Genomic DNA, 50,146 nt, shown 5'->3' with positions numbered 1-50,146 from the left:
AACGCTGACGACTCATGGCACCTCCTATTTGGGCCTCATTATGAGGCTTGGAGGTGTCTATGAAACCAGGGGCGATTCAATACTCCAAAGACGGACTTTATACATTCGACATTGAAGTTTTCCGCTGGGAAAAGCGGGAAAATATGGTAGTTACCAAGCAGTACGATTTCCGTTTCCCTGCAGTAGAAACAGATGAACTATGGGATATTACAATAGAAAAAAAAGAAAATCAGGCCCAATACCTTGACCTGTCTTCAGTCACAGAGCTGGAGCCACTGCTTGCATCCAACGAAGTCCGACTAAATACGCTCTTCGGTAAAAACCTCGTCGCGCGAGCCACGCAAAGCGTGGACACTGCAATCAGCTGGGGCACTCAACAGTTAAAAGAGCCGACCATTGATCCCGCCAAGCCTGACCCGCGCGTGGATTTCCACGGCGCCAACGGCTTGTACTTTCGCGAGCTGTTCCTGCATTTGCCCGCACTCATTGCTTCGCGACTGACCGAACAGCAACAGTTTGAAGAGGCAGAAACCTGGTACCTGCGTTACTTGTTCGATCCCTATCGTGCGCTGCCGGACCATGACGGCCGTCCCGCTTACTGGAATACCCGGCCTCTGGCGGAAGTAGGCACGCTCACATCCGAACTCAATAGGCAGGTCGATCCTGTAGCGCGCGCATTCATCCTCTCTCGCTACTATCGACAGGCGGTGTTCCTGAATGTCGTTGAACACTGGCAAAAACAGGGTGACCACTACTACCGACAGCTCACCCTGAGCACCCTCAACCATGCGTGGTTGTGCTATCAGCAGGCGCTGAAGCTGATCGGGCCGCTGCCCGAACGCGCCGCAGTATCGCGCTGGAGTCCTGTGGAACTGGCCTCGGTGACGGAGAACAGCTTCCGCATCCCGATCAATAAGCGTGTAATCGAGGCCAGGAAAATCCTGGAAAGCCGTCTCTACAATCTACGACATGGCCTGACCCTTGACGGCAAAGCCTTGCCCAATCTGGGTTGGGGCGACGAGGGTGGCGACCCGTTCGCCAGCGCTAAAGGCGGGCTGAGTATCGTCCCCACCAGCTATAACAGCGACAGAGCGTCGATTCCGGCCTACCGTTTCCGCCAAGTGCTACCAACTGCTCGCGCCGCTGCTCAACAGTTGCTGGATATGGGGCGGCATTACATGAAATTGATGGAGGATGAGTTCAATACAACGCTGTCCGTCTTACTGAAGACCCAGGAAATCAGGATTTCCGACTTCACCCTGCAGTTGTGCAAAGAAAACATAAACTCCATAACCGCCAAAAAACGTGAACTTGAGTTGAGTCTTGAGGCTGCAGAATTCAGAAGGAATCATTGGGCCAATCTGCTGGAAGTCGGCCGGTCGCCTCGAGAGGAGGCCGCAACGGCACTGATCTGGACAGCGGGCGTACTGAAGTACGCAGCTATTCCGGCAGAAATCGTCGCCGGAGGTATCGACGGCGTGGTACCTACCATCCTGGGGTTGGCCGTGGGGGGTACCCGTCCCGCGGAAATCACTCGAATGGGATCGAAAGCCATGTCCATGTCCAGTACGGCCTTGAGCTTTTTTGCAAATCAGCTTCAAGCCGAGTCAGGCTATGAACGTCGAGCGACCGGATGGACATTCGATATGCGTCAGGCGGAATGGGACATCAAACTGGTCGGTCAGCAAATCCAAGAAACCAACGTCGAACTTAACGCTTCCATCATCAGCCTGCAGCAAGCCAAGCAGGAGCGTGCAAACCTGGAAGAAGCCTATGTCGCTATGACCACCGGCTTCACCATCATCCCGATCTACAACTGGCTGGTCGCCCGTCAGGAACTGCTCTACGGTGCAGCCTACGACGCGGTTTTGTCTTTATGCCTGAGCCTGGAGTCGGCATGGCGCTTCGAGATAGGTGACTACAAGCGTGAGGCATTCATCAAGACCAGCGCCTGGAGCGATTCATACAAAGGCATGCTCGCCGGTGAGTCGCTGCTTGTCGATCTACAGGAAATGGAGAACGCGTACCTGCTGGCCAACGAACGTCGACTGACGATCAAGAAGAGCTTCAGTCTCAAGAAGTTACTGGGCGAAAGTTGGGAGAGCAGCATTAAAGCTCTCCCTGAAAGCAACGCACTGGCGTTCGGGCTCAGGGCTAGCGACTTCGATAAGAACTATCCAGGCCACTATCTGCGTCAGTTAAAACACGTATCGGTATCGTTGGTACTGAACGCCAACAAATCACTGGACGAGGTGGCCGCCATCCTCACGCAGACAGCCAACACGACACTTATCGAGCCTAACGAGGATGGCATCGATTACCTGAAAAATGGAGGTGAAAAGATCCCGCCGAGTATCAAGCGTAATCTCCGGGCGCAGCAGCAGATAGCGTTGTCATCCCAGGTACAAGAGGACGGTCTGGGGTATTCGCCAGGCGAGTGGGTCTATGAGTTGATGTTCCATGACGGACGCTACTTGCCGTTCGAGGGCACCGGCGCCATTTCAGAGTGGCAACTGCACATCCCTGACGCCGATATTGCCAAGTCGCTAAAAGATGCCGTTGAGGATATCCGGATCAATCTGGTTTATACGGCATTGCCGGGGAATAGCACTTTGGTCAAAAAAACCTGACGCGCTTCGATTCAAGCCAATAGCAAGTCCTTAAGTCCCCTGCCGACGACAATCGGCAGGTTTTTTTGCGTTACGCCCGTCGCGCCACCAGCAAAAACGAGGCTGCGCCAGCCAACAACCCCGCACACACCCGATTGAACAAACGCTTGCCGCTAGGTCTGGCAAACAGCCGACGGGCGTGGATGCCCATGCAGCAGTACAGACCAATGGCAAAGCACTCAAGCGCTAGAAACATCGCACCCAGCTGTACGAACTGGAGGATGACGGCGTCGGAGTGGTCTACAAACTGTGGCAGAAACGCGGTGAACAGCAGGATTGCCTTGGGGTTGCCAATCGCCACCACAAATTCCTGACGCGCCAATCGCCCAACCCCGACTTGCACCGCGGTCTCGTCCACATGGCTGTCGGCCTGGACGCGCCACAGTTGCACGGCCAGGTAGAACAGATATGCCGCACCGACGATTTTGATCCCGTGAAACAGCCACTCCGAGGTATGCAGTACGGCAGTCAGGCCCACTGCCGCGAGCGCGATCATGATGGCGAAGGCCAGCAGCCGTCCGAGTCCACCGCTGCACGCGCGTACGAAGCCGTAGCGGGAGGCGTTGCTGATCGACAGAAGGTTGTTGGGGCCGGGAGCCATGTTCAGGGCGAAACAAGCGGGGATGAAAACGGCGAGGGTCGACAGCTCCATTGTGGATGTCCTTTTAGGCGCTGGGTGGAAACACCATTTTGCACTTGCGCTGAACCGGCTCAAGGGACAGCTGGACAACGAATTGGCACCCGACTGTACCGCACACGGACAAACCCGGTAACCAGAACAACATCAAGCCTCGCGGCTGCGCTTCTAGCCTTGCTGACCTCTCCTCCAGGCAAGGACGCTTCGATGCTGCTTTTCTCACGCTCTGCCACCTGTGTGTTGCTCGCCCTGTACCTCGACGCCGTCAGCGCGCAAAGCTGCCCTGACTGGCCTGTGCCGAAAGCCCGAAGCGAGATGCTTGCACTGCAAGAGCAGATCGACAGATGGAACGACGGTTACCACCGCCAGGGGATTTCTCTGGTAGCGGATGAGCTTTATGACAAGTCAGTGACGCGGCTTGCGCAATTACGCGGTTGCTTTTCGACCCACTCCTCTCACGACGACAACCCACTCAAGACCGCCGCCGGAACCCATGCCCATCCCGTACCACACACCGGCCTCACCAAACTGCGTGACGAATCCGCGGTGCAAGGCTGGCTCAAGGGTCGCAATGATCTGTGGGTTCAGCCGAAAGTGGATGGCGTGGCGGTCACGCTGGTTTATGAGAATGGCAAGTTGCTCAAGGCGATCAGCCGGGGCGACGGGACCAAAGGCCAGGACTGGACCACCCATGCCCGGCTGATCGAAGCCATCCCCGCTCAGGTGGCGTGGCAGCAGGCGTTGGTGTTGCAGGGCGAGCTGTACTGGAAGCTGAGCGACCACGTGCAGTCGCAAGCGGGCAGCCTCAATGCTCGCAGCAAGGTCGCGGGGCTGCTGGCGCGAAATGAAATCACCTCTATCCAAGGCGCTCAGATCGGTCTGTTCGTCTGGGATTGGCCGCAAGGGCCTGTGGGCATGCGCGAGCGTCTGGCGAGTTTGCGAGCGCTGGGGTTCGAAGACAGCCTGCGCTTCAGCGAGCCGTTCGCGGATTTTGCTCAAGCGAAGAAATGGCGTGAGCGCTGGTACCGAAATCCGCTGCCCTTCGCCACTGACGGCATTGTGTTGCGTCAGGGAGAGCGGCCTCCGGCAGATCGCTGGCAGGCGAAAGCGCCGTACTGGATTGCAGCGTGGAAATACCCATTCGCGCAGGCGCTGGCTGAGGTGCGCAAGGTGAGTTTCAACGTGGGTCGCAGCGGGAAAATCACCCCGGTGCTGGATATAGAACCGGTGCAGCTGGATGACCGCACGATCAGCCGCGTCAGCGTAGGATCGCTCAAGCGCTGGCAGGCGCTGGACGTTCGCCCCGGTGATCAGGTGGGCATTAGCCTGGCTGGGCTGACCATTGCGCGACTGGACGAAGTTGTGTCACGAAGTGTCGAGCGTATGCCGCTGAAGGTGCCCGATGCGGCAAAATACCACCCGCTCAGTTGCTGGCAGCCGGCCGAGGGCTGTGAAAGTCAGTTTCGTGAGCGCCTGAAATGGCTCAGCGGCAAGAAGGGCCTTGCGCTCAGCGGTGTGGGACCTGGAACCTGGGACAAGCTGATCAACGCCGGTGCGATTGACGGTTTACTGGACTGGATGCGCCTGGAAGCCGCGCAACTGCGCAATATTCCCGGCCTTGGTGAGCTGAGCGCGGCTAAACTGCTGAATACTTTTCAGGGGGCGCGCGAACAATCGTTCCAAACTTGGCTCAAAGCCATCGGTTTACCGCCCGCCGCCGATGCGAATCTGGGTAATTCATGGTCGGCTTTGTCGGCTCGCAGCATCGATCAGTGGCAAGCCGAGCCCGGCATCGGACCTGGCCGCGCCAGACATTTACATGCGTTTTTTCAGGACCCGCAGGTGCAAGCGCTCAGCAGACAATTGCGTGAGGAAGGCATTGAGGGGTTTTAGTCATTGTTACCCCGGACAGCGTTATCGCCGGTCCGGGGATTGTATGTTCAAGGAGTATTCATGAAGTTCTTGTCGCCCCTGGTGGTCTTCACCGCATGCGGGCTATTTGCCGCCCCGCTCTTCGCCGCCGAGCCTCTGTGTGAGGCCAAGCGTCAGGAGATTCAGACTCAGCTCGATCAGGCCAAAGCCGCAGGCAACAATAACCAGCAGGCTGGGCTGCAAAACGCTTTGAGCGCAAATACCGAGCACTGTACTGACAAGGGCCTTACCAAGGAGCAGGAAAACAAGGTGCTCGACGCCAAGAAGGAAGTCAGCCAGCGCCAGGCAGACCTGGACAAGGCCATGAAAAAGGGCGACCCGGACAAGGTCAACAAGCGCAAGGACAAGCTGGCCGAAGCGCGTAAGCAATTGCAGGACGAGCAGCAGAAACTGGAACAGCTACAGCCGGATGAAGACGACGAATAAAGCAGCCAGGAGCTTTAAGCCACAAGCGGCAAGCTCGGCGCGTCGATGAACTCACTCGCGGCTTGAAGCTTGACGCCGCTCTTTAGTGGTCCCGAAACTCCTTGTGACACGCATCGCACGCATCTTCGACGTTGTTCATCGGCGGGATCACGTTTGCGGGGGTGAGCTGAAGTTGCTGCGTGGCCACCACTAGCTCGTCGGTTCGGGCCTCCAGCGCCCGGGCCAGTTCCTGAAACCGGGCCTGTCGCTGCCAGACAGCGTCTCTGGCGCTGGTGTGCTCAGACTCTTTGACTGCCGGAAAATGCTTCCACGGCTCGTGGGACAACGCATCCAGCTTCACCGCGCCTTCGGCGAACTTCGGCCCGTCGAACGGCAGGCGCCCGCGCAGCATGCCGCCGGCCTCCTCGCTGGTCTTGAGCATCTGTTTGAAGATGGCCTTGCGCTGGCCCAGCGGCGAATCTGGGTCCACCCCGCCGCACGCGCTCAGCGTCAAACCGGCAATCAGCATCAGGCCGACGACTTTTAGAAACGAACTGCTCACGGCGATTTGTTCACGGCAATGCTCTTAAACTGCATGGCGGCCCTAGGCTGAAAACAATCGCCGCCAGTATCTTCTGTGGGCGGCATAAAAAACCACTGTGGCAGCCCGGTCAGACAGAGACGCCAAACAACGCAACGACCAGCGCCAGGCCAATGAACCAGACCAGCGAGCGCAGTGCCGCCAGATCGGCCAGATAAAAGATGATGTAAAGCAGGCGGCTGGTGACGAACAACACCGCCAGCACATCGATGGTCACCAACTGCGCGACGCCTGCCACATGGGCGATGATCACCCCGGCGGCAAAACCTGGAATCGCTTCGAAGCTGTTCTGCTGAGCGGCATGGGCACGACGCGGCAGCCCTTCGAGGTTGTCGAGGAAATCACGTGGGTTGTGGTTTTGCTGGGCGCCGTACTTGCCGCTGCCGAACTTGGCAATCGAGGTGCACACCAGCGGCAACAGAATCACGATCAACACGCACCAGAAGGCAACGGTCATTTGCATCATCCTTTTGAATTTTGAGCTTCATCAGAAGCACTCCAGGCATTACCCGCCCACAGCTAAGAGCTGCGGCCAGCGGAAAGGTTCTTTGAGAAGAACGGGCATGCGTGAGCACTTTGCTACCTCGGCAAAACCGGGCGGTTTTTCCAGGCGCCACAGAGAATAATGGATTTTTTGCAGCGCGCTACATCAACCCCACGTCTGGGCACCCTGTCTCTCACAGCTGCCACAACGCAAATGATTGGCTAAGATGCCTGCCACCACAGCCGCATGTCGATGCCCCAGGAGCCTGAATGTCCAGCGAAGAAGACACCACCGTCAGTGGTGCAGCGCCCATGATTCCCGATCAGCGCAGGGAGCTGATGCTGCGCCAGTTGCGTAAGCATCAAGTATTGAGCGTGCATCAGTTGATGGAGATGTTCGACTGCTCGCACATGACCATCCGCCGCGATATCGCCTTGCTTGAACAGAGCGGCCGCGCCTATTCGGTGACCGGTGGTGTGCGCATCGCCAGTCAGGTGCATAGCGAGCCCAGCCATCAGTCCAAGGCGGTGATCGAGCTACCGCACAAGCAGGCCATGGCAAAACTGGCAGCGGGATTGTTGCACCCGGAGATGACGGTTTACCTGGACGCCGGGACGAGCACGCTGGAGATCGTGCCGTACATTGTCGCCCTGTCCGGCATGACAGTGGTGACCAACGATTTCGGTGTGGTCAATGCGTTGGCCGATGCGACCCATGTGGATGTGATTCACACCGGCGGTTTGCTGGACCATCCGAACCAGTCTTGCGTAGGCGGTCTGGCGGCGGCGACATTGCGGCAACTGGCTACGGATGTGGCGTTCATGTCGACCAGCTCGTGGGATCTGCAGCGTGGCACCACTACGCCTTCGGCGCTGAAGGTCGAGGTCAAGCAAGCGGCGATGCAAGCGGCCTCGCGCAGTGTGTTGCTGACCACCAGCTCCAAATACGGCACATTCGGCATGTACAAAGTGGCCGCGCTCGAACAGTTCGACACGATCATCAGCGATGACGGCCTGGCGGGAGCTGCGCAAGACAGCATTCAGGCCCTCGGGGTAGACGTGATGTTGGCTTCGGTTGAGAAACAACGCTGAGGCTCGATACACACTGGTCCGCACAAGCTTGCTTGTGCCTGTTCGAGCGGGCGTGACACCTTCTTTCAGGGCTGCGCCTCAGTCGCGAATAAGACCGGGCATGGTATTGGATCGAAACAAACGCCCGATGCACTGCATCGGGCGCATTGCGCGTGAACTAGATAGACACATCCGAACTTACCCTCATCGGTTTATAGCCGACAGTCGCGCAATAAGAAGCTGCAACGCCTACGGACGAACCAATATTCAACGTACCGCCAGTAAACCCAGCAGAACTTCTGTCGGAGTTACTTCGTTTAAAATCACTCACAATTCGTGCTTAGTGCCCTTTGATATTTCTTTTTCATCGACCAAATAGTCTCTACCAAGCGACTCCCCCTTAGCGGATGGGGGGTTTCCCGCAGCTGCCTGTCGAGTGAAACTAAATTTATCATCAACCACACCCAAATCAGCAGTTGTTTTATCTCCATACGTGAAGCTACCGTCGTACCCCTCATTGAAACCCAGACGAAAATCCACCGTTTCATTCGGCGCCCTTTTTCCTTCGCCGTTTACCTTAAAGGTATTATCGGATTTCCCAGAGAGGGTGAAATCCAGATACGTATATTCTGCTGAAGAGCCGCCGTGCCCCAGTCGCACGACGTTGTCAAAACCCGCATTTTCTCTATCGAGCGGGCTGCTAGCGATGAGCGTGCCGGAAAATGAATATTCTGTCATTCCCTCAGGCTCCACAGAGCCTTCGAATGTAGCTTCTGAACTTACATTAGTTTTGAAATGTAACTTGATAGCAGGCATAGCGATAATCTCCATGTTAATGCTTTGCTCCACCCTGACTGAACTCAGCAATCAGTACACATTTAATATTGATCCGGAAACTGCAAAGGTCAAGGGAGAGGCACCCTGTAACAGAAGCCTCCGACCAACGGCCTCTCATAAAAATCTCGCCCTCGCTTAAGAGTTAAAACATCTCGCCCATCATCCAATCGCGCTTGACTAAAGATTTGAAAAGTCAGGTATTAGTAGACGCCCCCGCCACATAGTATCTATGAATGGTTTTTGAAATAAAGCCGTTGCACCTTATAACAGCTCTTATTCCAGCAAATTGGAAATTAGACAACCAAGCACTATTCCGAATAATACTAATCAATACGATCACAGCACCCTATCCGAACTTATTCCGAGTTCTGCTGAATATAACGGCGTGTCTCTGAGCAAGTTCGCCCCCTACAGATCAGCCTCACACCCGCAAGCAACGCTGCCGACGCACCTTCACGCCTGGGCTGAGCCGAAGCGCCGTTTATGATGAAAACGACCAATGTTAATATTTGTTAAATTGAAAAATCACTTCACATTATCCGCTCACAGGTTCACTATCTTTAACAGATCCGAACAAACACCGTTCGAGTGCCGAACCCGTTTCGGCACTCAACCCAAGGAGAGCTCGATGAGTAACCAGAATGTTGGGGTGATAGGACTGGGCGCCATGGGCCTGGGCATTGCGCGTTCGCTATTGCGCAGCGGCTTCAATGTTCATGCCTGTGACGTACGTGCTGCCGTGACCGAGCAATTCGCCAGCGAAGGCGGCGTTGCCTGTGATTGTCCTGCTGCTATGGCCCCTGCCTGCGATGTGATCGTGACCGTGGTGGTCAACGCCGAGCAGACCGAAACTGTGTTGTTTGGCGAAAACGGCGCCGTCGCAGCGCTCAAGCCGGGTAGCCTGGTGATCGGTTGTGCCACTGTCGCGCCCACATTCGCCATCGAGCTGGGTCAGCGCCTGACCGAAAAAGGTCTGCTGTACCTCGATGCGCCGATCTCCGGTGGTGCCGCCAAGGCGGCTGCCGGGCAAATGACCATGATGACCTCCGGCCCGGCTGATTCCTACGCCAAGGCCGACGCAATCCTCAACGGCATGGCGGGCAAGGTGTATCGTCTGGGGGACGTCCACGGCCTGGGTTCGAAGGTCAAAATCATCAACCAGTTGCTGGCCGGCGTGCACATCGCCGCGAGCGCAGAAGCCATGGCCCTGGGCCTGCGCGAAGGTGTCGACGCCGACGCGCTGTACGAGGTCATCACCAACAGCGCCGGTAATTCGTGGATGTTCGAAAACCGCGTGCCGCACATCCTGAAGGCCGATTACACCCCGCTGTCGGCGGTGGACATCTTCGTCAAGGATTTGGGCCTGGTGCTGGATACCGCCCGCGCCAGCAAATTCCCGCTGCCGCTTTCCTCGACTGCGCACCAAATGTTCATGCAGGCCTCGACTGCGGGCTTCGGTCGCGAAGACGATTGCGCCGTGATCAAGATCTTCCCAGGCATCACGCTGCCTGCCGCCAAAGCCGCCAACGACTGAGGAATCGCTCATGAGCACCACGACTCCGCGCCCTCTGTTGGGCTGCATTGCCGACGACTTCACCGGCGCCACGGACCTTGCCAACATGCTGGTCCGCGGCGGCATGCGTACCGTGCAGAGCATCGGCATCCCGGGCGCCGAAAGCCTGGCCGAGCTGGACGCCGATGCCATCGTCATCGCGCTGAAATCCCGCACCACCCCGGCCGCCGAAGCCGTCGAACAATCGGTTCAAGCGCTGCAATGGCTGCGTGATCGCGGCTGCGAGCAAATCTTCTTCAAATACTGTTCGACCTTCGATTCGACCGCCAAAGGCAACATCGGCCAGGTCAGCGAAGCCTTGCTCGAAGCGCTGGACAGCGACTTCACCCTCGCTTGCCCTGCGTTCCCGGAAAATGGCCGGACCATTTTCCGTGGCCATCTGTTCGTTCAGGATCAACTGCTCAACGAATGCGGCATGCAGAACCACCCGCTGACGCCGATGACCGACGCCAATCTGGTGCGCGTGTTGCAATCGCAGACCAGCAAGAAAGTCGGTCTGCTGCGTTACGACAGCATCGCCAAAGGCGCGGACGGGGTGCGTGCGCGCATTGCCGAGCTGCGTGCCGATGGCGTGAGCATGGCAATTGCCGACGCGCTGTCCGACGCCGACTTGTACACCCTCGGCGAAGCCTGCGCTGATCTGCCGCTGCTGACTGGCGGCTCAGGTCTGGCACTGGGCCTGCCGGGCAATTTCCGCAAGGCTGGCAAGCTGCGCGACATCGATGCCGCTCAGTTGGAGCAGGTTGACGGCGGCGAGGTGGTGCTGGCCGGTAGCGCATCGGTCGCCACCAACGGCCAAGTCGCTGCGTGGCTCGACGCCAAGCGTCCTGCTTTGCGCATTGATCCGCTGGCACTGGCGGATGGCAAACCGGTGGTCGAGCAGGCATTGGCCTTCGCTCGTGATGCAGGCCAGACCGTACTGATCTATGCCACCAGCAGCCCGGAAGAAGTCAAAGCCGTGCAGCAGAAACTTGGTGTCGAGCGCGCAGGCGCGATGGTGGAAGACGCCCTGGGCAAAATCGCTCGCGGCCTTCTGGATGCAGGTGTGAAACGCTTCGTGGTTGCTGGCGGCGAAACCTCTGGCGCGGTGGTTCAGGCGCTGGGCGTGAGCCTGCTGAAGATCGGCGCGCAGATCGATCCAGGCGTTCCGGCGACCATCAGCAGTGGCGACAAACCGCTGGCACTGGCGCTGAAATCCGGCAACTTCGGTGGCCGCGATTTCTTCGATAAAGCCCTGAAGCAGCTCGCCGGGGGTGCGAAATGAGTGCCGAAAACAAACTGCGCGACGAAATCTGCGACATCGGACGATTGCTGTTTGGTCGCGGCTATACCGTCGGCAGCGCTGGCAACATCAGCGCGCGGCTGGATGACGGTTGGTTGATCACGCCAACCGACGCTTGCCTGGGTCGTCTCGATCCAGCCGCCATCGCCAAGGTCAATCTGGCCGGTGAATGGGTCTCGGGCGACAAACCGTCCAAGACGCTGATGCTGCATCGCGAAGTCTATGACCGTAACCCAGGTGTAGGCGGCGTGGTGCACACCCACTCCACGCATCTGGTGGCATTGACGCTGGCGGGCGTCTGGCAACCGAATGACATCCTGCCGCCGATCACGCCGTATCAGGTGATGAAGGTCGGGCACATTCCCTTGATTGCCTACGAGCGTCCTGGCTCGCCGAAAGTGGCCGAACAGGTGGCGAAACTGGCGAACTCTGTGCGGGGCGTGATGCTGGAGCGTCTGGGACCGGTGATCTGGGAAAGCTCGGTCGCCAAGGCGGCCTACGCCCTGGAAGAGCTGGAAGAGACTGCGCGCCTGTGGCTGATGAGCAACCCCAAACCAGAGCCGCTGGACGCAGCGGCTCTGGAGGACCTGCACCAGACCTTTGGCGTGACCTGGTAATCCACCAAGCGTTTTGATCGGGGACGGTTTACATGGTCTCCGACACCCGGGTTTTGCCGGAACAATAACAACAGGAAGCACACACGACATGACTCCGTTGCTGTTGATGATCATCGCCGCAGCAGGCATCGCGCTGTTACTGCTGCTGGTACTCAAATATAAATTCCAGCCGTTCGTAGCCCTGATGCTGGTCAGCATCATCGTGGCGCTGGTCGCCGGAGTAAAGCCGGCCGATCTGGTTGCCACCATCGAAGGCGGCATGGGCAAGACCCTCGGTCACATCGCGATCATCATCGCGCTGGGCGCGATGATCGGGCGCATCATCGAGCTGTCTGGCGGTGCCGAGGCACTGGCCACGTCGCTGATCAACCGCTTCGGCAACAAACGCACGCCATTGGCGTTGACCGTCGCGGGGTTCATGGTCGGCATCCCGGTGTTCTTCGAAGTCGGCGTGATCATCCTGATGCCATTGGCATACGGGGTTGCGCGTGCTGCACGTAAACCGCTGTTGATTTTCGCACTGCCGATGTGTGCGGCATTGCTGTCGGTGCACGCATTCCTGCCGCCACATCCGGGCGCCGTCGCTGCCGCCGGTCAGTTGGGTGCGGACCTGGGTCGTGTGTTGATGTTCGGTATCCCGATCGTCGCCGTGCTGTGCCTGATCGGTTACCTGATCGCCGGGCGCATGACCCGCAAGACCTACCCGATGACCGATGACATTCGCGCTGAAGTGTACGGTCCGCACATCACCGATCGGGATTTGGTGGCGTGGGCGAACAACGCTTACTCGACCAGCAAGGAAGCCACGCACACCAGGGAGCTGGGTCTGGAAGAAAGCGCCAGCAGTCTGGCCGCACGTCTGCCTAAAGCCCCCGCGCCGGGCGCGGGCATCATCATCGCGCTGATCCTGTTGCCGATCGTTCTTATTCTGCTTGGTACGCTGGCGACCAGCATGCTGCCTGCCGATTCGGCTGTGCGCAGTGTGCTGACTGTCGTGGGCGCACCGCTGGTGGCGCTGCTGATCGATACCCTGCTGTGTGCCTGGATTCTCGGCTCGCGTCGTGGCTGGAGTCGCAGTCAGGTGTCCGACGTGATTGGCTCGGCGCTGCCGGGTGTGGCGATGGTGATCCTGATCGCGGGCGCTGGCGGTGTGTTTGGCAAGGTGCTGGTGGATACCGGTATCGGTGCTGTCGTCTCCGAAGCGCTGCGCAATACCGGCCTGCCAGTTCTGGCGCTGGGCTTTCTGTTGACCCTACTGTTGCGTGCCGTTCAAGGCTCGACCACAGTGGCGCTGGTGACTACCGCTGGCATCCTCGGGCCTCTGATCGCAACGCTGAACCTGAGCGCCAACCACATGGCTCTGCTATGCCTGGCGATGGGCGGTGGCGGACTGGCGATGTCGCACATCAACGACGCCGGCTACTGGATGTTCACTAAACTGGCCGGCCTGAACGTCGGTGACGGCCTGCGCACCTGGACGTTCCTGGTCACCATTCTGGGTACGTTGGGCTTCTTGATGACTTTGCTGCTCTGGCCTTTCGTTTGATCTTTTGAGGAGACAACCATATGCCTCGCTTCGCTGCCAATCTCAGCATGCTGTATCCGCAACATGACTTTCTTGCCCGTTTTGGCGCTGCGGCGACCGACGGCTTCAAAGGGGTGGAATACCTGTTTCCGTATGAGTTCGACGCCGCCGAGATCAAGCTGCGCCTGGACGATTTCGGCCTGACGCAAGCGCTTTTCAACGCCCCGCCCGGCGATTGGGGCAACGGCGAGCGCGGCATTGCGTCTTTGCCGGGGCGTGAAAGCGAGTTCCGCATTGGTTTTCAGAAGGCGCTGGAATACGCCGCAGTGCTGGGTAACGACCGGATTCACGTGATGGCGGGCCTGTTGCCAAGCGAAGACCTGCGTGAGAAACACCACGCGGTGTACCTGGAAAACCTCGCCCACGCCGCGCAAGAAGCCGCGAAGGCAGGCATTACCGTGCTGATCGAGCCGATCAATACCCGCGACATGCCGGGTTTCTTCCTTAATAGGCAGGATCAGGGTCAGGCGGTGTGCAAAGAGGTCGGTGCTGACAATCTGAAAGTGCAGTTCGATTTCTACCACTGCCAGATCGTCGAAGGTGATGTGATTACCAAACTGCGTCGCGACTTCGCAGGCATCGGCCACATCCAGATCGCGGGCGTACCCGATCGACACGAGCCGAACCTGGGCGAGGTGAATTATCCGTGGTTGTTCGAAGAAATCGACCGCCTGGGCTACACCGGCTGGGTCGGCTGCGAATACCGCCCGCGTGGTGATACCAGCGAAGGGTTACAGTGGTTGCGGGATTGGAAGGCGAGTAATCCTTCCTGAGTCACATCGCAAATCCCATGCAAATCCCTCTGTGGGAGCTCTGGAAGTTACGACAGCGGCGAATGCGGTGTGTCAGGCAACGAGTAATCTTCCTGAGTTGCAATCGCAAATCCCATGCAAATCCCTCTGTAGGAGCTTCTGGAGGTTACGACAGTGGCGAATGCGGTGTGTCAGGCAACCCGCTTTCGCCACTGTCGTAACCTCCAGAAGCTCCCACAGATTTTGTGGCGCCTCGGAAACTACTCGTTAATCACGTCTTCCTTGAACTGATCCTTCACATAGGCGATCTCGGTCTTGCCGTGCGGCGCGGGCAGGCCGTCTTCGCCGAGGTTCACGAACACCATCTTCTCAACCGTCAGAATGCTCTTGCGGGTGATTTTGTTGCGCACCTGGCAGGTCAGGGTGATCGACGTGCGACCGAATTCGGTGGCAGTGATGCCCAGTTCGATAATGTCGCCCTGACGCGATGCGCTGACGAAGTTGATCTCGGAAATGTACTTGGTCACCACCCGCTGATTGCCCAACTGAACGATGGCGTAAATCGCCGCTTCTTCGTCGATCCAGCGCAGCAGACTGCCACCGAACAGCGTGCCGTTAGGGTTCAGGTCTTCAGGTTTTACCCACTTGCGAGTGTGGAAATTCATGGTCCGCTCCAGTCGTCTGCCTTTAGATGCTGAGCATAGTGCCAGCCCAGGCCGTTTACCTCCATTGAGCATCGACTATGGTCGCAATTAGTCATCCGTCATTTATCTGAAACCACCTCTTGGGCTATTTCACGCGGGCCGTTATAATCGCCCCCGCTTCAAAAAACGGTCGTCACCGCTTGATACCGTTTTCCCGCCACCTGTCCGAGGGGCGCTGCAGCAGGTCAGACCTGTCAGGCTCGGAGAGGGCGTTGTTTGGTCAGGCTTTTCAGCCGATCAAGCTTTAAACGCACAACGGCGCCCATTCGCACAATACGAATGGAGACTCTTATGAGCGCTGTACTGACGCCCACCGATTTCAACGACTACAAGGTCGCCGACATTTCCCTGGCCGCCTGGGGCCGTCGCGAGACCATCATCGCTGAATCCGAAATGCCTGCCCTGATGGGTCTGCGTCGCAAATATGCCGGCGAGCAACCGCTCAAGGGCGCGAAGATTCTCGGCTGCATCCACATGACCATTCAGACCGCCGTGCTGATCGAAACCCTGGTTGCCCTGGGTGCCGAAGTACGCTGGTCATCCTGCAACATTTTCTCGACTCAGGATCAGGCTGCTGCTGCCATCGCCGCTGCCGGCATCCCCGTTTTTGCCTGGAAAGGCGAGACCGAAGAAGAGTACGAGTGGTGCATCGAGCAGACCATCCTGAAGGACGGTCAGCCCTGGGACGCCAACATGATCCTCGACGATGGCGGCGACTTGACCGAGATCCTGCACAAGAAGTACCCGGCAATTCTGGACCGCGTCCACGGTGTCACCGAAGAAACCACCACCGGTGTTCACCGCCTGCTCGACATGCTGGCCAAGGGCGAATTGAAGATCCCTGCGATCAACGTCAACGACTCGGTCACCAAGAGCAAAAACGACAACAAGTACGGCTGCCGTCACAGCCTGAACGATGCTATCAAGCGCGGTACCGACCACCTGTTGTCCGGCAAGCAAGCGCTGGTCATCGGTTACGGTGACGTGGGCAAGGGCTCGGCGCAGTCGCTGCGTCAGGAAGGCATGATCGTCAAGGTTTCCGAAGTCGACCCGATCTGCGCCATGCAAGCCTGCATGGACGGTTTCGAGCTGGTTTCGCCGTTCATCAACGGTGAGAACGACGGCACCGAAGCCAGCATCGACAAGGCTCTGCTGGGCAAGATCGACCTGATCGTGACCACCACCGGCAACGTCAACGTCTGCGACGCGAACATGCTCAAAGCACTGAAAAAACGCGCTGTGGTCTGCAACATCGGTCACTTCGACAACGAAATCGACACTGCTTTCATGCGCAAGAACTGGGCATGGGAAGAAGTGAAGCCGCAGGTGCACAAGATCCACCGCACCGGCCCTGGCCAATTCGACGCACAGAACGACGACTACCTGATCCTGCTGGCCGAAGGCCGTCTGGTGAACCTGGGCAACGCCACCGGACACCCGAGCCGCATCATGGACGGCTCGTTCGCCAACCAGGTTCTGGCTCAGATCTTCCTGTACGGCCAGAAATACGCCGACCTGAGCCCTGCTCAGAAAGCCGAGCGTCTGACCGTTGAAGTGCTGCCGAAGAAACTGGACGAAGAAGTGGCTCTGGAAATGGTGCGTGGCTTCGGCGGCGTCGTGACCAAGCTGACCAAGACCCAGGCCGACTATATCGGCGTGACCGTCGAAGGCCCGTTCAAGCCGCACGCTTACCGCTACTGATACGTCTGGCGGGGGCGCGCTCTTTATCGCGAGCGCGCTATTCCCGCGGAAACGGCCGTAGCCCTGTAGGAGGGCGCTTGCCCGCGATCGCGGTGTGCCAGCTGCAACTTTAATCGCTGACACACCGCCATCGCGGGCAAGCGCGCGCCTACAAAGGCAGGCGTAAGGCTTTCGAGATCCCCAGGATACGACCATGTCCCAAGACCGTCGCTACAGCTTCGAGTTCTTCCCTACGAAGACCGACGCTGGTCATGAAAAACTGCTCGCCACCGCTCGCACGCTGGCTGGCTACAACCCTGACTTCTTCTCCTGCACCTACGGTGCCGGGGGTTCAACGCGTGACCGCACGATCAACACCGTGCTGCAGCTGGAAAAGGAAGTGAACATTCCCGCTGCGCCGCACCTGTCGTGTGTCGGTGACAGCAAGGCCGATCTGCGTGGGCTTCTGAGCCAGTACAGGGACGCAGGCATCAGCCGTATCGTCGCGTTGCGCGGCGACCTGCCGTCTGGCATGGGCATGGCCAGCGGTGAGCTACGTCACGCCAACGACCTGGTGAGCTTCATCCGTGAAGAATCCGGCAGCCACTTCCATATCGAGGTAGCCGCCTACCCGGAAATGCATCCGCAGGCGCGTAATTTCGAAGACGATCTGAAGAACTTCGTGCGCAAAGCCAATGCCGGTTCCGACAGCGCGATCACCCAATACTTCTTCAACGCCGACAGCTATTTTTACTTCGTCGAGCGTGTCCAGAAGATGGGTGTCAACATTCCGATCGTGCCGGGCATCATGCCGATCACCAACTACAGCAAACTGGCGCGTTTTTCCGATGCGTGCGGTGCGGAAATCCCACGCTGGATTCGCAAGCAACTCGAAGCCTACGGCGACGACTCGGCGAGCATTCAGGCGTTCGGTGAACAGGTCATCACCGAGATGTGTGATCGCTTGTTGCAGGGCGGAGCCCCTGGCCTGCACTTCTACACGCTGAACCAGGCCGAACCGAGCCTGGCCATCTGGAACAACCTCCAACTGCCTCGCTAAGCCGTCGAAATTCCATCGGATGCTCCGCTCACATTAAAGCAACGTTTCTACAGCAGGCTTCGTCATCACGAGGCTTGCTGAAGACCCTGCCTCTTCTATTTGCCGGGCGAGCGTCGTAATCTCGCCCTATGCCCCAGACTCCCCGACTATTGTTCGCTGCTCTTATCGCCTGCCTGAGCTTCAGTGCCATGGGCGAGAAACTGCGCATTGTCACCGAGCCCTGGGCCCCCTACGCGATGTTTGAAAACGGCAAGGCGTCCGGTCTGGATTACGAGACCACGGCCATTGTGTTCCAACGACTGGGAATCGAGGTGCAGTGGCAGTTTCTGCCCTGGAAGCGCTGCCTGCTGATGCTCCAGCAGGGCGAAGCCGACGGCGCGCTGGACATTTTCAAGGCCAGCGAACGTGACGATTTACTGCTCTATCCGAGCGAGCCGATGTCTGACGTCAACTGGGTGCTGTTCCAGGCCGACGCCCGCCCGCACCCCTTCCGCAGCCTTGAAGACCTCAACGGCCTGGCCATCGGCGTCTCACCCGGCTATCTGTATACCCCGGAATTCGACAGCGCGACCTCGTTCGTTCGCGAACCGGCGCCGAGCCATGAAGCGAATTTCGGCAAACTGATCCGCGGACGCATCGATCTGTTGGTGACGGACCAGCGACAGGGCCAGCAACTGCTCGACCAGCTGAAATTACGCGATCAGGTCAGCCAGTTGCCCACGGCACTCAGCACCCGCGAGCAATATCTTGCGTTGCGTCGTAACGCAGGGATGGATTTGCTGGTACAACGCTTCGGTGCCGAGTTGAAGCGATTCAAGCGCGAACCGGCCTATGCGCAACTGGTGGCGCGCTACACCGGCGAGGCCTCGGCGACAACGCCCGAGGCGCCGGTAGTGCAATCGGCGATCGGGGTTGATAAAACCGTTGAGCAGCATGAAAGCAGCGCGTTGTGATTGCTCTGTTATACTCGGCCGTTCCCGCCAGGCTCACGCCCGGACGCTCGGTCTCACAGAAGACTTCTCGATCACGTCAACAGCGCACTTCTTTCACGCGCTCATGCCACGAGTTGAACTTACAGACCTCGGGATCGCGCCATTCGATTAGCAATCCGCGCCGAGCAGATCATTCCTATTCGGGCCCCTAATTGCCCCAACTTAAGACAGGATTACTCATGTCCTTTGCTTCCCTCGGTCTCTCCGAGGCTTTAGTCAGCGCCATCGAGGCTGCTGGCTATACCCAGCCTACTCCGGTGCAACAGCGGGCTATTCCCGCCGTGTTGCAAGGCCGCGACCTGATGGTCGCCGCTCAGACAGGTACTGGTAAAACCGGCGGTTTCGCCCTCCCGATTCTGGAGCGCCTGTTCCCCGCCGGTCACCCGGACAAATCCCAGCGTCATGGCCCGCGCCAACCGCGCGTACTGGTCCTGACCCCTACCCGTGAACTCGCCGCCCAGGTTCACGACAGCTTCAAGATCTACGCCAAGAACCTCAAGTTCGTCAGCGCCTGCATCTTCGGCGGTGTCGGCATGAACCCGCAGGTTCAGGCCATGGCCCGTGGCGTCGATGTACTGGTCGCCTGCCCTGGTCGCCTGCTGGACCTGGCCGGTCAAGGCAGTGTCGACCTGTCTCATGTGGAAATCCTCGTCCTCGACGAAGCCGACCGCATGCTCGACATGGGCTTCGTCCACGACGTGAAGAAAGTCCTCGCCCGCCTGCCCGCCAAGCGCCAGAACCTGCTGTTCTCGGCCACCTTCTCGGCAGACATCACGGCCCTGGCCGGCAAGCTGCTGCACAACCCGGAACGCATCGAAGTCACGCCACCGAACACCACGGTCGAGCGTATCGAGCAACGCGTGTTCCGTCTGCCTGCCAACCACAAGCGCTCGCTGCTGGCGCACCTGATCACCCAGGGCGCGTGGGAGCAAGTGCTGGTTTTCACCCGAACCAAGCACGGCGCCAACCGTCTGGCTGAGTACCTGGACAAGCACGGCCTGAGCGCTGTGGCCATCCACGGCAACAAGAGCCAGAACGCCCGCACCAAAGCGCTGGCCGATTTCAAGGCCGGTACTGTGCGCATCATGGTCGCCACCGATATCGCGGCACGCGGTCTGGACATCGACCAGTTGCCTCACGTCGTTAACTTCGAGCTGCCGAACGTTGACGAAGACTACGTACACCGCATCGGTCGTACCGGTCGCGCGGGCCGTACCGGTGAGGCGATCTCGCTGGTCGCGCCGGACGAAGAGAAGCTGCTCAAAAGCATCGAGCGCATGACCAAGCAGAAGATCGCCGACGGTGATCTGATGGGCTTCGACATCACGGCCGTCGAGGCCGAGAAGCCGGAAGTTCGCGAACGTCCCGACGTGCGCAACCCGCGCAACGCCCGTGGCCCTCGTGGCGATGGTCCGAATGGCGGCGGCGGTGGTGGTGGTGGTCGCAAGGACAAGGGCAAAGACAAGGGCAAGGAAAAACCGGCAGCTGCCGCGGCGGGCGAACGTCCGGCACGGCCAGCTCGCCAGCAGAAACCTCGCCAGGGCACGCCCTCGGCCGAAGCACGTCCATCGCAACCGCCAGCACCGCGTGCCGACCGTGCCCCCGATGAGTTTCTGGATGACGAAGTCGACAACTTCGGTAATCGCGCCGATTACGTAAGTCCCTATCAGGGCAAGAACCAGCAAGGCCGTAATCGGCGTCCTGGCGCTCCAGCCACAGGTTCCGCTCCAGCGCCTCGTGGTCAGGCTCCAGGCCGTAGCGGCCCGCGCAACGGTTCGACTGGCGGCGCCAGCAACGGCGCAAGCGCTCCAGCCAAGCGTAGCGGTCCGCGTAATGGTTCAGGCCGTGACGGTCAGGCCCGTCGAGAAGAGCAGCCACGCAACCGTCGTCCGGCCCGTGATGAGCAGCCTGCTCGTCAGGAGCCAGCCGTTCGTGGTCCTCGCGATGGTCAGCCAGCACCGAAGATCATGCATAAAGAGTCGAAGAGCGATCGCTTCCCTTCAGCCGAGCAGCTCGATCAGTTGCCCAGCCGCCCACGGGGTGAAAAACCCGCGCTGCTGACTCGCAATCGCGAAGGTTAAGCCACGTTGAACGAAAACGCCCCGACTGGTTCGGGGCGTTTTTGTATGGGGTGTCTGTAGGAGTGCTTGCCCGCGATTACAGTGTGTCAGCAATAAATTTGCGGCTGACACAGCGCCTTCGCGGGCAAGCGCGCGCCTACAAGGTATATCGCGCTCTTCACCAAAACGCCGACCCTGAGGTCGGCGTTTTCATTGCAACAGCCTTTTTTTACTTGGCTTTGACGCCTTCGAACGTGATGTCCAGGGTCATGGTGTCGGACTGTGGCCCCAGGTCCATCATCTTGCCGAAGTCAGAACGCTTGATGGTGGTGGTGCCTTCAAAACCTGCACGGTAGCCGCCCCACGGATCCTTGCCTTCACCCAGGAAGGTGGTCTTGACGGTCACCGGTTTGGTCACGCCGTGCAGGGTCAGGTCGCCGATGACGTCGGCAGTGGTCTTGCCGTCGGCGTTCTTGCCAACGTTGGTGATCTTGGTAGAAACGAACTTGGCATCAGGATAGGTCGCGACGTCCAGGAAGTCCTTGCTGCTGATGTGCTTGTTACGTTCAGCGTGGTTTGTGTCAACGCTGGCGGTTTTCACATCGATGCTGATCTTGCTGTCTTCAGGCTTGGCGGCGTCGAAGCTGAACGTACCGCTCCAGTCCTTGAACGTGCCGTAGATGAAGCTGTAGCCGAGGTGGCTGATCTTGAAGTTGATGAAGGCGTGCTGGCCTTCCTTGTCGATGGTGTAGTCAGCAGCCATGGCCTGACCTGCCGACAACAGCGCAGTACCGAGAGCCAATGCAGCAAGCGTCTTTTTCAACATACGTCGTCTTCCTGTTTGAGTTAAGTAGAGCATCAGGCCTTGCGGCCAAGCATACGAATGAGCGTCGCATCACGGTCGATGAAGTGATGCTTCAGGGCGGCCAGTCCGTGGAGTACCGCAAAAATCACCAGTGTCCAGGCCAGGTACAGATGCACTTCACCGGCAACGTCCGCCTGGTCGGGCAGTCCGCTGATCAGCGCAGGCACTTCGAACAGTCCAAACACCGGTATCCCGACACCTTCAGCGGTGGAAATCAGGTAACCGGCGAACATCACCAGAAACAAGTCCAGATAAAGGAACGCGTGCCCCAGTTTGGCGGCAACCCGCACGAACCGGGTGTGATTGGCCGGAGCGGGCGGCGGCGGGCTGACGAAGCGCCAGACCACGCGGATCAGCATGAAGACAAACAGCACGATGCCGATGCTCTTGTGCAGATCAGGACCCGCCTTGCGCCAGCTGTCGTAATACCCCAGGCCAACCATCCACAGACCCAGGGCGAACATCCCGAACACAGTCAACGCGACGCCCCAATGCAAAACGATGCTGACCCAGCCATATCGAGAAGAAGAGTTGTGTAACTGCATAATTGCGTTCCTGTAAAAGCAGCCATAGAAGCTGAGTGGAAGACTATCGGGTTACCTATCGAAAGAAAGCGCAAAATTTTGCTTTGAAATATCAGGAAATACGATTGAATTTTCCTGTCATATTTTTCTTCTCGATGGATTAACGCAACGTTATGCGCAGTACCTGTGGCAGTCCGACTGCGGCACTTATTCACCAGACGAAAAAAAGGCGCGGTATTCACCGCGCCTTGCTCATTACAGCAGGTCAGCCATCAGTTCTGGCTGTCCGCCGCCGGCGCTGCCGCTTTATCGCTGGCAGCCTTGGCCGGGGCTTTCTTCGCCGCGTCCGCTTTGGCGGGCGTTTTATGGGTGGCTGCCGGTTTGGCCGGGGCCTTTTTGGCGGGCTCTTTCTTGGCCGGCACTTTTTTCGCTGGAGCCTTCTTCGCAGGCTCCACTACTGGCTTGGCAGGCTCGACCGGCGCAGCTGGCGCAGGGACAGGCGCTGGGGCCGGAGCCGGGGCCGGGGCCGGTGCTGGCGCAGGAGCGGACTCTGGTGCTTTCTCGACCGGTTTCGGTTTGGAGCCGCCGAACATGTTCGAGAAGAAGCCGCCGATACCCCCGCCACTTTCTTTCGCAGGTTCAGGTGCTTTCGGTGGCGCAACTTTCACAGGCTCGAACGATTTGCCTGCGGCCAGATCCTGCACTTGGCCGGCCGCGCGCTGACCGGTGCGCAATGCACCTTCCAACGTGCCAGGATAAAGACTGTCGGTGTGCTCGCCAGCAAAGGCTACGCGCTGCAGTGGTTTTTCCCACAAGCGCCAGTATTTGCTGATCTGGCCCGGGCCAAAGGCCAGGTACGCGCCACCGGTCGAAGGATCGACACTGGAGCGACGGATTTCGTAGCCGGTGAACGCACCGCGAGCTTGCGGATAGAAAGCGTGCAGACGAATCAGCACTTGATCGACCATCTGCTTGTCGCCAAACGCCTGCATGATCCGCGCGTTGTCGCCGGACAGGTTGATCACGGCATTGGCACCGCCTTTCAACGCAGGCTCGATCCACAACATGCCCAAGCCGGTGTTGCTGTAAATTTCGCCGGACATGCGCGCCTTGCTGTCCCACACCGGCGTCTTGAACTTGAGCATGATCTGGTCATGCCAACCGTAGTTGGTGCTCTTGATTGCGCCCTGATGCTGAGCGTCCAGCGCCGGGGTCAGTTGAATCTTGCTCAGTGCGCGCAACGGCACCGCGAGGACCACGTACTCGGCCTCATAACCCACCGAACCGACCTTGACGGTCACGCCGTCCTTGTCCTGGTTGATGGCCGAAACCGGCGAGTTGGTCTTGATCACTTTCAGTTGCTTGACGAATTCCTCGGCCAGCACCGCACTGCCGCCCGGCAGCCGAGCGGCACGACGATCGCGATCATCGATGTCGCGATTCACGCGGGCCTGCTGGGCCAGATACAGCAGCGACAGGCGCGAAGGCTCATCGTAACGGGTGCGGATTTGCTGGTTGATCAGTTGACGCGCAGTCGGCGGCAAGGCCAGGCGGTCCAGCCAGTTGGCGACGTTGATCTGGTCCAGCGCGAACAGGGTGCTGTTGGCCGCCGGGTTTTGCGGATCGGTGATCGAACGGGCCATGTCATCCAGCGCAGCTTCATAGCGCTTGATCGCTTCGGCGGTTGCAGGTTGTTTGGTCGTCAGATCCGTGGCAGAGAAATACTCGCCTTCGATCAGATAACCAGGGGTACGCACGAACTCAGGCGCAGGAACGGGTTTGAGCTTGAAGCGATCCAGGTACTGATTGAGCACCGGTTGCGCCTTGGCGTTGCCAATCCACTCGCTGCCCGCCAGCCCCGAACGGCCGCCGACAGTAGGTTTGGCTTCCAGCAAGGTGACTTGCCAGCCCTTGCTTTGCAGTTCATAGGCCGCTGTCAGACCCGCCAGGCCGCCACCGACGACGATCGCCGTATGCGGTTTATCCACAGCGAGCGCCGAAGCACTGACCAGCCCAACCATCACCAGCGCACAGGCGCGCAGCCAACCAGAAAGCATTCAGCAAACTCCGGATTAAACGAGGGAATTGTCGGACTTCGTTGTCCGATTCTTCAAAGAGCGCGAAGGATACGCCAGCCGAGATACGCCCGCCAGCAATGTCCGTCGGGCGTGTTTCTGGCGCCAGCGATGCGCTAAAGGTTGTCCCGCTGCCATGCATTGCATAGGCTTGCGCGATTGTTTGCCCTCGCCTTGCGCGAGCCGTTAGCTGGAGATCACCGATGGGCCTTAATAACGACTGGATGCAGCGCGACCTTAAAGTCCTGTGGCACCCCTGCACCCAGATGAAAGACCACGAAAACCTGCCATTGATACCGATCAAGCGCGGCGAAGGAGTATGGCTGGAGGACTTCGAAGGCAAGCGCTACCTTGATGCCGTCAGTTCCTGGTGGGTTAACGTTTTTGGCCATGCCAATCCGCGCATCAATCAGCGCATCAAGGATCAGGTCGATCAACTGGAGCATGTGATTCTGGCGGGCTTCAGCCATCAACCGGTGATCGAGCTGTCGGAACGCCTGGTGGCGATGACCCCGGAGGGCCTGACGCGCTGCTTCTACGCCGATAACGGTTCGTCCTGCATCGAAGTCGCGCTGAAAATGAGCTTTCACTACTGGCTCAATCGCGGCAAACCGGAGAAGAAACGCTACGTCACGTTGACCAACAGCTACCACGGCGAAACGGTGGCGGCGATGTCGGTCGGCGATGTGCCGCTGTTCACCGAAACCTACAAGGCGCTGCTGCTGGACACCATCAAGGTGCCGAGCCCTGACTGCTATCACAGGCCTGAAGGCGTGAGTTGGGAAGAGCACACCCGCACCCTGTTCGCGGTGATGGAGCAGACCCTGGCCGAGAATCACGACACGGTCGCGGCGGTGATCATCGAGCCGCTGATTCAGGGCGCGGGCGGCATGCGCATGTATGACCCGATCTACCTCAAGCTGCTGCGCGAGGCGTGCGATCGTTACGGCGTGCATCTGATTCACGATGAAATCGCCGTCGGCTTCGGTCGCACCGGGACGATGTTCGCCTGCGAACAAGCCGGCATCCGTCCTGACTTCCTGTGCCTGTCCAAGGCGCTGACCGGCGGTTACCTGCCGCTGGCGGCGTGCCTGACCACAGATGACGTCTACGCTGCTTTCTATGACGACTATCCGACGCTGCGCGCCTTTCTGCATTCGCACAGCTACACCGGCAACCCGTTGGCCTGTGCAGCGGCCCTGGCAACGCTGGATATTTTCGAGCAGGACAACGTCATCGAGAATAACAAGGCGCTGGCACAGCGCATGAGGACCGCGACAGCGCATCTGGTGGATCACCCACACGTGGCCGAAGTCCGCCAGACCGGCATGGCCCTTGCCATCGAAATGGTGCAGGACAAGGCAACCAAAGCGGCGTATCCCTGGCAGGAACGTCGCGGCCTGAAGGTCTTCGAACATGCCCTGACCCGCGGCGCGTTGCTGCGACCGCTGGGCAGCGTGGTGTATTTCCTGCCGCCGTACGTGATCACGCCCGAGCAGATCGACTTTTTGGCGGAGGTGGCCAGCGAAGGCATCGACATCGCAACGCGCAGCAGTGTCAGCGTGGCGGTGAGAGAGAATTTCCACCCGGATTTTCGTGATCCGGGTTAGAACTGACGGACTCAAAACTGTAGGAGTGCGCTTGGCCGCGATAGCAGCGTGTCGGACCCGTCTACGTCACAGACACACCGCATCGCAGGCAAGCGCGCGCCTACGAGAGATAGCGTTGCATTCAACGAACACAGAGAAACAACCATGAGACTCTCCCGCTTTTTCATCGACGCCACCCTGAGCATTGGCGAACACGAACTCCCTGAAGCCCAGGCGCATTACATCGGGCGGGTGTTGCGCATGGCTGAGGGCGATGGGGTGCAATTGTTCGACGGCTCAGGCACGGAGTTCCGCGCCACGCTGGTGGAAGTCGGCAAGAAGCAGGTACGCGTTCAGGTGACCGAAAGCTTTCCGGGGCTGGCCGAGTCGACGCTGCAGATTCACCTCGGCCAGGGCCTGTCACGCGGCGAGCGCATGGACTGGGCAATTCAGAAGGCGACCGAGTTGGGCGTCACACAAATCACGCCCATTGTCAGCGAGCGTTGCGAAGTGCGCCTCAAAGACGAGCGGGCAGAAAAACGCCAGGCCCATTGGCAACAGATCGCGATCAGTGCCTGTGAACAGTGCGGTCGTTCCGTGGTGCCGGTGGTCAACCCGCCGGTAACGCTGAGTGACTGGCTCAAACACACCGAAGCGGATTTGAAACTGGTGCTGCATCCGGTGGCCGAGCCGCTGGTGAGCCATGAAAAGCCGGAGACGCTGGCGTTTCTGATCGGGCCGGAGGGTGGTTTGAACGACGCCGAGGTGGATCAGGCCCAGGACGCCGGCTTCCACGCCGCCCGGCTTGGCCCACGGGTCCTGCGCACGGAAACGGCGCCGGTCGTGGCGTTGAGCGTCGCGCAGCAGCTTTGGGGTGATTTTTAAGTCTACACATCTGCTATAGGAGCTCCCCGTCGCGCAACGAACTGTTTTCCCTGTGGGAGTGAGCTTGCCCACGAAGCTCGGTTAAACCCGCTGAAGATGTTGCGGAGGTACTGGCTTCTTCGTGAGCAAGCACCCTCCCACAGGGTTTGTATTCCCGCCGAAACGAGTTCATCCGCAACAACTATGCATTAAAGGACGTAGCACGTAATCGCCACGAAATGCAGCAAACTCCCGGCGATCACGAACAAATGCCAGATGCCATGCCAGTGCCGGAAGCGCTTGTCATAGGCGAAAAAGATAATCCCCACTGTGTACAGAACCCCACCCAGCGCCAGCCAGGTAAACCCGGCGGTGCCCAGCGCAGCCATCAACGGCTTGACTGCCACCAGCACGATCCAGCCCATCACGGCGTAGATCACGATGGACATCACCCGCGCCTCGGATCGCGGTTTGATCTCCTGCAGAATGCCGATCACCGCCAGCCCCCAGACGATCCCGAACAGCGTCCAGCCCCAGGGGCCGCGCAAGGTCACCAGACAAAACGGGGTGTAGCTGCCCGCGATCAACAGATAGATCGAAAAATGGTCGACCTTCTGCATGATCGCTTTCGCTCGACCGCGCACGCTGTGATACACCGTCGAGGCACTGTAGAGCACCACCAGCGCCACGCCATACACCGCCACGCTGACGATCTTCCACACATCACCGGCCAGGCTGGCGATCACCAGCAGCCACACGGCGCCGATGGACGCCAGAATCGCACCCACGAGGTGGGTCCAGGCGTTGAACTTCTCTCCGTAGTACATCCGCTACAAACCTCTCTCAGTTGCACGACATTCGACAAGGCTCCAGCTTATGACGCAAAAGCGCAATGCATGTGTCAGGGTTAATGAGAATTTAATGCAGCCAGCCGAGTCCGAGTTCGGCACAATCGCCCGTACGAAGAACAAGAATCCGCTCTGGAAAAACACACGATGCAGATCGACGAAGAGCTGACCCTCAAGAAGCTGGAGATCTTTCTGGCGTTCATGCGCACCGGCAATCTGGCGCGTGCGGCGGTGGAGTTGCAGACCAGCACCGTGAGCGTTCATCGGGCGATTCACTCGCTGGAGAACGCGCTGCGGTGCCCACTGTTCAAGCACGAGGGTCGCAACCTGACGCCGCTGGAAAGCGCCTACGTGCTGGAGGAACGAGCACAGAAATTGGTGCAGGAGGTCCTGAGCACCGTCGAACAGACCCGCGCCGCTGCCGGGTTCTCTGCCGCACGCTTCAAGCTCGGCGCGTTGTACTCGTTGACGGTCAAGACCGTGCCGCAGTTGATCATGGGCCTGAAAATCCGCCGCAGCGAGCTGAATATCGACCTGATCCTGGGCTCGAACATCGACCTGTTCTACAAGCTGAAGAACATGGAAGTCGACGCAATCCTGGTGTCGCTCAACGAGAGCGTCAACGATCCGGATTGCGAGCAATTGCAGCTGTTCTCCGACGACATCTTCCTCGCCAGCCCCGCCGACTCGCCGTTCGCGCAACAAAGGGAGGTGGATTTGAGCGATCTGCGCGAGGCGACGTTCATCACCCTGACCCAGGGCTTCGCTACCCACCGCGACGGTGCGAGGGTATTTCAGCAAGCGGGGTTCGAGCCGAAGGTGGCGATGCAGGTGAATGACATCTTCACGCTGTTGAGCATGGTCAGTTCCGGGGTGGGGTATGCGCTGCTGCCCGGCCGGATCGCGGCCGTGTACGAAAACCGCGTGCGCCTGATACCGCTGCAGGCGCGTTATCGCATGTTGCAGCATATCGGGCTGGTCTTCCTCAAGGCCCGCGAACGCGACCCTAATCTACTGGCGTTGCTGGCGGAGTGTCGGATGTATTCGAATCGACTGGCGCAGGCCTAATGAATCCGTGCTCGATATGAGGTGTGCAGGCTGTGTGAGAACCCCGACGAAAGATTGAACTGCGCATCCCTACGTAAATTCTGAAAAAGATCGGCCGGTGCGGAACCTGGAATTTACGTAGCGGCGCAATTTACAGTTCATTTTTTAACCAGCCACTGAATTGCTGATGTTTTCACACCGCCGGTGGGAGACGTCGAAGGTTACGACGACAGCGAAAGCGGTGTGTCAGCCGAGGGATATGGAGCTGACCCACTGCATTCGCTGCCGTCGTAACCTGCGACGTCTCCCACAGGGATTTTGTAGCGAGCACAACGTTGTAAGAGCCGGCCGGCATCAAAAGCCCACCACGTTGCCGTAGGCCTAGCCAAGAATCCCGCGCACAATGAAGTACAGCAGCGAAGGCCCAAGCAAGCAGCCCAATCCGGTATGGAACGTCGCCGTCAGCGCGCCATATGGCACCAAACGCCGATCCGTCGCCGCCAGCCCTGCCGTCACGCCACTCACAGTCCCGGCCAGACCACCGAACACCATCGCCGAACGAGGGTTGTCCAGGCCCATCCAGCGCGCGGCCATTGGCGTACCGACCATCACCAGAATCGCTTTGATCAAGCCGGTGGCAATCGACAGCGCCATCACATCCGACGTCGCCCCTAACGCTGCACCTGTCACCGGCCCGACGATGTAAGTCACCGCGCCCGCACCAATGGTGGTAATGCTCACTGCATCGCGATAACCAAAAGCATAAGCCACGCACGAGCCGACGATAAACGGCAGCACGGTGCCGAGAAACAGCGAAACCGCGCCGATCAAACCGGCCTTCTTCGCTTCGGTCGCCTGCACCTCGAACGCCGTAGCGACGATGGCAAAGTCTCGCAACATCGCGCCGCCCATCAAGCCGATCCCGGAAAACAGCGCCAGGTCCGCCAAGCCCTTCTGGCCGCCGGTCATGATCCCGCCGACCCACGCCAGCACCAGGCCAATGACGATCGCGATGGCCGAGCCGTGAATGCGACCGAAAGTCAGGCGCTTGGAGAGCACCACGGAAATCCACATCACCACGCCCACCACCGCGAAGGCAGTGACCAGGCCCTGGCTGATCAGGTCTTTCTGAATGAGATCCCACATATCAGCGGCCTCCGGCTGGCGAAACGGTTGGTGCGATCACCGGGGGCTGCGTGACGGGTTCGTCTTCCTCGGGCAGCGGCTCGCCCTTGTTGGTACGACTGATCAGAGCAATGGTGCAGGCACAGATCACAACTGAACCAATCGCAGCGATCACAGCAATCGGGCCACCCTTCAACGCCGTAACGACGTTCTGTTGTGCGGCCATGGCCACGACCACCGGAATGTACATCGCGCCCCAGAAGCCGACGCCCATTTCGCAGCCTTCGCTCATGCCACCGCGCTTTTGCATGTAGAGACGGGCGCAGATCAACAGGATCATCGCGATCCCGACGCCGCCCACGTTGGATTTGACGCCCAGCAACACGCCGAGCAGATCACCGAGAATCACCCCCGCGAGGGTGCAGATAGCCAGTAACGCAACGCCATAAATAACCATTGTTCTTGTCCTCAATTTGCATCGTCGAAGTTGTTGTTTTTGTGTTCCTTCGAAAGCAGCAACCGGTTTATGAGTGGCGACGTTCCTCCTCTCGCGACAGCGCGCTCAACGTATCCAGCCGGGCGCCCTGAAAGGCGAAAGCGGATCCTTGTTCAAAGACTCGTCGCGCCAGCCCCGTGAGCACGGTGCCGGGCGGTAATTCGATTTGCAGACGCGCGCCACGCTCGTAGGCGTTTTGCACGGTGCTGCGCCAGTCGATGACCCGACACATATTGAAAGCCAGGTCGTCGCGCAATTTGTCGGCCGTGAAGATCGGCCTTGCGGTACTGCCACTGAGGTATTTCAGGGTCGGGGCTTGAATCGAAACATCGGCGAACGCTTCGGACAGGGCATGTGCAGGCTCGCTCAACAATTCGCAGTGGGACGGCACGCTGACCGCCAGGCGTTTGGCCGTTGCTGCGCCCTGCTCCTTCGCCAATGCGGCGACGTCGGCCATCGCCTGATCGCTGCCGGCAATGACGAACTGATTCTCGGCATTGATGTTGGCCAGATACACCGGGCTGTCCTCGCTATGGATTCGCTCGACGAGCGCTTCAACCGTGCCTTGATCCAGGCCGATCAACGCCGTCATGCCATAGCCCCGCGGATAAGCGTTTTGCATCAGTTCACCACGCAGCGCCACCAGCCGCACCGCATCGCCGAAAGTCAGCGCCCCGGCGACCACAGCTGCCGGATAAGCACCAATCGACAGGCCTGCGACGTAATCCGGCATGCTGCCCTGAGCCATCAACAAGCGTGAGCAGGCGACACCCGCGATCAACAAACAGAGCTGAACAGCACGAGTCGACTGCAATGCGTCAGGGGTGTCCAGATCCACCACGTTTTCATTCAACGCATCGCTGGCTTCGCAAAGGCATTCGCCGATCAGAGGATCGCTCGGCAGCGCGTGCAGCATGCCCGGCTGCTGCGCGCCCTGTCCCGGGAACACCCAGAAGCTGCTCATGCCGCGCGCTCCTGAAGCTGCCAAGGGTTGTGCACCAATCGCGCGCCATCATTGGCCTTGAGCAACACGTGGCGCGCCGCCCCCGCCCACTCACGCAACGCCACGGCGCCCGCCGGCGTTTGCAGTTGCAGGTCGACGCGACAGACCGCGCTATCCAACACTCTGACCAGATCAGCCGCCTGCTCGCGGCTGAAGAATTCGTCAGTGCGCAGGATCAAATCCAGATCGCTGTCCTGATGCAAAACCCGAACGCCGCTCGCCAGTTCAAAACCGACACTGCCTGCTACGCCCCACGGCAACGCTTGCGAATGCATGATCGGACGAATCTGCCGCAGCGCGTGCAAAGCCGGCCAATCAGCTGCTGCTTTATCCGCCGCGTCGATCAACTGTTCAGGCTGAACCCGTCGCGTGATATCGGCCATCTTCATCCGCGTCGCAAAACGCTGATCCCGCGAATACCCACGCACGCCAACTGCCACCCAACCTTCTACGACCTGTGCCCGACGGACTACCACCGGACGCCCCAGCGTCAACACCTCTAGAGCCCACGTCGGAGCATCGGCAGGCAAGGCCGCCACAGGCATGCCCCACAACAAATCGTGGGGCTGCACGGACCGGTCGATGCGCATTACCACTGCGCTCGCAGCAGCTCGCGCACTTTGGACGACGCCGCACGATTATGCGCGCCCAGTCGCGAACTCAGGCCATGGCCGCTGCCCTGAACGTCCTTGACCGCCGCAATCAGACATTCCTGAACAGCGGCGATGTCAGCGGCAGATGGTTGTTCGATCTGACCTACCGAGAGCGTTTCCCAGAGCAAACCCAGCCCCGCGTAACTGTCGATGTCGTAAGCCATCGGCGCAATGCTCGCGGCGAGTTTTTCCAGCTCTTCGACGCTGCGCAACGTGACCCGCGCTGCCGACGCCTTGCCCATCGCATGCACCATCACGCCCGGATCGCGCAAGGCGATCAGCCGATTGGCCTGATAACCATGGGCGAGAAACGCCCCCGACATCGCCTTGCCCACCAGCAACCCAATCACCGGATGTCCGGCCAGACGCGCGCGGGCATAGGCGTCGACCGCGCCAGCCAGCGCCTGATGAATGCCCAGCGCTTCTTCACGACGACCGTACGCCTGGCTCGGCACATCGATGATCGCGATCAGCGCACGCTTGTTGGAATTTTGTTGATCCAGTTCGATAGCCGCATCGACCGCTTTTGCCAGACCCCAACCTTCCAGCAGTCCGACTTCACCGGTTTGAGCACGAGGGAAACGGTTTTCAGGATCAGCGACCACAGCCAGAAAACGCGCGGGTTGATCGCCCAATTGGCCGTCGGCGGCTTTGATCGAAGTGGGCAGACCGACAACTTCTGCGGCGCCAGCGCTGAGCGCGTTGAACCAGTTCAAGCCACGGGTGGAATTGCCTTTCATGGCTGTTCTCCTTGATACAGGCTGCGCACAGCAGCGGGATCGATCTGGGTCGAGGTGTCCAGCTCGGCCAGACGTTGCAGAAACAACGCGTATTGGCCGCTGCGCTCTTGCTCGGGCTTGCCTTTGTGCAAGAGGTCTTCCACCTGCTGCTGAATCGCCTTGATGTCATCGGCGACGTACGCATCCGCCAACCCGCTGGCAAAGCGTTGTTCCCCGCCGGTCAGGCTCCAGATGAAGGGCCGGTCGCGGGAATCGTATTCTTCGATGCCCGCCTCCTGCTCGATCACTTGCGGGCCGTTCAAACCCAGACGCGCCTCCCGGGTCACCACCAGATAACTGCAAAGCCCGGCGGCGATGGACATGCCGCCGAAGCAACCGACGCTGCCCGCCACCACGCCGATCACTGGCTGATAACGGCGCAAATCGACGATGGCGGCGTGAATTTCCGCGATCGCAGCAAGGCCCAGATTGGCCTCCTGCAAACGCACGCCACCGGTTTCCAGCAACAGCACAGCAGCGGTAGGAATGCCGTTGCGATTGTCATCGGCCGCCAATTCCAGCGCGCCGGCCATTTTCGCGCCGCCGACTTCGCCCATGCTGCCGCCCTGAAAAGCACCTTCAATGGCGCAGATCACTACAGGCTGGCCGCCGATTGAACCTTTGGCGACGACCACGCCGTCGTCGGCTTGTGGCACGACGCCCTGCTTGGCCAGCCAAGGCGAGGTGATGCGCGCGAACGGATCGATCAGCTCACGAAAGCTGCCCTCATCCAGCAGAGCACGGGCGCGCTGACGGGCGCCAAGCTCGACGAAACTGTGTTGTTTCAACAGGCGAGCGCTGTCAGTCATGGCCAATCTCCTCGAAGCCTTGCTCCAGACGCAAGCGCACCACGCCGGGTGTCGCGCCGAAATCATGGATGTCGATGCTCAGCGCGGGTGGCGTTTGCCCGTCGAACATGCGTTCGAACAGATGCTGCCAGCGCGCCGAACTGCCGTTGACCGAGGTCAACACTTGAATGGTCAACTTGCCCGGCAGGCCCGGTTCAAGCAGCACTTCGAGGTCGCCGGAACCGACGCACCCGACCAGCGCACGGCCTACAGGCGGCTGACCGGCGGGAAATTCAAAAGACAGGGTTTCCATTTCAGACAGTCCTCGCTTCATCACCGAGCGCAGGCTCAAGGCAATCGATAAACAGGCAAGCGGCGAGCAGATCGGCGGCGCCACCGGGGGATGCGTTCAAATCCAAGAGCTGCTGATCAAGCTCGTGCAGCGCGCGACGACCGCTGAGGGACGCGCTGCCGCCTGCATCCAGAACCCGCTGCGCGCCCTGCTGCATGGTGCGTAAACCTTGTTCGCCCGCGCGATAGAGCACGCAGGTGTCCGAGAGTGTGGTCATGATCGCCAGCAGCGCATCGAGCCGCGCGTTCTGTTCGCCATGACGGGCGGCGCGGCTGCGTTTGAGTTGCGGCAGGCCGGTTTGAGTGACCGCCGGGAAGCCCATCTGCGCTTGTTCCCGCGCGCCCATCGCCCCGAATTTGCGAACGACTTCGGCGCCGTGGCTGTTGAGTGCGGGTTGCTGACGATCTTCGATCAGTGCCAGGCAGCCTGCGCGCAGGCCGAGTCCGGCTGGCGACAGATCCGAAGGATCCAGCGCAGCCGCCGTGACCAGCAAGCCAAGGGCCCAGATCGCGCCGCGATGAGTGTTCACGCCAGCAGTGGTCCGCATCATTGCCGCTTCGCCCTCGCGACCGATGCGGCCAATCGCCTCTCTCAAGGGCTGGCCAATCTCACCGAACTGGAGCGCAACTTCGGCCATTTCCTTGAACGCGGGCCACAGCGACAGCGCCGACGAGTGCATCAGACCCAAATGCAAATCCTGGTGCGCGCCACTGCTGCGCCGATCGACCAGCGCGGGTTTGGGCGACAGATCGGCTTCGTCGATCAGCGCATCCACCGCCAAGTCGGCCAGGCGCTCGGCCAGGGACAACGCAGGTGGCGCGTCGGTGAATGCTACGTTAGTGAAAGCTACGTTGAGTGCAGGCATCACCAGCTCCTGAATTTCGCAGGCGGGTTGTACAAACCACCGGACCACTCCACCAGTTCGGCGATGCTCTTGGCCGCCAGCAATTCGCGGCTGGCGTCGGTGCGGCGGATACTCAGATCCTCAGGCAGCGCGATCAATCCTTCCCGACGCATGCGGGCCGTGTCCTTGGGGTCGTGCCGCAGGCCGATGACGGTCACGCCCGCGACTGCGGCGATCATCGCCTGACGCTCTTCCAGACTGCGCGCCTTGTACAGATAGGCGATGCCTTCTTCAGTCAACAGGTGGGTCACGTCGTCGCCGTAGATCATGATCGGGGCCAGAGGCATGCCACTTTTTTTCGCTACATCGACGGCATCGAGGGTTTCGACGAACGTAGGTTTGCCGCCTTCCTGAAAGGTCTCGACCATCTGCACCACCAGTTTTTTGCCGCGCTCGAGATAGACCTCGGTGTCTGGATTCTGCTGGCGCATGTCCAGCCAGGCGGGCGTGCTGTGACGCCGACCGTGGGGGTCGTGTCCCATGTTCGGCGCGCCGCCGAAACCGGCCAGCCGCCCGCGGGTCACGGTCGAGGAATGACCGTCGCCGTCTACTTGCAAGGTCGCGCCGATGAACAGGTCCACCGCGTATTGCCCCGCCAGTTGGCACATCATGCGGTTGGAGCGCATCGAGCCGTCGCGGCCGGTAAAGAACACATCAGGACGCGCCGCGATGTAGTTCTCCATACCCAGTTCGGTGCCGAAGCAATGCACACTTTCGACCCAGCCGCTTTCAATGGCGGGGATCAGGGTTGGGTGCGGATTGAGCGTCCAGTTGCGGCAGATCTTGCCCTTGAGACCAAGGGACTCGCCGTAAGTCGGCAGAATCAGCTCGATCGCGGCAGTGTTGAAACCGATGCCGTGATTCAGTGACTGGACGTTGTGTTTCTCGTAGATCCCACGAATCGCCATCATCGCCATCAACACATGAACTGGCTTGATATGACGCGGATCGCGGGTGAACAGCGGCTCGATATAGAAAGGCTTGTCAGCCACCACCACGAAGTCGACCCACGAAGCAGGGATGTCCACTCGTGGCAGGTCGCTCACATCGTCCACCAATTGGTTGACCTGCACGATAACGATGCCGTCGCTGAACGCGGCCGGTTCGATCAGGGCCGGGGTGTCTTCGGTGCTGGCGCCGGTGTAAATGTTACCCGCGCGGTCGGCCATGAACCCTGCAGAGAGCACGACATTGGGAATCAGGTCGACCAGCAAGCGCGAATACAACTCGATGTACGTGTGAATCGCACCCACTTCCAGCAGGCCGTCTTCAAGCAGTTGGCTAATGCGCAGACTCTGCGTACCGGCGAAAGAGAAATCGAGCTTGCGGGCGATGCCGCGTTCGAAGAGGTCCAGATGCTCGGCGCGACCCACGCTGGGCATGATCATGTGCAGATCATGCAGCTTGCCCGGATCGGCCTTGACCAGCGAACGGGAGAGGAAATCCGCCTGTTTCTGGTTGTTGCCTTCAAGCACCACACGATCGCCGGGCGCAATTAACGCTTCCAACGCCGCGACGATTTTGTCGGTGGGCAGAACCACGCCATCGGCGAGGGAACGCACTTGCTCGAGTCGCCGCTGCTTTTCGCTGCGACGACGCGACCAGCGCGGGTCAAGTTTCGTTGTTGTAGTCATGTTGACTCCACGAGTTCGCTGTCGTGGGCCACATTAGGAGTTATGGGCTGGAAGTATCAATCAAGCAAAAGGCTGGATCGTTACGGTTGGAGTAATGATTAGGGAAATTCCGAAATGGGTCTTCAGCACGTTGCGACTGAGCCGATTGCGAATACACGGAGCGTCTGAAACCGTGCGGCCGTCTGGGTTGCCTGCTGCTGCAACAGATCACGAGCACACTGCGCTCATAAATCCGTTGGGCCGAATCAAAAGCTCAAATTCCCGGTCCCACCACCTGCACCAACCCCGCATCCACCAACCACTGTTCAAGTGCCACAAGATCCGGGATCTTCGCTACGGTCTCGCCCACTTGCACCGCCGCCAGTTCCAGCTCGGCAAGCGGTACGTCGACGTAGCTCAGTTGGCTGTCGAGCTTGCAGGAGCGCGGAATGCCCTGAGTCAGCAGGGCGATGAACTTCAGATCCGGTCGTCCACCCAACGCATTGAGCACAACGATTCGGGCGCGGCCGCCGACGCGAGCCCGACTTCCACAGGCAGCTTCGAAGCTCAGCAGCGGCAGGCTGCGATGGCGCCAGTTGATCGGGCCCAGGTACCACTGCGGAGCGGCGGGGTCGGCGATGCTGTCCTGGTAGTCGATCAATTCAGCAACGGCGACGTTGGGCAGCAGCAGATGCCTATCGCTCAGGGGAATGAGCAGTCCGGTCAGGTTGGTCAGGCGCGTGGTTTGGGTGGTGGTGTCAGACATGCACGTGGCTCCAGTGGGCAATGCTCTCCAGCAGCGCCGCTTCCTGATATGGCTTGCTCATGTAGTCGTTGACCCCAAGCGCCATGGCGCGATCTCGGTGTTTTTGGCCCGAGCGCGAGGTGATCATGATGATCGGCAAGTGCTTTAGCGCTTCGTCTTCGCGCACCTTGCTGGCGACTTCGAAACCGTCCATGCGCGGCATTTCGATGTCCAGCAACATCACGTCCGGCGTGTGCTCCTGCAGCAGCGCCATGGCGTCGACACCATCCTTGGCAGTCAGCACGTTCATGCCATTGCGCTCCAGCAGACGCCCCGTCACCTTGCGCACCGTGACCGAGTCGTCCACCACCATCACCAGCAAAGGTCGCGCCTGTTCGGTTTCGACGTAGCGCGATGGCGCCTGACCGGAAACCTGCATCGCCAGCAGCTGCGCGTGCAGACGCCGAATGTGAGCGAACAGATCGAGAATCAGCACCACGCGACCATCGCCAAGGATCGTCGCGCCGGAAATCCCCTGCACCCCAGCGAACTGCGGCCCGAGGTTCTTCACCACGATTTCCCGTGAACCCGCCAGCGCATCCACCTGCACCGCCACCCATTGATCATGCACATGAACCAGCAGCACCGGTAGCGGTTGAGTCTGGCCTATCAACTTCGGTGGCTGGCCATTGTTCAGCAGCTCACCCAGGTAGCGCAGTTCGTAACTGTGCCCGCCATATTGATAGCGCGGCGGCGTGGCCTGATACCAGCCTTCCAGCTCGCTGGGCATGACGCGCACGATGCCTTCGACGCTGTTCAAAGGAACGGCATATTGCTCGTCACCGCACTGCACCATCAGTGCCCGGTTGACTGAGACGGAGAATGGCAGCCGAATTCGGAAACGCGCGCCCTGCCCCGATTTCGAATCGATGATCATCGAGCCGCCCAGCTCTTTGACTTCTGCGTGCACGACGTCCATGCCCACGCCACGCCCGGAAATCTGGGTGATGGTTTCGGAGGTAGAAAAACCGGCCTGCAGGATGAACTGCAGCGTGTCGTGCTCACTCAGCTCGGCGTCAGGGCCAATCAGGCCGCGCTTGATCGCCTTGCGCCGCACCGCTTCAAAATCCACTCCGGCGCCGTCGTCGCTCATTTCGATCACGATATCACCACCCTCGTGGGCCAGACTGAGGATGATATGTCCCGCTTCGGACTTACCTGCGGCCAGGCGTTTCTCTGTGCTTTCCAAGCCGTGGTCGATGGCGTTGCGCAGCATGTGCTCGAGCGGCGCGACCATTCGTTCCAGCACGTTGCGGTCCATTTCGCCCTCGGCGTTGACCACATCGAACTTGACCTTCTTGTGGAGCTCGCCCGATACCTGCCGCACGATCCGCCGCAGTCGCGGGATCATGCGCTCGAACGGCACCATCCGCGTGCGCATCAGATTTTCCTGCAGCTCGGTGTTGACCCGCGCCTGTTGCAGCAGCAGGGTCTCGGCTTCATGGCCGCGGGTGTCGAGGGTTTCCTTGAGGTCCATCAGGTCGGACGCGGACTCGAACAACGCCCGTGACAGCTGCTGAAGCTGGGAGTGACGGTCCATTTCCAGCGGGTCGAATTCCTCATAGCCCAGTCGTTCGGTCTGATGATCGCGACTGAGAATGCGTCCCTGGGTCTCGATATCCAGCCGCCGCAATTGATCGCGCATGCGCTCGATGGTGGTTTCCATCTCGGCGAGGGTGATCTGCGCGTCGCTGACCTGCTGCTCGATACGGCCACGGAAGATTGAAGTCTCACCCGCCAGGTTGACCAGCTCCTCCAACTGCTCGGCAGGCACCTTGACCATTTCCGGCCCGGCGCGCTCGGCGTCGGTATCCGGTGTTGCGGGAGCGGGATCGGCAGCAGGCGGCGCGGCAGGTGTAGATGTTTCCGCCGGCTTGACGACAGCTTCCTGAATGCCGCCCGATGAGGAGTAGTGCGTGATGCTGTCGATCAACAGCGTCGGATTGGGTAGCGGCTCGTAACCGCGGACGGCGTCGACCATGTCGGCAAGCATGTCGTGGCCGCTTTGCAGCAGGCCGTTGAGCAGCGCACTGTTTTTCAGCGCCCCGCAAGCCAGGCCCTCGTACAACGACTCCAGCTCATGGGCCAGATCGCCAATGAGGGCGATCTCCACCATGCGCGCGCCGCCCTTTAGGGTGTGCAGGTCGCGCAGCAGGTTTTCCACTTCCACGGTGTTCTGCGGATCGGCCTGCCAGCGCACCAGCGCAGCGCTCGAGCTTTCGATGAGGTCGTCGGCTTCTTCGAGAAAGATCTCCAGCAACTCGGGATCGCGCTCGTCCAGTGGTTGGATCATCGACCCGACATTACGCGGCTCGCTTCCGGAAGTGGGCACACTGCTGCTCGATTGGCGGAATTCGCGAATCGACTCGATCAGCGTCTCGGGCGGCGTCAGTTCGCTGCGGTTTTGCAGCTGTTCGAGCATCATTGCCAAATGATCGTGGCTGCGCATTAGCAGATCGGCGAGCGCGGGCGTGTAACTGCAGCGCCGGTCGATCAAGCCTTCATAAAGCGATTCAAGCTCATGCCCGAGATCGCCGACCGGGCCGATCTCGGCCATCCGCGCGCCGCCCTTGAGGGTGTGCAGATCCCGCTGCAACGACGACAGCGGCAGCGGGTTTTCCGGATCATCCAGCCAGCGCTGCAAGGCGTGGCCTGCGCTGTCGAGAATGTCGACCGCCTCTTCGAGGAAGATATCGACGATTTCCTGATCAATCTCATCGCGCGGCAGTTGCGCGGGTTGGTCAGGTTTAGTGTCAAGGCTTTCGGTGGCCTGGCTCAGCTCGGTGACACTAGTCGCCAGGCCCCCATCGCTTTTGATGATGCCCATCGCACCAGGATCCAGCGCTTCATCAAGCAACTCGCGCAACGCCCGCACACGCTCTGGACATGGCTCAACCTGCTGGCCGGCGGCGATTTGATCGAGCATATTGATCAGCGCTTCATGGGCGTTTTCGGCTTCATGGAAAAACCGCTCGCTGACCGCAAGGCTGCTCTCTTCAACCGCGCCATACAGATCGAGCAGGGCCTCGCACAACTCATCCATTTGCGGCAGATCGGCCATGTGCGCGCCGTGGCCAAGCATGGTCAGTTCGTCGAGCAGCGCGTTCAGTTCCTGGCGCTCGCCGGGATGCTGCCGCCAGCGTTTGAGCAGGTTTTCGGCGTCCAGCAGGATATCCATGCCCTCAGCGAGGAAGCTTGCGATCAATTGCGGATTGCGCCGTGTGCGCAGGCCATTGTTGTCGGCGCTCAAGGCGGCGGCCATGCGCTCATCGAGCAGTTCGTGAGCGGCGGAGATGAGTGGCGCGGCACCTTCGATCGGCATCAGCGGGTCGACGCCCAACTGCGCCAACCCTTGATGGAACAGCGGCTCGGCCGAACGCAGCAGGTCGATCTCGGGCTGACCCACGGCGATCAGGTTGGTCTTGAACTCACGCACCAATTGGTCCAGCGGACTGGCCAGCTCGGCCATCGGCAGCACGCCTGCCATGTAGGCGCTGCCCTTGAGGGTGTGCAGCGCGCGCAGCAAGTCGTCGCTGAAAGACGGCGATGGGTCTTGCCGAGCAGCGTCGAGATAGCGATTGAGAACGTCGAGATGGGTCTGGGCTTCCTGGCGGAATATCTCCAGCAACTGCGGGTCGAAGCCTTCGTCTTTAAATTCGATAGACGCCGGTAGCGCGGGCTCGTCGCTTTCCCCTTGAGCCAGCGCATGGGCGCGCGCGGCCAACTCATCCACATCATCACGCTGGCGTTGAACGTCTTCGGCAAAATCACGAATCACATCCGGCAACAGCGCCAGCACATCCTGTAGCACCTGCTTAACCTGCGCGTTCGGCTGGACGCTGTGTTCGAGCACGCGGTTGAGCAGGTTCTCCACTGACCACGCCAATTCGCCCAGCACCAGCGCCCGAACCATGCGCCCGCTACCTTTGAGGGTGTGGAAGGCGCGACGGATTTCACCCAGCGCGGTGAGATTGCCGGTATCGGCGAGCCAACGCGGCAGGTACTCGAGCAGCGCATCGAGCACCTCGTCGGTCTCTTCGAGAAACACATCGCGCAGCTCGTCATCGACCGCCTGCTCTCCCTTGGGTGGCGGCAACAGACTTGCAGGCACATGCCGTGCAGGCGGGTTGACGGCTGACAAAGGACTGGCCAGCACTTCGGCGATGCTCGGGTTGAGACTGTCGCTGGTCGGAGCCTGCTGCTCGCGCAACTGCCGAAGTTCTTCCTGGCTGATGACCTCATCAAGCACCGGCACGTCGATCGCATCGGCAACCGGCGAGTAACCGAGCTTGGCCAGGCTGTCTTGCGCCAGATCCAGCACATGCTCGCCCGGTGCCTCTGGATCTTCGGCCATGCGCTCCAGGTAATACTCGATACCGGTGATGACATCGGCCAGATGGTCCAGCTGCGACCAGGCCGGACGCTCCCCGCCCGTCAATAAATGTTCGACGATGTAGTCATTGCACGCCGCCAGCAGGCCGGAAGCGCGGGCCAGCGGGATCATCGCCAGCGCGCCGCGCACCTGTATCAACTGCTCGGACACCGGCACCAGACGTTGATGGTCGAGCTCGCCATCAATGTAATCGTCGATCACGTCCTTGGCCTGCTGAAGTACGGCGCGGGCTTCCTTGATCACCAACTGATGAATCTGACTCAGATCCGTGGTGGGCAAACGGCTCTCCTCGGGGCTGCTCTGATCGACCGTCCCGGCCATTCCCGCCAGCGTCGCTTCCACATACAGCAAGGCACCCGCGACATCCATCAGCGTCGGGTCGCTGGGTTCGCGCTGACCTTGGGCCATGCCCTGAACCACCGCCAACTGGTCGATGATGACCTTGCGCGGCTGCCCGAAACCCAGAACCGCGAGTGTATCGGCAATCTGTCGAAGAGGCGGCAGGAGAGCGTTGAGTTCGCTGACATGCTGGCGATCGCCACGCACGAAGACATCCAGTCGCTCCTTGGTGCGTACCAGTTCGTCGCACAGGGCGATGATGACCGAGCGCATGGCATCGCGATCGGGGCCTGCCATGCGCGCGCGCTCTTCATCCACCAGCGCGCTTTCCGGCAACGCTTCGGCCAGGCCATATTGATCCTTCAAATCCATCATCCTCTGGGCCTGACTGTCAGATTTGGCAATATAGAACAGCAGGCTTTTCAGCAACTCATCCGGCGCTGGCTGATTGATTCCGGTGATGCCTTGCTCCAACAGGCGCTTGAGCTCCTTGTCGGCGTCCTTGAACAGGCTGCGCAGCGCCGGGCTGTTGGTGAAGTTGCCGCTGGCCATGGTCTCGACCAACGCCGAGGCGATAAGCCAAAGCGGCTCCAGCGGCGCGTCCTTGCACAGCGCTTCAAGCCGCGCAAACACCTTGCTCATGTAACCGAGTTGCGTCTGCACATCCTGTTCGCGTAACAGGCCGACCAGCGCAGTTTGCAGGGTCTGGCGCAGCTTGCGCAGTTTTGCTGGCAATTCAGGGCTGTCACGCTCAGCGAGGGCTTGATCGTCGAGTTCGGGGATCGACAGCAGTTGTGGCGAAAACAGACTGGTTTCGGAGAGCAGGCTCTCGCCTCGGGCACTGCGCAGGTCGTTGAGCAACGGCAGCACCACCAGCGGCAGATCGCGGCGGGCCGAATGCACGCGGTCCAGATAGATTGGCAATTGGGTCATCGCCTGATCCAGCAACTGAATGGCTTCGGTTTCCTGAACCACATGCCCTTGTTGCAGGGCCAGCACCAGCTGTTCGATTTCCTCGGCGAACAGCGCCGCGCCATAGAACTCGATCATCAGTAGGCTGCCGTGCACCTGATGAATGAGTTCCAGGCAGACATCCATCGCGGCAGGATCGTGAGGGCGCGCAACGAAGACGTCCAGCGCCTGCCGGGCATGCTTGAGGGTTTCGGCTATTTCGCCCTTGACCCACTCCAGGGCCACGTAGTCGTGACGATCAGGCATGGTAACTCCAGTTGCCCAAGTCTTGAGACCTGACGATCAATGCTGATCCCGTGAAGGCGGCAGTGTAAAACCGGACACCGAACGGCGCATCTCGCTGGCCATTTTCGCCAGATTGCCCATGCTCTGCGCAGTGGCCGCCGTGCCCGAGGTGGTCTGCGTGGTGGTCTGCTGGATCACGGTCATGGTCGCGGAAATTTGCTGACCCAGTGCCGCCTGCTGCTGAGCGGCGTTGGTGATGCTCTCGACCAGCGCCGCCAACACCTTGGAAACACCTTCGATTTCTTCCAGAGCAACACCGGCATCCTGCGCCAATCGAGCACCCCGCACCACCTCGGTGGTGGTCTGTTCCATCGAGATTACCGCTTCGTTGGTGTCATTTTGAATGGCGCGGACCAGCGTTTCGATTTGCTTGGTCGCCGACGAAGAACGTTCGGCCAGACGCTGCACTTCGTCCGCCACGACCGCGAAGCCGCGGCCGGCATCCCCTGCCATCGACGCCTGAATCGCGGCATTGAGCGCAAGAATGTTGGTTTGATCGGCAATGTCGTCGATCAGACTGACGATGTCGCCGATTTCCTGGGAAGACTCACCGAGGCGCTTGATGCGTTTGGAGGTGTCCTGAATCTGCTCGCGAATGTTGTCCATGCCATTGATGGTGTTGTGCACCACCTCGTTACCTTTGTTGGCAATCGCCACGGAACGCTCGGCGACCGCCACCGACTCTGAAGCGTTGGCCGACACTTGCTCGACCGAACGGGACATGTCATTGACCGCATTGGACGCTGCGGCGATTTGCAACGCCTGATGCTCCGACGCCGCAGCCAGTTGGGTCGCGGTGGTTTGGGTATCCTTGACCGCGCCGAACACCTGCTCGGCGGTCAGGTTGATGGTCGCCACCAGTTCGCGCAGCTGATCGATGGAGTAGTTGATGGAGTCGGCGATGGCGCCAGTGAAGTCTTCGGTCACCGAAGCGGCTACGGTCAGGTCGCCATCGGCCAGGTCTTCGATCTCGTCGAGCAGGCGCATGATCGCAGTCTGGTTACGCTCGTTCTTCTCGGCGGTTTCGCGCAACTGGCGATTGGTTTCCCGAACCATCACCAGACCTATAAGAATGATCGAGGCCAGTGCCAGCAAGCCCAGAACGTACCCTATGTAGATATTCGCCGTTCGGCCGCCGGCCATGTGTTCGAAGCTGTTGGCCAGTAACGAGGCCTCGTCCAGCAGGGTCTGTGAGAGCGTGAAAATGTTGCCTGCCGATTCGCGCACATCCAGCAGTTCCGGCGAGGTTTCGAGAATTTCGTCAACCGATCCCGACACGAACTGGAACAACTCGGCAATTTCAGCCAGTCGCGCTCGCGCGTCGCGGTCCTCGACCTGGGCGATCCGCAGGGTCGCGTTACCCTCGAGCATGCCGTTGAGCACGCGACCGAACTGGCTGGCATCGCGACCGAAAGCATCGGCTGCCTGAACCGCTGTTTCATCGCCCGAAAGCACGGTATTCACCGCCCCGAGAATGCGCTCGGCCAACAGCGACTGACGCTGCGCGAGGGCCACTTGGCTGGCGGGCGCGCGGGTTTGCAGCAGGATGTCGACGACTTTTTCCGACTCGATCTGCAATTGCGGAATGGTCTCGGCCAGGGTCGCCGCCACCTGATGCAAGGACAATACGGTCTGTTCGCGAGCCAGGATGACATCAGTGCTTTTGCGCAGATTTTCCCAGTCGTTCTGCACCGCTTTGAGTTCATCGGCAACGGCAGCAGGCGCCGCAGGCAGGCCGGTGTTCTTGTCGCCCTTCTTCAAGTAACCCCAGCGCGTGTCGAAATCGTTGCGCGCATCGGCCAGCAGCTTGAAGGCTGCGGCTTTGCCGGCGGCGGCTTCGGTGGCGTTCTTGGCGATGCGTTGGGACAGCACGCGCAGCTCGCCCGCATGGCCGATGTACTGCTTGTCGTAGTTGGACTGGGTACTCAAGTACGCAAAATTGACGAACAGCAGCATGATGAAAATGATCAGGCCAACGAACAGCGCGATGATTTGCGAGCGGCTGCGCGCGCCTTCCAGTGACTTGCCGGTATTACTCATTTCTCAGGGCTCCGCCTGAATCATGGCTTTGGCGGACACATCCGCGTCTGCGAAGACGATAGACGTCTCCGTTGCTCTGCCAGACAGTATTAAAGTGCGACATCCATGAAACCCGGCGATTGCACGAGGGCTCTGGGACTGAAAACCCGCCACGCCTGCTCGCGCAGGAATCGGCCTTGAATGTACGGGGCAATATCGGGCTCGCTGTCATCGGCCGATTCCGGCATCAGGCTGCGCTCATTGAAATGCTGCATGCCCAGCACTTCGTCCACCAGCAAGCCGGCGAAGACGTCCTGATGATCGATCACCAGCACCCGGCGCTGCTTGCGCAGAGGCGAGAGTTCGTGACCGAAGAAGGCGTACAGATCCATGATCGGCAGCAGCCGGCCGCGCAAGTTGGCGATGCCTCTGACCCAGGGTTTGACGCCCGGCAGCGCGGCATAACGTGGCTCGTGAAGGATTTCGTCGACCTCGCCCATGGGCGCGACGTAAAAGCGCTCGCCCATGCGAAAGCCGATGCCGCTCCAGCCTTGTTGCCGGGTTTCCTGCAAAGGCAGCCCGGCCGCCAGTGAGCGGCACCGCTGATCGATGTCGAGCAGCAGTTGGAAGGCAGTTTGTGACTGAGCCATGAACGCTGGCCGGCCTTCAGCCCGCCAGAACCGCGTTCAGGGTTTTCATGAGGGTTTCTTCGTCCACCGGCTTGGTCAGGTAGTCCCGCGCACCCTGGCGTTTGCCCCAGACCTTGTCGGTTTCCTGATCCTTGGTGGTAATCATGATCACCGGGATCATGTTGGTTTCGGCATCCTTGGTCAGCTGACGGGTCGCCTGGAAGCCATTGAGGCCTGGCATGACGATGTCCATCAATACCGCATCGGGTTTTTCCTGACGCGCCAGAGCTACGCCATCAGCACCGTTTTCCGCCTTGAGGACCTCATGGCCGTGCTTTTCCAGCATCCCGGTCAGCTTGTACATTTCGGTCGGCGAATCATCGACGATCAGAATTCGAGCCATGGTACTTCCCCATAGAAACAGCGGCCCTTCGTTGAAGGAGCGGCATCAAGATAGTTGTTGTTCTACTGCAACGAATCCCGGCACGTGGGCCTTGATCGCGCTCAGCAGCTCTTCCTTGCTAAACGGCTTGGTCAAAAACTGATCGGACCCGACGATACGCCCCTTGGCCTTGTCGAACAGCCCGTCCCGGGAGGACAACATGATCACCGGCGTAGACTTGAATGCCCGGTTGTTTTTGATCAACGCACAGGTCTGATACCCGTCCAGCCTGGGCATCATGATGTCGACAAAAATGATTCTCGGATGATTATCAGCGATCTTGGCCAGGGCATCGAAGCCATCCACAGCGGTGATCACTTCACAGCCGACGTTCTTCAGCAGGGTCTCGGCGGTACGACGGATCGTGCGGGAGTCGTCGATGACCATGACTTTCAATGGGGCTGAATGCTGTTCCATATCTGCTCTACCATCGCCTCGGCGACTCAGATGGGTGTGCCTTCTGCCTGACTTGTGGTACTGCTCGCATCGCTGAACCCCCATCTAGAGGGGCCCGGGACACCCGGCTCGACGCCAGATGCCGAGCCTTTTTAGCACACTCCCGGCGCTCAATCCATAAAGCATATGCGCCGCGCTTGCCCCTTGACCGCAAGCCAGCGCAGCGCCACCCTGACGCCTGTTTTCAGGCCCGCCCGGGCCATTACCGGACAGAGGATATTACCCATGAGCGTTCGCGTTGGAATTGTCATGGACCCCATCGAGCGCATTTCCTACAAAAAGGACAGCTCGCTGGCCATGCTCCTGGCGGCGCAGGCGCGCGGCTGGTCGCTGTTCTATATGGAGCAGCAGGATTTGTATCAAGTTGCCGGTCAAGCCCGCGCTCGCATGAAACCGCTGAAAGTCTTCGCGAACCCTGAGCACTGGTTCGAATTCGAAGCTGAAACAGACAGCGGGCTGGACGATCTGGACGTGATCCTGATGCGCAAGGATCCACCGTTCGACATGGACTTCATCTACACCACCTACCTGCTGGAACAGGCAGAGCGCGCGGGCACGCTGATCGTGAACAAGCCGCAAAGCCTGCGGGACTGCAACGAGAAGCTGTTCGCCACGCTTTTCCCGCACTGCACGCCGCCGACATTGGTGAGCCGTCGCGCCGACATCCTCCGTGCTTTCGCGGCTGAGCACGGCGACGTGATTTACAAGCCATTGGACGGCATGGGTGGAACCTCGATCTTCCGCCACCGCGCTGAAGACCCGAACCTGTCGGTGATCCTCGAAACCCTGACTGTCAACGGTGCGCATCAGATCATGGCTCAGGCGTATCTGCCAGCAATCAAGGACGGCGACAAGCGCATTCTGATGGTCGATGGCGAGCCGGTGCCGTATTGCCTGGCGCGCATCCCGGCCGCTGGCGAGACCCGTGGCAATCTCGCCGCTGGCGGCCGTGGCGAAGCCCGTCCACTGACCGACCGTGACCGCTGGATCGCTGCCGAAGTCGGCCCGATCTTGCGTGAAAAGGGTCTGTTGTTCGTGGGCCTGGACGTAATTGGCGAGCATCTGACCGAGATCAACGTCACCAGCCCGACCTGCATCCGCGAGATCGACAATGCGTTCGGCACGGACATTGGCGGGATGTTGATGGATGTGATTGAGAAGAAGCTGCAGGCGCGGTAAACCGAGCGGCGCCATTGGTGAGCAAGCTCACGCTTACAGGATCTCCGCGTCCCTGTTGGCGTGAACTTGCTCACGAAGAGGTCAGCAGCAACACCCCCTGGCTGACGGATTGAATGCCGCCCACTAATCGGCCAACCCCGCATCGAACCCCAAGACCCTACTCACATTGCGTTATCATGCGCGGCCTGAATTGCGCATTAGGTTGGTTTTAACAATGCTGGTTGATGTGATTGCGGAGCGTCGATGAACGCTGCGGTCGACAGTGATCTCCCGATGGCCCTGACCCGCACCCACGTGCGCCCGGCCGATCGTCTGGGTTTTACGCTGATGATCGCTGCGCTCGTGCATCTGGCAGTGATCCTTGGCGTGGGCTTTACCTATGTCAAACCGGAAAAGATCAGCCAGACGCTGGAAATCACCCTTGCCCCGTTCAAAAGCGACACCAAACCCAAGGATGCGGATTTCCTCGCTCAGGAAAACCAGCAGGGCAGCGGCACCCTCGACAAGAAAGCGGTGCCCAAGACCACTGAAATCGCGCCGTACCAAGACACCCAGATCAACAAAGTGACGCCGCCTCCTGCCGCCAAACCGGTGGTCAAGCAGGACGCGCCGAAGACCGCCGTCGCCACCAAGGCCCAAGCGCAGCAGAAGACCGTCGCCAAGCGCGATGAAGTCAAACCGAACGAGCCGAAGAAAGCCGCGCCGACGTTCGACAGCGCTCAGCTGAACAGCGAAATCGCCAGCCTCGAAGCCGAACTGGCCGATGAACAGCAGGCCTATGCGAAACGACCGAAGATTCACCGCCTCAGCGCGGCTTCGACCATGCGCGACAAGGGTGCCTGGTACAAAGAGGACTGGCGCAAGAAGATCGAGCGCATCGGCAACCTCAACTACCCCGAAGAAGCCCGGCGCAAGCAGATCTACGGCAGCCTGCGGATGATGGTCTCGATCAACCGCGATGGCTCTTTATATGAAGTGCTGGTGCTGGAGTCGTCTGGCCAGCCGTTGCTGGACCAGGCCGCGCAGAAAATCGTGCGCCTGGCCGCGCCTTTTGCGCCGTTCAGCGGCGATCTTTCAGACATCGACCGGCTGGAAATCATCCGCACCTGGAAATTCGCCCGCGGGGACAAGCTTTCCAGTAACTGACGCCGCAGCGTGTGCAGGAGTGAGGCTCTAAGGCCGAACGCACTATTCCTGTGAGAGTGAGCTTGCTCACGAACACTGTCGTTCAGCCCCGCATGTCCTGTGAATGTACTGACCCATTGGTGAGCAAACTCACTCCCCACAGGCTCACCACCAGCCGGGAGCTTTGGTTGCAACTCAGCGCATCGGCAACATGAAACCTGACCTGCGTCGCGATTTATCCATAGCAGCGTCGGTTCTGCCAGTTGTCACAACTGCCCCACGGCGCCACACTAGGGCTCATGAAAAACGTCACTGCGTCGTACCTCAAGCATCAATTTCTGATCGCCATGCCCCACATGCACGATGAGAACTTCGCTCAGACCTTGACCTACATCGTCGAGCACAACGCCAATGGCGCCATGGGCCTGGTCATCAACCGACCGCAAAGCCTGTCGCTGGCGGACATCCTTGAGCAGTTGCGCCCCGAACTGCCGCCCCCGGCACGGTGCCAGCACATTCCTATCCATGTCGGCGGTCCGGTGCAGACTGATCGCGGGTTCGTCCTGCATCCGACCGGGCCGCTGTTTCAGGCAACGGTCGATCTGGGCGGCATTTCGCTGTCCACCTCCCAGGACATCCTGTTCTCCATCGCCGACGGCTACGGACCTGATCAAAATTTGATCACCCTCGGTTATGCAGGCTGGGATGCCGGGCAACTGGAGGCCGAATTCGCCGCCAATGCCTGGCTGAACTGCGCCTTTGACCCAGCCATCCTGTTCGAACTCGAGAGCGAACAGCGCCTCGACGCTGCCGCCGCAAAACTGGGGGTCAATCTGAATCTGCTGACCAGTCAGGCGGGCCACGCCTGATGGCTGCATTGCGCCTGTTACTGGGTTTCGACTACGGCAGCAAACAGATCGGCGTTGCGGTTGGCCAGGTCATTACCGGCCAAGCCCGTGAGCTGTGCACCTTGAAGGCCCAGAATGGCGTGCCGGACTGGGACAAGGTGCAAGCCTTGATCACCGAGTGGAAGCCCG

Annotated in this window: 44 protein-coding genes and 1 riboswitch (1 of these 45 only partly in view); of the genes, 20 read left to right on the top strand and 24 right to left on the bottom strand. The window is 59.8% G+C overall.

Translation table 11 applies throughout. The features are described from left to right. Nucleotides 1-59: 59 nt before the first annotated feature. Nucleotides 60-2,630: a Tc toxin subunit A-related protein gene (locus tag CE491_RS17050; RefSeq protein WP_199885137.1), complete on the top strand. Its 2,571-nt coding sequence runs from the start codon at nucleotides 60-62 to the stop codon at nucleotides 2,628-2,630. A 70-nt stretch (nucleotides 2,631-2,700) separates the two neighbouring features. On the opposite strand, the gene CE491_RS17045 is transcribed toward CE491_RS17050, so the two are convergent. Continuing rightward, complete coding sequence (locus CE491_RS17045) at nucleotides 2,701-3,321, bottom strand: LysE family translocator (protein WP_110949497.1); 621 nt, start codon at nucleotides 3,319-3,321, stop codon at nucleotides 2,701-2,703. A 192-nt stretch (nucleotides 3,322-3,513) separates the two neighbouring features. On the opposite strand from CE491_RS17045, the gene ligB reads away from it, so the two are divergent. After that, nucleotides 3,514-5,199: an NAD-dependent DNA ligase LigB gene (gene ligB / locus CE491_RS17040; protein WP_110949496.1), complete on the top strand. Its 1,686-nt coding sequence runs from the start codon at nucleotides 3,514-3,516 to the stop codon at nucleotides 5,197-5,199. Between the two features lie 60 nt (nucleotides 5,200-5,259). Beyond that, complete coding sequence (locus CE491_RS17035) at nucleotides 5,260-5,664, top strand: DUF1090 domain-containing protein (protein WP_110949495.1); 405 nt, start codon at nucleotides 5,260-5,262, stop codon at nucleotides 5,662-5,664. A gap of 82 nt (nucleotides 5,665-5,746) precedes the next feature. Here CE491_RS17035 and CE491_RS17030 read toward each other — a convergent pair whose 3' ends face one another. Further along, nucleotides 5,747-6,172 (bottom strand): c-type cytochrome, encoded by a 426-nt coding sequence (locus tag CE491_RS17030; RefSeq protein ID WP_110949505.1) that lies wholly within the window; start codon nucleotides 6,170-6,172, stop codon nucleotides 5,747-5,749. A gap of 142 nt (nucleotides 6,173-6,314) precedes the next feature. Next, nucleotides 6,315-6,701 carry an MAPEG family protein gene (locus tag CE491_RS17025; RefSeq protein ID WP_110949494.1) on the bottom strand — a complete coding sequence of 129 codons (387 nt, stop codon included), beginning with the start codon at nucleotides 6,699-6,701 and terminating at the stop codon, nucleotides 6,315-6,317. A 296-nt stretch (nucleotides 6,702-6,997) separates the two neighbouring features. Here CE491_RS17025 and CE491_RS17020 point away from each other — a divergent pair, with 296 nt between their 5' ends. Continuing rightward, a complete protein-coding gene (locus CE491_RS17020; protein WP_110949493.1) occupies nucleotides 6,998-7,819 on the top strand; it encodes a DeoR/GlpR family DNA-binding transcription regulator in 822 nt (273 codons plus the stop codon). A gap of 306 nt (nucleotides 7,820-8,125) precedes the next feature. On the opposite strand, the gene CE491_RS17015 is transcribed toward CE491_RS17020, so the two are convergent. Beyond that, entirely contained in the window at nucleotides 8,126-8,614 is a 489-nt protein-coding gene (locus tag CE491_RS17015; protein ID WP_110949492.1) for a hypothetical protein, read from the bottom strand. A 520-nt stretch (nucleotides 8,615-9,134) separates the two neighbouring features. On the opposite strand from CE491_RS17015, the gene ltnD reads away from it, so the two are divergent. The 5 genes from ltnD to otnI all read left to right on the top strand — a co-directional run bounded on the left by ltnD (nucleotide 9,135) and on the right by otnI (nucleotide 14,465). Beyond that, complete coding sequence (gene ltnD / locus CE491_RS17010) at nucleotides 9,135-10,169, top strand: L-threonate dehydrogenase (protein WP_267894488.1); 1,035 nt, start codon at nucleotides 9,135-9,137, stop codon at nucleotides 10,167-10,169. Nucleotides 10,170-10,179: 10 nt separating this feature from the next. Continuing rightward, nucleotides 10,180-11,472 (top strand): 3-oxo-tetronate kinase, encoded by a 1,293-nt coding sequence (gene otnK / locus CE491_RS17005; protein WP_110949490.1) that lies wholly within the window; start codon nucleotides 10,180-10,182, stop codon nucleotides 11,470-11,472. Continuing rightward, nucleotides 11,469-12,107, top strand: a complete 639-nt coding sequence (gene otnC / locus CE491_RS17000) for a 3-oxo-tetronate 4-phosphate decarboxylase (RefSeq protein WP_110949489.1) — start codon at nucleotides 11,469-11,471, stop codon at nucleotides 12,105-12,107. The genes otnK and otnC overlap by 4 nt, the downstream gene beginning before the upstream one ends. Nucleotides 12,108-12,195: 88 nt before the next feature. After that, nucleotides 12,196-13,653 (top strand): GntT/GntP/DsdX family permease, encoded by a 1,458-nt coding sequence (locus tag CE491_RS16995; RefSeq protein ID WP_110949488.1) that lies wholly within the window; start codon nucleotides 12,196-12,198, stop codon nucleotides 13,651-13,653. A 20-nt stretch (nucleotides 13,654-13,673) separates the two neighbouring features. Next, nucleotides 13,674-14,465, top strand: a complete 792-nt coding sequence (gene otnI / locus CE491_RS16990) for a 2-oxo-tetronate isomerase (protein WP_110949487.1) — start codon at nucleotides 13,674-13,676, stop codon at nucleotides 14,463-14,465. Between the two features lie 239 nt (nucleotides 14,466-14,704). Here otnI and CE491_RS16985 read toward each other — a convergent pair whose 3' ends face one another. Then, complete coding sequence (locus CE491_RS16985; RefSeq protein ID WP_110949486.1) at nucleotides 14,705-15,109, bottom strand: acyl-CoA thioesterase; 405 nt, start codon at nucleotides 15,107-15,109, stop codon at nucleotides 14,705-14,707. Nucleotides 15,110-15,309: 200 nt separating this feature from the next. Then, a riboswitch (S-adenosyl-L-homocysteine riboswitch) is annotated at nucleotides 15,310-15,419 on the top strand. 20 nt (nucleotides 15,420-15,439) lie between these two features. On the opposite strand from CE491_RS16985, the gene ahcY reads away from it, so the two are divergent. From ahcY to CE491_RS16965, 4 genes are all read left to right on the top strand, one after another. Continuing rightward, complete coding sequence (gene ahcY / locus CE491_RS16980; RefSeq protein ID WP_110949485.1) at nucleotides 15,440-16,849, top strand: adenosylhomocysteinase; 1,410 nt, start codon at nucleotides 15,440-15,442, stop codon at nucleotides 16,847-16,849. Nucleotides 16,850-17,042: 193 nt separating this feature from the next. After that, complete coding sequence (gene metF / locus CE491_RS16975; RefSeq protein ID WP_110949484.1) at nucleotides 17,043-17,888, top strand: methylenetetrahydrofolate reductase [NAD(P)H]; 846 nt, start codon at nucleotides 17,043-17,045, stop codon at nucleotides 17,886-17,888. Nucleotides 17,889-18,016: 128 nt separating this feature from the next. Continuing rightward, a complete protein-coding gene (locus CE491_RS16970; protein WP_110949483.1) occupies nucleotides 18,017-18,841 on the top strand; it encodes a substrate-binding periplasmic protein in 825 nt (274 codons plus the stop codon). Between the two features lie 218 nt (nucleotides 18,842-19,059). Beyond that, nucleotides 19,060-20,961 (top strand): DEAD/DEAH box helicase, encoded by a 1,902-nt coding sequence (locus CE491_RS16965; RefSeq protein ID WP_110949482.1) that lies wholly within the window; start codon nucleotides 19,060-19,062, stop codon nucleotides 20,959-20,961. Nucleotides 20,962-21,169: 208 nt separating this feature from the next. On the opposite strand, the gene CE491_RS16960 is transcribed toward CE491_RS16965, so the two are convergent. The 3 genes from CE491_RS16960 to CE491_RS16950 all read right to left on the bottom strand — a co-directional run bounded on the left by CE491_RS16960 (nucleotide 21,170) and on the right by CE491_RS16950 (nucleotide 24,386). Further along, on the bottom strand, nucleotides 21,170-21,766 hold the full coding sequence (locus CE491_RS16960) for a YceI family protein (protein WP_110949481.1): 597 nt from the start codon (nucleotides 21,764-21,766) through the stop codon (nucleotides 21,170-21,172). A gap of 32 nt (nucleotides 21,767-21,798) precedes the next feature. Further along, nucleotides 21,799-22,350 carry a cytochrome b gene (locus CE491_RS16955; RefSeq protein WP_110949480.1) on the bottom strand — a complete coding sequence of 184 codons (552 nt, stop codon included), beginning with the start codon at nucleotides 22,348-22,350 and terminating at the stop codon, nucleotides 21,799-21,801. A 251-nt stretch (nucleotides 22,351-22,601) separates the two neighbouring features. Then, nucleotides 22,602-24,386 carry a flavin monoamine oxidase family protein gene (locus CE491_RS16950; RefSeq protein ID WP_110949479.1) on the bottom strand — a complete coding sequence of 595 codons (1,785 nt, stop codon included), beginning with the start codon at nucleotides 24,384-24,386 and terminating at the stop codon, nucleotides 22,602-22,604. Between the two features lie 221 nt (nucleotides 24,387-24,607). On the opposite strand from CE491_RS16950, the gene CE491_RS16945 reads away from it, so the two are divergent. Further along, a complete protein-coding gene (locus CE491_RS16945) occupies nucleotides 24,608-26,014 on the top strand; it encodes an adenosylmethionine--8-amino-7-oxononanoate transaminase (protein ID WP_110949478.1) in 1,407 nt (468 codons plus the stop codon). Between the two features lie 144 nt (nucleotides 26,015-26,158). Further along, a complete protein-coding gene (locus CE491_RS16940) occupies nucleotides 26,159-26,878 on the top strand; it encodes a 16S rRNA (uracil(1498)-N(3))-methyltransferase (protein ID WP_110949477.1) in 720 nt (239 codons plus the stop codon). A 188-nt stretch (nucleotides 26,879-27,066) separates the two neighbouring features. Here the strand turns inward: CE491_RS16940 and trhA are convergent, their stop codons facing one another. Further along, entirely contained in the window at nucleotides 27,067-27,684 is a 618-nt protein-coding gene (gene trhA / locus CE491_RS16935) for a PAQR family membrane homeostasis protein TrhA (RefSeq protein ID WP_110949476.1), read from the bottom strand. A gap of 168 nt (nucleotides 27,685-27,852) precedes the next feature. On the opposite strand from trhA, the gene CE491_RS16930 reads away from it, so the two are divergent. After that, nucleotides 27,853-28,773 carry a LysR family transcriptional regulator gene (locus CE491_RS16930; protein ID WP_110949475.1) on the top strand — a complete coding sequence of 307 codons (921 nt, stop codon included), beginning with the start codon at nucleotides 27,853-27,855 and terminating at the stop codon, nucleotides 28,771-28,773. Between the two features lie 360 nt (nucleotides 28,774-29,133). Here CE491_RS16930 and madM read toward each other — a convergent pair whose 3' ends face one another. The 15 genes from madM to pilG form a co-directional block, all read right to left on the bottom strand. Then, nucleotides 29,134-29,898, bottom strand: a complete 765-nt coding sequence (gene madM / locus CE491_RS16925) for a malonate transporter subunit MadM (protein ID WP_110949474.1) — start codon at nucleotides 29,896-29,898, stop codon at nucleotides 29,134-29,136. Nucleotide 29,899: 1 nt separating this feature from the next. Further along, nucleotides 29,900-30,334 (bottom strand): malonate transporter subunit MadL, encoded by a 435-nt coding sequence (gene madL, locus CE491_RS16920; protein ID WP_110949473.1) that lies wholly within the window; start codon nucleotides 30,332-30,334, stop codon nucleotides 29,900-29,902. A gap of 67 nt (nucleotides 30,335-30,401) precedes the next feature. Continuing rightward, nucleotides 30,402-31,337 carry a malonate decarboxylase subunit epsilon gene (gene mdcH / locus CE491_RS16915; protein ID WP_110949472.1) on the bottom strand — a complete coding sequence of 312 codons (936 nt, stop codon included), beginning with the start codon at nucleotides 31,335-31,337 and terminating at the stop codon, nucleotides 30,402-30,404. After that, a complete protein-coding gene (locus CE491_RS16910; protein ID WP_110949471.1) occupies nucleotides 31,334-31,966 on the bottom strand; it encodes a malonate decarboxylase holo-ACP synthase in 633 nt (210 codons plus the stop codon). The genes mdcH and CE491_RS16910 overlap by 4 nt, the downstream gene beginning before the upstream one ends. Continuing rightward, nucleotides 31,966-32,769: a biotin-independent malonate decarboxylase subunit gamma gene (mdcE, locus tag CE491_RS16905; RefSeq protein WP_110949470.1), complete on the bottom strand. Its 804-nt coding sequence runs from the start codon at nucleotides 32,767-32,769 to the stop codon at nucleotides 31,966-31,968. The genes CE491_RS16910 and mdcE overlap by 1 nt, the downstream gene beginning before the upstream one ends. Continuing rightward, nucleotides 32,766-33,617 carry a biotin-independent malonate decarboxylase subunit beta gene (locus CE491_RS16900; RefSeq protein WP_110949469.1) on the bottom strand — a complete coding sequence of 284 codons (852 nt, stop codon included), beginning with the start codon at nucleotides 33,615-33,617 and terminating at the stop codon, nucleotides 32,766-32,768. The genes mdcE and CE491_RS16900 overlap by 4 nt, the downstream gene beginning before the upstream one ends. Further along, a complete protein-coding gene (locus CE491_RS16895) occupies nucleotides 33,610-33,909 on the bottom strand; it encodes a malonate decarboxylase subunit delta (protein ID WP_110949468.1) in 300 nt (99 codons plus the stop codon). Before CE491_RS16895 ends, CE491_RS16900 begins: the two co-directional genes overlap by 8 nt. Nucleotide 33,910: 1 nt before the next feature. Continuing rightward, nucleotides 33,911-34,813, bottom strand: coding sequence for a triphosphoribosyl-dephospho-CoA synthase (locus CE491_RS16890; RefSeq protein WP_110949467.1), 903 nt, complete (start codon nucleotides 34,811-34,813; stop codon nucleotides 33,911-33,913). Further along, on the bottom strand, nucleotides 34,813-36,486 hold the full coding sequence (mdcA, locus tag CE491_RS16885; protein ID WP_110949466.1) for a malonate decarboxylase subunit alpha: 1,674 nt from the start codon (nucleotides 36,484-36,486) through the stop codon (nucleotides 34,813-34,815). The genes CE491_RS16890 and mdcA overlap by 1 nt, the downstream gene beginning before the upstream one ends. 253 nt (nucleotides 36,487-36,739) lie before the next feature. Continuing rightward, complete coding sequence (locus tag CE491_RS16880; RefSeq protein WP_110949465.1) at nucleotides 36,740-37,231, bottom strand: chemotaxis protein CheW; 492 nt, start codon at nucleotides 37,229-37,231, stop codon at nucleotides 36,740-36,742. Continuing rightward, the gene (locus CE491_RS16875) at nucleotides 37,224-43,220 is read right to left on the bottom strand and encodes an Hpt domain-containing protein (RefSeq protein WP_110949464.1); all 5,997 of its coding nucleotides are present in this window, start codon (nucleotides 43,218-43,220) and stop codon (nucleotides 37,224-37,226) included. The genes CE491_RS16880 and CE491_RS16875 overlap by 8 nt, the downstream gene beginning before the upstream one ends. Nucleotides 43,221-43,256: 36 nt before the next feature. Then, nucleotides 43,257-45,299 carry a methyl-accepting chemotaxis protein gene (locus tag CE491_RS16870; protein WP_110949463.1) on the bottom strand — a complete coding sequence of 681 codons (2,043 nt, stop codon included), beginning with the start codon at nucleotides 45,297-45,299 and terminating at the stop codon, nucleotides 43,257-43,259. Between the two features lie 89 nt (nucleotides 45,300-45,388). Then, a complete protein-coding gene (locus CE491_RS16865) occupies nucleotides 45,389-45,928 on the bottom strand; it encodes a chemotaxis protein CheW (RefSeq protein ID WP_110949462.1) in 540 nt (179 codons plus the stop codon). A 16-nt stretch (nucleotides 45,929-45,944) separates the two neighbouring features. Next, complete coding sequence (gene pilH / locus CE491_RS16860; RefSeq protein WP_110949461.1) at nucleotides 45,945-46,310, bottom strand: twitching motility response regulator PilH; 366 nt, start codon at nucleotides 46,308-46,310, stop codon at nucleotides 45,945-45,947. A gap of 45 nt (nucleotides 46,311-46,355) precedes the next feature. Beyond that, on the bottom strand, nucleotides 46,356-46,766 hold the full coding sequence (gene pilG / locus CE491_RS16855; protein ID WP_110949460.1) for a twitching motility response regulator PilG: 411 nt from the start codon (nucleotides 46,764-46,766) through the stop codon (nucleotides 46,356-46,358). A 264-nt stretch (nucleotides 46,767-47,030) separates the two neighbouring features. Between pilG and gshB the strand changes: the two genes are divergently transcribed. The 4 genes from gshB to ruvX all read left to right on the top strand — a co-directional run. After that, nucleotides 47,031-47,984, top strand: a complete 954-nt coding sequence (gshB, locus tag CE491_RS16850; protein ID WP_110949459.1) for a glutathione synthase — start codon at nucleotides 47,031-47,033, stop codon at nucleotides 47,982-47,984. A 243-nt stretch (nucleotides 47,985-48,227) separates the two neighbouring features. Then, on the top strand, nucleotides 48,228-49,130 hold the full coding sequence (locus CE491_RS16845; RefSeq protein WP_110949458.1) for an energy transducer TonB: 903 nt from the start codon (nucleotides 48,228-48,230) through the stop codon (nucleotides 49,128-49,130). Between the two features lie 278 nt (nucleotides 49,131-49,408). Continuing rightward, complete coding sequence (locus tag CE491_RS16840; RefSeq protein WP_110949457.1) at nucleotides 49,409-49,978, top strand: YqgE/AlgH family protein; 570 nt, start codon at nucleotides 49,409-49,411, stop codon at nucleotides 49,976-49,978. Continuing rightward, a protein-coding gene (ruvX, locus tag CE491_RS16835) for a Holliday junction resolvase RuvX (protein ID WP_110949456.1) crosses the window boundary here: on the top strand, nucleotides 49,978-50,146 show its 5' portion. The gene runs 272 nt beyond the window's last position; the window shows 169 of its 441 coding nt (coding positions 1-169); it begins with the start codon at nucleotides 49,978-49,980; the stop codon falls past the right edge of the window. The genes CE491_RS16840 and ruvX overlap by 1 nt, the downstream gene beginning before the upstream one ends.

Source organism: Pseudomonas bohemica, assembly GCF_002934685.1.
Classification (GTDB): Bacteria; Pseudomonadota; Gammaproteobacteria; order Pseudomonadales; family Pseudomonadaceae; genus Aquipseudomonas; species Aquipseudomonas bohemica.
The sequence above is the reverse complement of the archived record's forward strand: the minus strand, read 5'-3'. Positions and strand labels throughout refer to the sequence as shown.

What these genes read in the sequence shown, in the direction of transcription:
- CE491_RS17030 (WP_110949505.1), bottom strand. Translation starts at nt 6,172, where the DNA reads ATGCTGATTGCCGGTTTGACGCTGAGCGCGTGCGGCGGGGTGGACCCA.
- CE491_RS16890 (WP_110949467.1), bottom strand. Translation starts at nt 34,813, where the DNA reads ATGCCTGCACTCAACGTAGCTTTCACTAACGTAGCATTCACCGACGCG.
- CE491_RS16950 (WP_110949479.1), bottom strand. Translation starts at nt 24,386, where the DNA reads ATGCTTTCTGGTTGGCTGCGCGCCTGTGCGCTGGTGATGGTTGGGCTG.
- ahcY (WP_110949485.1), top strand. Translation starts at nt 15,440, where the DNA reads ATGAGCGCTGTACTGACGCCCACCGATTTCAACGACTACAAGGTCGCC.
- mdcH (WP_110949472.1), bottom strand. Translation starts at nt 31,337, where the DNA reads ATGAGCAGCTTCTGGGTGTTCCCGGGACAGGGCGCGCAGCAGCCGGGC.
- CE491_RS16945 (WP_110949478.1), top strand. Translation starts at nt 24,608, where the DNA reads ATGGGCCTTAATAACGACTGGATGCAGCGCGACCTTAAAGTCCTGTGG.
- CE491_RS16965 (WP_110949482.1), top strand. Translation starts at nt 19,060, where the DNA reads ATGTCCTTTGCTTCCCTCGGTCTCTCCGAGGCTTTAGTCAGCGCCATC.
- CE491_RS16910 (WP_110949471.1), bottom strand. Translation starts at nt 31,966, where the DNA reads ATGCGCATCGACCGGTCCGTGCAGCCCCACGATTTGTTGTGGGGCATG.
- CE491_RS17015 (WP_110949492.1), bottom strand. Translation starts at nt 8,614, where the DNA reads ATGCCTGCTATCAAGTTACATTTCAAAACTAATGTAAGTTCAGAAGCT.
- gshB (WP_110949459.1), top strand. Translation starts at nt 47,031, where the DNA reads ATGAGCGTTCGCGTTGGAATTGTCATGGACCCCATCGAGCGCATTTCC.
- CE491_RS16970 (WP_110949483.1), top strand. Translation starts at nt 18,017, where the DNA reads ATGCCCCAGACTCCCCGACTATTGTTCGCTGCTCTTATCGCCTGCCTG.
- CE491_RS17025 (WP_110949494.1), bottom strand. Translation starts at nt 6,701, where the DNA reads ATGACCGTTGCCTTCTGGTGCGTGTTGATCGTGATTCTGTTGCCGCTG.
- CE491_RS16940 (WP_110949477.1), top strand. Translation starts at nt 26,159, where the DNA reads ATGAGACTCTCCCGCTTTTTCATCGACGCCACCCTGAGCATTGGCGAA.
- CE491_RS16895 (WP_110949468.1), bottom strand. Translation starts at nt 33,909, where the DNA reads ATGGAAACCCTGTCTTTTGAATTTCCCGCCGGTCAGCCGCCTGTAGGC.
- CE491_RS16955 (WP_110949480.1), bottom strand. Translation starts at nt 22,350, where the DNA reads ATGCAGTTACACAACTCTTCTTCTCGATATGGCTGGGTCAGCATCGTT.
- pilG (WP_110949460.1), bottom strand. Translation starts at nt 46,766, where the DNA reads ATGGAACAGCATTCAGCCCCATTGAAAGTCATGGTCATCGACGACTCC.
- madM (WP_110949474.1), bottom strand. Translation starts at nt 29,898, where the DNA reads ATGTGGGATCTCATTCAGAAAGACCTGATCAGCCAGGGCCTGGTCACT.
- mdcA (WP_110949466.1), bottom strand. Translation starts at nt 36,486, where the DNA reads ATGACTACAACAACGAAACTTGACCCGCGCTGGTCGCGTCGTCGCAGC.
- CE491_RS17045 (WP_110949497.1), bottom strand. Translation starts at nt 3,321, where the DNA reads ATGGAGCTGTCGACCCTCGCCGTTTTCATCCCCGCTTGTTTCGCCCTG.
- CE491_RS17050 (WP_199885137.1), top strand. Translation starts at nt 60, where the DNA reads ATGAAACCAGGGGCGATTCAATACTCCAAAGACGGACTTTATACATTC.
- CE491_RS16985 (WP_110949486.1), bottom strand. Translation starts at nt 15,109, where the DNA reads ATGAATTTCCACACTCGCAAGTGGGTAAAACCTGAAGACCTGAACCCT.
- CE491_RS16870 (WP_110949463.1), bottom strand. Translation starts at nt 45,299, where the DNA reads ATGAGTAATACCGGCAAGTCACTGGAAGGCGCGCGCAGCCGCTCGCAA.
- otnK (WP_110949490.1), top strand. Translation starts at nt 10,180, where the DNA reads ATGAGCACCACGACTCCGCGCCCTCTGTTGGGCTGCATTGCCGACGAC.
- CE491_RS16880 (WP_110949465.1), bottom strand. Translation starts at nt 37,231, where the DNA reads ATGTCTGACACCACCACCCAAACCACGCGCCTGACCAACCTGACCGGA.
- CE491_RS17035 (WP_110949495.1), top strand. Translation starts at nt 5,260, where the DNA reads ATGAAGTTCTTGTCGCCCCTGGTGGTCTTCACCGCATGCGGGCTATTT.
- CE491_RS16900 (WP_110949469.1), bottom strand. Translation starts at nt 33,617, where the DNA reads ATGACTGACAGCGCTCGCCTGTTGAAACAACACAGTTTCGTCGAGCTT.
- ligB (WP_110949496.1), top strand. Translation starts at nt 3,514, where the DNA reads ATGCTGCTTTTCTCACGCTCTGCCACCTGTGTGTTGCTCGCCCTGTAC.
- mdcE (WP_110949470.1), bottom strand. Translation starts at nt 32,769, where the DNA reads ATGAAAGGCAATTCCACCCGTGGCTTGAACTGGTTCAACGCGCTCAGC.
- CE491_RS16845 (WP_110949458.1), top strand. Translation starts at nt 48,228, where the DNA reads ATGAACGCTGCGGTCGACAGTGATCTCCCGATGGCCCTGACCCGCACC.
- CE491_RS16875 (WP_110949464.1), bottom strand. Translation starts at nt 43,220, where the DNA reads ATGCCTGATCGTCACGACTACGTGGCCCTGGAGTGGGTCAAGGGCGAA.
- CE491_RS16960 (WP_110949481.1), bottom strand. Translation starts at nt 21,766, where the DNA reads ATGTTGAAAAAGACGCTTGCTGCATTGGCTCTCGGTACTGCGCTGTTG.
- pilH (WP_110949461.1), bottom strand. Translation starts at nt 46,310, where the DNA reads ATGGCTCGAATTCTGATCGTCGATGATTCGCCGACCGAAATGTACAAG.
- CE491_RS16840 (WP_110949457.1), top strand. Translation starts at nt 49,409, where the DNA reads ATGAAAAACGTCACTGCGTCGTACCTCAAGCATCAATTTCTGATCGCC.
- CE491_RS16865 (WP_110949462.1), bottom strand. Translation starts at nt 45,928, where the DNA reads ATGGCTCAGTCACAAACTGCCTTCCAACTGCTGCTCGACATCGATCAG.
- otnC (WP_110949489.1), top strand. Translation starts at nt 11,469, where the DNA reads ATGAGTGCCGAAAACAAACTGCGCGACGAAATCTGCGACATCGGACGA.
- trhA (WP_110949476.1), bottom strand. Translation starts at nt 27,684, where the DNA reads ATGTACTACGGAGAGAAGTTCAACGCCTGGACCCACCTCGTGGGTGCG.
- madL (WP_110949473.1), bottom strand. Translation starts at nt 30,334, where the DNA reads ATGGTTATTTATGGCGTTGCGTTACTGGCTATCTGCACCCTCGCGGGG.
- CE491_RS16995 (WP_110949488.1), top strand. Translation starts at nt 12,196, where the DNA reads ATGACTCCGTTGCTGTTGATGATCATCGCCGCAGCAGGCATCGCGCTG.
- CE491_RS16930 (WP_110949475.1), top strand. Translation starts at nt 27,853, where the DNA reads ATGCAGATCGACGAAGAGCTGACCCTCAAGAAGCTGGAGATCTTTCTG.
- CE491_RS17020 (WP_110949493.1), top strand. Translation starts at nt 6,998, where the DNA reads ATGTCCAGCGAAGAAGACACCACCGTCAGTGGTGCAGCGCCCATGATT.
- ltnD (WP_267894488.1), top strand. Translation starts at nt 9,135, where the DNA reads ATGTTAATATTTGTTAAATTGAAAAATCACTTCACATTATCCGCTCAC.
- metF (WP_110949484.1), top strand. Translation starts at nt 17,043, where the DNA reads ATGTCCCAAGACCGTCGCTACAGCTTCGAGTTCTTCCCTACGAAGACC.
- otnI (WP_110949487.1), top strand. Translation starts at nt 13,674, where the DNA reads ATGCCTCGCTTCGCTGCCAATCTCAGCATGCTGTATCCGCAACATGAC.